Here is a 57,671-nt window from a genome sequence, read left to right as displayed (position 1 = left end):
ATAACCAACAAGTTTTCCTTCGGTATTTTAAGTTCCTGCAACCAGTAGGCTATTGCCTTGCCGCTCAGGTTCATGTAGGTGGTTGGTTTGATCAAGTGAATTTGTCTTCCTTTGAACTTAAGTTCTGCTTTTTCCGCATGACGGGATAGTTCAAAGGTGATTCCTTTCACGTCAGCCAGACGGTCGAGTACCAGGAAGCCAATATTGTGTCGCGTGAGTTCATACTCGGCACCAATATTTCCCAAGCCAGCTATTAAATACTTCATCAAAAGGAAATTTCAGTGTTCAAGATAATGGGTAAAGCATAAAAAAACCTTCCTGCGTGACAGGAAGGTTTTTTACAGGATAACTTAAAGTATTATTTCTTTCCTTCTTCCTTCTTAGGAGCTTCAGCCTTTTTGGCATCAGCAGCCGGAGCGGCACCAGCAGCCGGAGCAGCAGCACCTTCAGCGGGCGTTGCAGCAGCTTCAGCAGCAAGCTTGGCAGCGCGCGGAACTTCCACTGCGGCAATCGCAGCAGCTTTAGGATCCAGGAATGTTAAGCCTTCCATTTTCATATCGGCCACTTTAATGGCATGGTGGAAGTCAAGCTCAGTAACGTCCACATCAATGTGGTCAGGCATGTCTTTGGGAAAACCCTCAACCTTCAGGGCTGCACGCTTGCGCACCAAGGTACCACCTTTATCAACACCTTTGGCTTTACCAACCAATCGGATAGGAATGCTCATTCTGATTTTTCTTCCCTCTTCAACTTTCAGGAAATCGGCATGGAGGATAACCTCGCTCACCGGATGGAACTGAACTTCCTGAAGAATCGCTTCAGACTCTTGTCCTTCGATGTTCAGGTGTACAAAGTGGGCTTCGTTGGTGTACACCAATTCGCGGAATAGAATCATGGGCGCATAGAAATGCACTTGCTCATTTCCGCCATACACAACACAGGGAACAAATCCTTCATTTCTCAATCGCTGAGAATCAGACTTGCCGAGATTCGCTCTTTTATACCCTACAATCTCAACAGTTTTCATGGTTTTAAAATTTATGGTTTAATTAATAATTACAATTTAATGAACAACGAACTAATCGATTCATGATCATGGATTTTCCGAATGGCTTTCGCGAATAATTCGGATACCGTGAGCACTTTAATTTTTGCTATCTCTTTCTTCAGGGGAATCGTATCGGCAACAACCAATTCTTCCAATACTGAATTTTCAATGTTTTCGTAAGCCTTACCAGACAGCACAGGGTGCGTACAAGCTGCACGTACGGTGCGGGCTCCTTTTTCTTTCAAGAGGGCAGCAGCCTTACAAATGGTTCCAGCAGTGTCCACCAGGTCATCAATCAGTACTACATCCTTGCCTTCCACTTCACCAATCAGGCGCATGGATTCAACTTTGTTGGCTTCTTTTCTGTATTTATCACAAACGGCAAGCTCGGCATCAAAAAACTTGGCAAAGCTTCTGGCACGTTTTATACCGCCCACATCCGGTGAGGCAAACATGATGTTCTCTAACTGAAGTGATTTCAGGTATGGAACAAATATATACGCTCCATCCAGGTGATCTACCGGGATATCAAAAAAGCCTTGAATCTGGTCGGCATGTAAATCACAAGCCATAATCCGGTCGGCTCCGGCCGCTGAAATCAGGTTGGCGATTAGTTTGGCAGCAATGGAAACACGCGGGCGATCTTTACGATCCTGACGCGCATAGCCAAAATAGGGGATAACCACGTTAACGCTGGAAGCACTGGCACGCTTGGCTGCATCTACCATCAATAAAAGCTCCATCAGGTTATCAGAAGGAGGGATGGTTGATTGGATGATGAAGACCTCATGGCCGCGCACAGATTCGGCAATAAAGGGCGACATTTCGCCATCGCTGAATTGCTGGTAGTTTACAACCCCCAGGTTTTCACCGTAAGCATCGGCAATCTTTTCGGCCAGATATGTGGTAGCCCTTCCGCTGAAAATTTTTACAGCCATCGTTTTGCGTTAAACTAAAAACCCTCCCGAAACGGTTGGGAGGGCTTTTGTTGTCCGACAAGGATTCGAACCCTGACTAAAAGAACCAAAATCTTCTGTGCTACCGTTACACCATCGGACAATTTCCTTGTTTTAAGCAAGAAAACCCTGTTTTTTGGGATTGCAAAGGTAGAATTAATTTTCAGAAAACTAATCCCTCGGACGGAAATTTCTGGCTAAAAAGTAGCCTATAAATCGGTTTCAGTACTGGCAGTTCCTTCCATAAAACCTTCGGCCCAAAACCGGTATTTATCCAGGATGGAGATAACTGCATTGCGCAGGTGGCGCTGGTTGGAATAGTCTATTTTACCATAGAGTGTAGTGGCATAGCCTTGCCAAACGGAACGGTTCTGACGTCTGTCAAAAAATTGAATCAGAAGCGTGCCCGTTTGCAAATCAAATTTTTTGCGATCGTAATTGAGGTTCTCATCTTGCGTTTTAATCCATTCTTCAATTTCGGGTTGTGCATACCCGGTAAAACCAAGACTGTCTTCAAAGAGCTTAAAATTGACTAAAAGGTGTGGCTTATTTGATGTCTGCCTGTACCCTAAGAATTTCATTCGGGAAACAATGGCCGATTCAATTTGCTCATTGATCATGGTTTCGTCATTCAAACCAACCGGCTTCATTATTTCGAAACTGCGGTATTTTTTGAATTGACCCTTATAGCTGTAATCGTACTCAACCGGAAGTTCTTTGTAGCCCAAGCAACCTGTTAGCAACCCCGCCAGAAGCAGGAGAATACACTGCCCTTTTTTCATACCCGTTTAGATTTAGTGAAATGAAGGTAACACACTAATCCTGTAAGAACAACGGGAAGCCTGTTCTGTTTTTATTAATTTTTAGAAATCCAGTTTTTAGCGTTTATGAAGGCTTCTATCCATGGTCCGATTTCATCTGTCTGACGATCTTGCGGGTAATATGGCCAGTTCCACGGGAATAGCGATCGTTCAATGTGCGGCATGATGGCCAGGTGCCGGCTATCCTCGGAACATAAGGCGGCTATGGCATTTTCTGAATCGTTGGGATTGCCGGGGTAAGCCTCATAACTGTAGATAGCCGCCACTTTACCAAACTTCGCTGCTGCGCCTAAACTGAATTGACCCTCACCATGCGCTACCCATGCGCCCAAGCGGGCACCTGATAACGACTTAAACATGATCGAATTATTCTCAGGGATGGTCAGGTTGATAAATGCCGATTCAAATTTACCCGAACCGTTATGATGCATGCGCGGATGTTGTTCACCCAATGCTGGATAAAGCAAACCAAGCTCCATCATTAATTGGCAACCGTTGCATACACCAAGACTTAGGGTATCGTTGCGTTTATAAAAATTGTCCAATGCCTTTTTTGCGCGCTCGTTGTACAGGAAAGCACCCGCCCAACCTTTGGCTGAACCAAGCACATCGGAATTGGAAAATCCACCAACGAAGACAATCATGTTTACATCGGTGAGATCTTCCCGGCCAGTAACCAAATCAGTCATGTGTACATCTTTCACATCAAAACCTGCGAGGTAAAGTGAGTAGGCCATTTCGCGATCGCCATTTACACCTTTTTCGCGAATGATGGCGGCCTTGATGCCGGTTGGTTTTCTGCGCTTTGGATCAATGCCGTAGTTTGAAAATGTTCCGGTAAATGCGGATTGAAACGTGTATGAAAGTGGTTGCTGTTTGTAGTTGTGGTAACGTAAGGTTGCGTGTTCTGCTTTACGTTGTTTTTTATCCAACAGGTACGAAGTTTTGAACCACGTATCCCGTAAGGCAGCAACATCAAATGTATGGTCTTGATGCTTATAACGGATGTTAAGCGTTGATGATTTTACAACCGAACCGAGTTTTGAAAAGGTGATGTTGTTTTTTGCCAGGATGCTCGTTACCTGATCATCATTAACCTGAAGTACTATTCCCGGATTTTCAGCAAAGAGAACTTTAATCAAATCATCACCATGATCGGTAAGATTCAGTTGCAAGCCTGTTGATGCATTCGGAAAACACATTTCCAGCAGGGTGGTGATCAATCCGCCAGAAGAAATATCGTGGCCGGATAATACCTGATTATTTTTTATCAGTTGTTGAACAACTTCAAATACTTTGCTGAAATAAGCTGCATCTGAAATTGTCGGAGCATCTGTGCCCAATACGTTAGTCACTTGCGCAAAGCTGCTTCCACCAAGTTTCCATTCATCTTTTGAAAGGTCTACGTAAATCAGTTGCGAATCCCAAACCGGTTGCAATGCCGGACTTATGGTTTTACGAATGTCCTCCACTTCGCCAACAGCAGATATGATTACGGTGCCCGGTGAAAGCACAACCTCTCCATTCGGATATTTTTGCGCCATGGAGAGCGAATCTTTTCCCGTAGGAATATTAATGCCTAACTGAATGGCAAATTCACTTACCGCTTCAACAGCCTGGTAAAGCTTGGCATTTTCACCGGTTTGTTTGGCCGGCCACATCCAGTTTGCACTAAGCGAAACACCCTTCAATCCATGCGTAAGCGGAGCAAATAGAATATTAGTCAATGCTTCTGCAATAGCCATCCGACTGCCTGCTGCAGGGTTAACCAATGCCGCACCCGGTGCATGACCAATGGCCGTGGCGATGCCCTTGTTGCTTAGGAAATCAAGCGCCATTACACCGACATTGTTCAACGGCAACTGCAATTCTCCACAGGTTTGCTGGGTGGCTACTTTGCCGGTAACGGAACGATCGACCTTGTTGGTAAGCCAATCCTTACACGCTACGGCCTCCAGTTGTAAAACTGCTTCTAGGTAAGTCGGTAGTTTTTTTTCATCATACTGAACTTCTTGAAAAACTGACTTTGAAGTAGTGTCGGTAAGAATGGTTTTAGGAGATGACCCTAACAGATGCCTTACTTCAAAATTGACAGGCTTCTTATCCTGATTAGCTTTTTCAAAAACCAATCGGTTATCACCAGTGGCTTCACCGATAACATACATCGGTGATCGTTCCCTATCCGCAATGCGTTTTAGTAAATCAATATCTTTTTCATGCAGCGCAAGTCCCATACGTTCCTGCGACTCGTTGCTCAGGATTTCTTTATCGGAAAGTGTTGGATCGCCCACCGGAATTTTATCGATGTGAATAACACCACCGGTTTCTTCCAGCAGTTCGGATAAGCAATTGAAATGTCCTCCAGCACCATGATCGTGAATGGAAACAATCGGGTTATGATCCAACTCGGCCAATGCGCGAATGGCATTCATGGCCCGCTTCTGCATTTCAGGGTTTGAACGTTGAATGGCGTTGAGTTCAATGGCATTTCCGTACTCACCAGTAGCCACAGATGAAACCGCACCGCCACCCATACCGATGCGATAGTTATCACCGCCTAACAACACAATCTTGTCACCGGGTTTCAGGTGTTCTTTCTGGCTGTCTTTCTCTTTACCGAAACCAATTCCTCCGGCCAGCATGATCACTTTATCGAAACCAAATTTTTTATCTCCTTCAAAATGTTCGAAGGTGAGCAAGCTTCCGCTGATTAACGGTTGGCCAAACTTGTTTCCAAAGTCAGAAGCGCCATCAGAAGCTTTGATTAGAATTTCTTCCGGTGATTGATACAACCACTTACGCGCTGGAAATTTTTTCTCCCACGATCTTCCACCTTCCAGTCGTGGATAGGAGGTAATGTAAACTGCTGTTCCGGCAAGAGGAAGCGATCCTTTTCCGCCAGCCAGTCGGTCTCGTATTTCACCACCCGAACCTGTGGCCGCTCCATTGAAAGGTTCAACCGTGGTAGGGAAGTTATGGGTTTCAGCTTTTAATGAAATAACCGAATCAATATCCTTCACTTCAAAGTAATCGGGTTGATCTTGTCGTGCGGGTGCAAACTGTTCAATGCGCGGCCCTTTGATGAACGCCACATTATCTTTGTATGCCGATACGATGTAGTTCGGATTTTCTTTTGATGTTTTTTTGATCAGTTGAAACAGGGTGCTTGTCTTCTCTTCGCCATCAATAATAAAAGTGCCGTTAAAAATTTTATGGCGACAGTGTTCAGAGTTAACCTGTGAGAATCCAAATACTTCGCTATCGGTAAGTTTACGGCCGAGTTCCCGGCTTACCTGTTCAAGGTATTGAATCTCTTCAGCACTTAAGGCCAACCCTTCCTTTTCGTTATAGGCAGCTATATCATCGACTTCAACAATTGCCTCTGGTTGATGATGAATTGTAAATAAATCCTGGTTTAGCACCGTGTACAAAACCTGAAGCATCTTATCGTAAGCCGCATCTTTTCCGGTAACGGTAAAGAACTCCTCAATTCGGGTGATGCCTGAAATGCCCATGGTTTGGGTGATCTCCACGGCATTGGTACTCCACGGGGTTACCATCTCTTTTCGCGGGCCAATAAAAAAGCCTGATATGGATTTTTCGGGCAGCGGTTTCGCACCTCCAAAAAGCCATTCAAGTTTTTGAATATCAGTGCTTTGTAAAGGCTGTGCCGCTCCAACAGCAAATACGATGTTGGTGGATGAACGGAAGAATAAAATCATTTAAGTTGAGGCTGAAACAAGGACATGCAAAAATAGCAGGAAGCGGGGTTCTTCCTGAAATTTTTTACCCTTTTATTAAGCTATAAAATTAGGTTTACTAAAAACCTGAATTAAATCGTTGTGTCCGCATTTCAGCACAATGAGGTTGAGGTGGGGCACACGATTAATAAATTGATTTAAGTTTTTTTGGCTTATAACCTTGTCGAACTCGCCTAATACCAGCGTTACGTGTAATTGGTTCTGGTTGAGCAAGCCAATAATTCTAGTCAGGTTAAATGATAAATGCCTGAACACAACCCATGAGTAATAAACCCGGTTACGTTTTTCTTCAGTATTCATCTGGCTTTCAGCAAAGCGGATAAGCCCCTTGTCCATTACGCTTAATCGGGTAAGCATGTTGGCTATGTTGAAAAATCGGTTTGGATGGTCAATCATGCTCTTGAACAGTTTCCGAAACAGCAGGGGATACGTGGCCAGGCTATACCAAAAACTTGTTTTAATGCCATCGGGTGCAAGCAGGTAGAGATGATCGATTTGTTTTGGAAGTCCTTCCACCAGCGATAAGGCAAACCGACCACCCAGGCTGAAACCTACCACCGAGAATTTTTCGATCTGGTTTTCGGTAAGAAAGGCCTTGATACAACTTATCCAAAAATCCTTTTCAAGCGGATTCTCACCATAGCCCCACGTACTCTTACCATGAAAGAACAGGTCAAATGCATAAAGTGTATAGGATTTAAAATGCGTAGTGGCCAGTCGATCGAAAATATTTTTGTCTTGCCCGAAACCATGAAAAAGCAACACAACCGGCTGACCATCACCGATTTTGGTATAATGAAGGTGAGCCTGTTGGTACTGAAAGAAATGGTCTGATGACTCCATGTTTCCGAAAAACTATTGAACCTTTACAATAAAAGAAAACCACGCCCGACTATCCTCGTGTATAGTATGATGCGATGGACCTGGCCATGCAAATAAAAGAAGAAACATTTCTGCGGGAAAGAGGGCGCCTGTTGGGGTTCATTCGCAACCGCGTGGCTACCCTCGAAGAGGCCGAGGATATTCTGCAGGATGTATTCTACCAGTTTATTGCCGGATACGAGACCATCCAATCAGTGGATCGCGTAACCTCCTGGTTGTTTTCGGTTGCAAGAAATAAAATTATCGATCGCTACCGAAAGGAATCTACCCGACCCAAGCAAGCAGATTTTGCTACACGATTGGATGGAGATGAAGATGTTCCGCTTACGTTGCAGGAGATTCTTCCTGATCTGGGCAATTCGCCTGAGGATTTGTTGCTGCGTGATGCCTTGTGGGATGCCATCATGGAAGCGCTGGAAGAACTTCCGGCCGAACAGCGGGAGATATTTATCCAGAACGAAATTGAAGAGCGTGGCTTTCGGGAGATTGCCGAAGAAACAGGTGTATCAATCAATACGTTGCTTTCGCGAAAGCGCTACGCCATACTGGCATTACGAAAACGGCTTCAATCGCTGTACGATGATTTGATTAACAACTGATATTGAAAATATTAACAACATGAATAAAGGAGTTTGGATCGGGAAAATCATAATAATGGCCATTGTAGTGGTTGCTATTGTGTTTGGTGTTGTGATGGGCACCATGTATTTGTGGAACATGCTGATACCGGAGTTATTTAACGGGCCTGTACTTAACTTCTGGCAAACCCTGGGCTTATTAGCCTTGTCGAAAATTTTCTTATGGACATTTGGGTGCAGGCACCGGTCGCATCACCATAAAGGCATGCAGTGGAAGCAGCACTGGAAAGAGCGCTGGGCAAACATGGATGAGGCTGAACGCGAACGATTTAAACAGAAGATGAAAGATAAGTGGTGCAGGCCAGTTGTACCCGGGCCATCGGAATCAAAATGACCATTTCAATCGGTTGCGCTGACTGACGCGAAAAAAATCCAAAAAATTAATTGAAAAAGCCCAACCTGAACGGGATTAGGGCGTTTAAGGAAACGAAGGAAACTTTTGTAATGTAAAAAGTTTCCATAGTTTTGCGGCCCTATGGAAGAACAGGACATTAAAGACAAGATTTTAAAAGGCGCGGAGGAGCTGTTCATGCGTTATGGCATCCGCAGCATTTCAATGGATGATATTGCCCGGCACCTGTCAGTTTCGAAGAAGACCTTATACCAGCACTTTGCCGATAAGGATGAGTTGGTGATGATGGTGTCGCGAAATCACCTGGATCGTAACCGGGTGGAATTTGAAAACATTAAAGCCAGTTCGAAAAATCTGATCGAGGAGTTGGTGCGGCTTTCGGCTTGTATTAAAGTGAACATGGAGACAATCAATCCCTCCTTGTTGTTTGATTTACAAAAATTTCATCCGAAAGCATGGACTGAGTGGATCGATTTTAAGAACAAGCACTTGCACGATTCCGTTGTGCGCATCATTACCCAAGGTGTTGCGGATGGATATGTACGCGAAGGCCTGGATCCGGAAATTCTGGCCGTGATGCGAATTGAATGCGTGCAAATGGGTTTTAACCCGGAAATTTTTTCACCGGCCAACTTCAAGTTTCAACGCGTGCAGGAGCAATTGTTTGAACACTTCGTTCACGGCATTGTAACAGAAAAAGGAAGAAAACTATACCTGAAATACAAAGAACTAAACAAACAACCATCCACTATACTATGAAGCGATTTAGTTTAATAATATCCGCACTAATGGGGTCGGTTATGGGGGCCGTTGCACAAACGCAACCAGCACCCAAAACTTTTACCCTACAAGCATGTATTGAGTATGCATTAGAGAATTCCATAGCATTGAACAATGCAAAACTTGATGAGCAAATAGCACAGGCAAAGGTTAACGAAACAATAGGAGTTGGGCTACCGCAGGTTTCTGGAACGGGCACATTAATGCATAACGAAAAACTGCCACGTTTCTTCAACCGCTATTCAGGGCCGGGGGGATTTATTGATTTTGGTTCGATTCCCGGCATAGAAGTAGGTGATGTGGTGGCAGCGGAAAATTTCTTTCAATTAAAAAGCAGTGCAGATGTGGGGCTTACTGTCAACCAATTGATCTTTAACGGTTCGTACCTGGTGGGCTTACAGGCATCAAAAACGTATAAGGAATTATCCTACAAAGCCACAGCACAATCAAAAGAACAAATTATTCAACAGGTAACGAAAGCCTATTATACTGTTTTGATTAATAAAGAGCGTGCCGATCTGTTTGCGAGCAATATTGCCCGTGTTGATTCCTTGCTTAAAAATACCACAGCTCTATATGAAAACGGTTTTGCGGAAAGTATTGATGCAGATCGGATTCAGGTAACGTTGAACAACCTGATTGTTGAACGCGATAAATTCTTAAATATGAACGAGCTGGGTGTGGCTTTATTGAAATTTCAGATGAGCTACCCGATGAATGAGCCAATAGATATTGTGGGAAATATTCAAGATGTGCAGGTGGATGTGGATTTAGACAGTTATCAGCAAGACTGGAACTACAAAGAACGCCCCGACTACCAGGTGATGGAAGTAAATAAAAGACTTCAAGAATTAAACATTAAAAATAAATTTGCAGCGTCTTTACCAACACTTTCCGGATTTTTTAACTATGGGTACTCAACACAATCGCCAAATATTGGCGGGTTGTTTAAAACAAACTCTGGTTTTTCTGAAGTGCCGGGCGCAGGACCTGATAAGTGGTACGATTATTCTAACTATGGACTGAGTTTGAATATCCCGATTTTCACAGGGTTGCAGAATCGGTATAAGGTTCAGCAAGAAAAGATTGTCATGCAAAAAATTAATAATGGTTTTCGTAATCTTAAGTCAAGCATTGATCTTGAGATTCAACAAGCAACGTTGAATTATGATAATGCCATTAAATCATTGAACGCGCAGCAGCGCAATATTGCATTAGCTGAAAAAGTTGCTCGTGTTACAAAAATAAAATACGAACAAGGCGTTGGCTCTAACCTGGAGGTGATTGATGCCGAAGATGCATTGCGCCAGGCACAAACCAACTATTACAGTGCTATGTATGATGCTATGGTGGCGAAGATTGACCTTGATAAGGCATACGGAAAACTTGTGGCATCACCTGAAACCAATTAATCAATCAAACCGAATTATATACCCATGAAACGAACAAAATATACACAATACGCATTAGTTTTTGCTTTGGCAGTCATGCTGGTTGCATGTGGCGAAGAGGCTAAGGAAGTAAAACTTGACAGATTAAAGGCGAAGCAAAGCAAATTGGCAAAGCAGATCGCAGATATGGAAAAGCAAATAAATTCGACCGGTGTTGACAGCCTGGCCGTACGCACCAAAGAAGTGGCTGTGATAGAGTTGCAGCCCCGTGCATTCGATCACTATGTGCAAACACAAGGTTTGGTCGAATCGGAAGACAATATTCTGGTAAGTGCCAAAGGTATGGGCGTTATCACCCAGGTATTCGTAAAAGAGGGTCAATCGGTAACCAAAGGCCAGACGTTGGCGCAAATCGATAACTCGGTGCTGGTGCGCAACATCGAAGCGATGAAGTCGCAGCTTGAACTTGCTACTTCGGTTTATGAACGTCAGAAAAACCTGTGGGATCAGAAAATTGGTACTGAAGTACAATTCTTACAGGCTAAAACTTCGAAAGAGGGTTTAGAGAAGCAACTAGCCGCATTGCAGGAACAGAACGAGCAAACACGGATTAAAAGTCCTATTAACGGCATAGTTGATCGCGTAAATGTAAAGGTAGGCGAGAACATAGCCCCCGGTATGCCTGCAGCGTTGGTAACGAATAATAGCAACTTAAAAATCACAGCAAGTATATCGGAAGCTTACGTGGCCGATGTAAAAAAAGGAAATAGGGTAACCGTGGTGTTTCCTGACATCAAGAAGGAAATGAAAGCAACTGTAACTTTCGTAGGCCGTAACATCGACCGGCTGTCGCGTACGTTTCAAATTGAAGCCGAGTTGCCCTCTACTCCGGATTTGCGTCCAAACATGACAGCCCTGATTAAAGTGGTGTACGAGTCGCATCCGGCTGTGCTTGTTGTTCCGGTAAATACTGTACAACATATAAAAGATGAGAAAGTAGTTTTTACAATAGAAACTAATGGTAATCAAACTGTGGTGAAGAAGAATGTGGTAGCAGTAGCTGGTGTGTTTGACGGATTAGCGCAGGTAGAAGGCCTAAATGCTGGCGACAAAGTTGTCTCAGCGGGTTTTCAGGGATTGAACGAAGGCCAGTTTGTGACGGTACAGTAGACACTCCGGTTTTTAATTCATTAATACGTATTCTATGCAAGACTTAAATAAAGAATTTAAACCCACCAGTTGGGCGATTGATAACAAGGTGAGCATTTATGTGGCTACCGTTATCGTTTCGCTGGCGGGTATTATGAGCTACCTGGCAATGCCCAAAGAGCAGTTTCCGGAAGTGGTGTTCCCTCAAATATTTGTGGCAACATTTTATCCGGGCCCACCCGAAGATATCGAGAACCTGATCACCAAGGAGATTGAAAAGGAAATCAAAGGTGTATCGGGTATTAAAAAACTGAAAAGCAGTTCGGTACAGGATTTCTCGACCATTATCGTTGAGTTTCAAACCGATGTAGAGATTGATAAGGCGAAACAGGATATTAAAGATGCGGTTGACCGTGCCAAGCAGGAGTTGCCAACCGATCTGGAAAACGATCCGCAGGTGATTGACATTGACATTTCTGAGATGCCGATCATGAACATCAACATTGCCGGTGATTTTAATCTTGAAACACTCAAACAGTATGGCGAAGACATGCAGGATCGCATTGAATCGCTATTAGAAATCAGACGGGTAGATATTGTGGGGGCGCTTGATCGTGAGATTCAAATCAATGTGGATATGTATAAGCTGGCGATGGCCGGTGTAAGCCTCGATGACATTCAAAGCGCGGTGGGATATGAGAACGTGATCATCCCCAGTGGGCAAATTTCGGTTGATGGTATGAAACGCTCATTAGGCGTAAATGGTGAATTTGCCTCAGCCGAGCAGTTGGGTGATCTGGTTATCACATCTGTAAAAGGCGGCAAAATTCGGTTGCGCGATGTAGCTGAAGTAATCGATAGCCACAAAGAACAGGAAAGCTTCGCGCGTTTGGACGGCAAAAACGTAATTACCCTCAACGTGGTGAAGCGCAGCGGTCGTAACCTGATTGATGCAGCCGATAAGATTAACGAAATCGTAGCCGATTTTGAAGCGAATATTTTACCGGAAGGCGTGGATATTACCATTACGGCAGATCAGTCGGAAAACACACGAATGACACTGCACGATCTGATCAACACCATCATTATCGGCTTTGTACTGGTAACCATTATTCTCATGTTCTTCATGGGCGCAACCAATGCAATCTTTGTGGGGCTTTCTGTACCGATCTCCAGCTTTATAGCCTTCATTGTCATCGATCAGTTTTTCGGCTACACACTAAACATGATGACGTTATTCTCGTTTTTGCTGGCGTTAGGTATTGTGGTTGACGATGCCATTGTGGTAATCGAAAACACACACCGCATTTACAATAACGGTAAAGTGCCGATTAAACGTGCAGCCAAGATAGCCGCTGGTGAAGTTTTCCTCCCGGTATTATCGGGTACTTTGGTTGTACTGGCACCCTTTACACCGCTGCTTTTCTGGCCAGGCATTATGGGCAGCTTTATGATCTACCTTCCAGTTACGCTGATTGTTGCGTTAGTGGCTTCACTGATTGTAGCCTATATTATGAACCCTGTGTTTGCAGTTGATTTTATGAGCAAACACGAACACGATCACTCCGGAAGCAAGTTTACAAGAGGCTTTAAGATTACCGCGGTAGTTATGGGCTCTATTGCTCTAGTATCGTATATCACCGGGCAGTTTGGGCTTGGCAACTTTGCCGTGTTCTTATTCTTGGTATATGCGCTGTACCACTTTGTGCTGTCACGGGTAATCAGTCATTTTCAAACAGATTTTTGGCCAAAGGTACAAGATTGGTATAGCAAGCGTATTGCCTGGTTGCTGGAAGGTAAACGACCCATCGGGGTATTGGTCTCCATGTTCTTTTTGTTTATTCTTTCGGTATGGTTTTTTTCGGTGCGTAACCCGCCTGTGGGTTTCTTCCCGCAAAGCGATCCAAACTTCATCTTCGCTTATGTGCGAATGCCGATAGGCACCGATCAACGTGTAACCGACTCGGTAACACACATTGTTGAGAACCGCATTACCAACGTGATGGGCGAAAAGAACCCGTTAGTGAAATCCATTATTAGCAACGTAGCCATTGGTGCCAGCGAAGATCCGTTTGAGGGCGGAGGCACACAATCATTCCCACACCTGGGTAAGGTAAGTGTGGCCTTTGTGGAATTCGCAAAACGTAATGGCCAGAGCACAGCCGTGTATATGGACAGTATTCGCTCGGTTGTGAAAGGTATTATTGGTGCAGAAATTACGGTAGCGCAGGAACAAAACGGCCCGCCAACCGGTAAGCCCATTAACATCGAATTGTCGTCCGATAACTTTAGCAGCTTAGTGGCGACTTCTGAAAATGTGAAGCGTTACCTCGATTCGTTACAGATTGGTGGAGTAGAAGAGTTGAAGTCAGATTTCCAAAGCGATAAGCCCGAGATTGTCATCAACATCGATCGTGAAAAAGCTAACCGCGAAGGCATATCTACCGGACAGATCGGTGCGGCACTGCGTACTGCCATCTATGGTGTAGAAATATCGAAATTCCGAGACGATAATGATGATTATCCCATACAATTGCGGGTGACCGAACATCAGCGCAACGATATTAATGCCTTATTGAATTTGCCGATCACTTACCGCGATATGAGTGCAGGCGGCATTGTACGCCAGGTTCCGCTTTCTGCTGTGGCAACAGTTGATTATACGAACAGCTATGCAGGTATCCGAAGAATTGACCAGAAACGTGTGATTACGCTTTCATCGAACGTACTAAACAATTACAACGCCAACGAAGTGGTACAGGAAATTGTAGAATACCTGAGGGATTATCCGTTTACCGATGACGTTACTTATAAAATGACGGGCGAGCAGGAAGAAATGGGCGAAACCATGGCCTTTATGGGTAAAGCATTTGCGATTGCCGCCATGTTGATGTTTATGATTCTGGTACTGCAGTTTAACTCCACCAGCAAACCGTTTATAGTGTTGACCGAAATTCTGTTTAGCGTAATTGGTATTCTTATCGGCTTTTCATTGTTTAAGATGGAGATTTCTGTGGTAATGTCAGGTGTGGGTATGTTGGCGCTCTCGGGTATCATTGTTCGAAACGGTATCCTGTTGGTAGAATTTACCGACCTGTTGATTGAACAAGGTGTTGAATTGAAAGCCGCCATTGTGGAAGCAGCCCGTACACGTATGACACCTGTATTGTTAACGGCTATGGCGGCAACGGCCGGTCTTATTCCATTAGCCGTTGGGTTCAATATTGATTTTGTAAAGCTGTTTACCGAACTAAACCCACACATTTTCTTCGGTGGCGATAACGTAGCATTCTGGGGACCGTTATCCTGGACGATGATCTTCGGGTTGATTTTTGGAACCATTCTTACTTTAGTGCTTGTTCCGGTATTATACCTGCTTGTAAACAGGTTAAAGTCGTGGATTTCGAGCTTTCGCTCCAAACCCATAACTACCGATGAGGAGGCAATAGAGTTACATTAAGATGCACTAGACTTTCAGAAAAGTCGTCTTTACTGTAAGACGACTTTTTTTCTATGATGTATAAGCTTATGACGTTGTTTATTTTATTGGGAGTACTGGCCTTGGTAGACTTCTATGTCTACCAGGCAGTTCTTACCGTTAGCAAAGACTGGACTTCCGGTTGGAAAGCATTCGCACGGTATGGGTTTTGGGTTTTCACAGCAATCACGTTCATAGCTATTTTGTGGTATGCCTATGGCGATCCTTACAAGTATGGTTCGCAACTTCGGAACATGGTGCTTACCGGAATTTTTATGGTGTACTTCTCCAAGTTATTTGGAGTATTGTTTTTGCTGATGGATGATATACAACGCGGTATCCGTTGGGCAACGGCTTTCTTTCAGCGAGGTGCCGAAACAAATTCAACAGGCGAAACCATTCCCCGATCAGAATTTCTGGCAAAAGCTGCAGTTATTACAGCCACCATACCGTTTGCCGCCATGACGTATGGCATTATTTCCGGTGCGCACGATTACCGCATCCGCAGAAGAACCATATACCTGCCCAATCTCCCAAAATCGTTTGACGGCATTCGTATCGGTCAGCTTTCGGATATTCATTCGGGAAGTTTCTTCAGCAAAACAGCCGTGCAGGGTGGGGTGGAAATGTTCTTGAAGGAAAAACCAGATTTAATTTTCTTTACTGGTGATCTGGTGAACAATCAAACCAGTGAGGTAAAGGATTATGTTCCAGTGTTTAGCAAACTCAAGGCACCGCTGGGCATCTATTCTGTTACCGGGAATCATGATTATGGCGATTACGTGTCGTGGTCATCGCCTGGAGCCAAGCAGAAAAACTTCCGCGATTTGATGGATGCCCATAAGGAAATGGGATTTGATTTGCTGATGAACGAGAATCGTTTGCTTGAACAAAATGGTGACAAGCTTGCCATTCTGGGCATTGAAAACTGGGGCGCTGGCAGGTTTGCAAAATACGGAAAATTAGATCAGGCTCATGCAAAAACTGATGAGGCCGCAGTGAAACTTCTGCTGTCACATGATCCTAGCCACTGGGATGCGCAGGTCCGTTCAAATTACGATGACATTGATGTGATGTTTGCTGGTCATACTCACGGTTTTCAATTTGGTGTGGAGATCGGTGGTTTTAAATGGAGCCCTTCGCAGTATGTATACAAGCAATGGGCAGGTCTCTACCAGGAAGATAATCAATACCTCTATGTAAACCGTGGCTTTGGTTACATCGGTTATCCGGGCAGGGTGGGCATTCCACCAGAGCTGACCATTATTGAATTGAAGCGAGCGTAAATAATTCCTTGTACAGATCTAACTGCTACTCATAGCCGCTTCGGCCTCTCTTCTTCTTTTTGCATCAATGGAGTACTTACCTGCGCCAAAGATGATGAAGACAATTAATCCTGCCAATACAATCAGCGACATTTCCAATTCCATGTGATTACCTACACTCAGGAATCCCTTCGGGTAATTCACAAAAATCACTGCGCCAATCAGTACGGGTAAATTAATCACGCAAACAATACGGGTAAACAACCCAAAGGCAAGCAACGGTCCGCCTAAAATGTGCGCAAACACGACATAGTGTGCCAGTGTTGCACCTGCAAACCATACATTAAAACTAGCAGCTGTGGTTTCCAGTTCATCCATGCTGGTAATGAATTGCAAACCTTTGTAGGTAATGAAGAGGCCAAGGATAATCCGGAAGATGTCCAGAAATCCCGGTCGATGCGCATTACCCCATTTTTCGACATCGGTAACGACACTCATACGACTTTGTGTTGGTGAATACAAAGTTTACAAAATTTTTGGGAGAAGGTCAATCCGCTTTTCATTTATTAAATACTCAACGATAATGTTTATTAACTTGTGCAAACGAAATTAAACCCTAACAGCATGTTCAAAGACGCTTCTGTGGATGAAATTGATACCGCATTACGCGAATCGCATTTCGCATTTCAATCCTATAGAAATCTCTCTGCAACAAAACGTGCAACTTTTCTTAGTGCTATAGCAAAGGAAATTGAAAGCCTCGGGCAAGAACTGGTAAAAACCGCAATGGAAGAAACGGCTTTGCCCGAGGCGCGCATCGTGGCAGAACGAGGACGCACCACCGGCCATCTGAACATGTTTGCGGATTACATTGAAGAAGGTTCATGGGTGGAAGCCCGTATTGATACGGCTAAACCTGATCGTGCACCGGTGCCTAAGCCTGATCTGCGCAAGATGCTTGTGCCGCTTGGTCCGGTTGTAGTTTTTGGGGCGGCCAATTTTCCATTGGCGTATTCTACAGCAGGAGGGGATACCGCATCCGCATTGGCTGCCGGTTGTACCGTAATTGTAAAAGCACATCCGGCTCATGCAAAAACTTCGCAACTGGTTGCTGATGCAATAGAAAGGGCGGCAAAAGCAAATGGGATCCCCAAAGGTGTATTTCAACATGTACATGGCGCAAGCTTTGAAGTTGGGCAGACATTGGTAAAACATCCCTTAACCAAGGCAGTAGGGTTTACTGGTTCGTATGCAGGAGGTAAGGCATTATTTGATTTAGCCAACCAACGTCAGGAACCTATACCTGTTTTTGCCGAGATGAGTAGCATTAACCCGGTAATTCTCTTGCCGGAAAGTTTAAGGAGAAATTACGCGGATGCTGCTGCAAAGCTGGCAACATCTATGACTACGGGTGTTGGTCAGTTTTGTACCAACCCCGGATTGGTTATTGCGATTGAGCATGAAGGATTAACTGATTTTGTGAAAGCGTTGGCCGTGAAAATTACTGAGCAACAACCTGAAACGATGCTACATGAAGGTATTGCTGAAAATTATTCACAAAAACTAAAGCAGGCGCTTACACAAAAGGGCGTTACAGTGGAAGCAGAGGCACAAGGCAATGCAGGTAAGCGCCAGGGCAAAGCGATTGTTGCATCAGCAACAGGATCAACATTTATGAATAATCCACTTTTGGCTGAAGAAGTATTCGGTCCGTTTTCGTTGTTGATCCGTTGTGCCGATCGACATGAACTTCACGCAGTAATTTCCAAACTTCATGGACAATTAACGGCTAGCTTGATTGGTGAGGAGTCAGAATTGAAGGAATACCAAAATTGCTTTCGCACATTGGTTGAAAAAGCTGGGCGGGTAATTATAAATGGTGTGCCAACAGGCGTTGAGGTTTGCCCGGCCATGCAACATGGCGGTCCTTTTCCGGCAACAACGGATTCGCGGTTTACTGCGGTGGGAACAGATGCGATTAAACGCTTCGCACGACCGGTGGCTTTTCAAAATTGCCCGGAAGTTTTATTGCCTGAGGAGTTAAAAGAAAATAATCCGCTAAACATCTGGCGCTTGTATAATGGCGCCTGGAAAAAGTAGGGTAATAAAAAAGCCCCAACTTTCATCAGGGCTTGGTACTTGTGTATCTGAAAATATTAGTAATCGTTGCGATTAAAATTTTTTCTGAAACCACCACCGCCACCACCGCGGTTGCCACGGGGTGCGTCTGTACGCGGACGAGCTTCATTAACCACCAGGTTTTTGCCCATGAAGTCGGCACCGTTAAGTGACGAGATGGCTTGCTGACCGGCTGAGTCATCGCTCATTTCAACGAAACCGAATCCACGGCTACGTTGTGTAAACTTGTCGAGGATGATTTTAGCGGAGCTAACTTCACCATACTCTTCGAATAACCCCTTCAATTCTGCTTCCGTTGCTTTAAAAGGGATGTTGGCAACATAAATGTTCATTTGTTTTACTGATAAAGTGAATAATTAAAATTGTAACTGATGATTCCGCCTGAAACTCAAATGCGGTTAAACATGGAGGGCTTCAAAGAAAGAGTGATCAATTAACCTTGTAAAGGTAGAAAAATAGTTCAAAGTTCCATGTGGGGGCTAAAAACTTAACTGGTGTGGTCGGCTATAATCACCCATTTTCCATTGATTTTATGCCAAAGCAGGGTGAAATGTCCGCCCGGCTCATCGTTGGTGCGCTTAAGGTGCCAACGCCCGATCATAAAGGCAGAAGTTTCAGAAAGGATATCTAGCGTAAGAATGGAAAAGGTAAGTTTACCCATGGCTTCGGGCGTGGGGTAACTTTTTTTGTAATTATCCAACGTGGTTTGCCATCCATATGTAATGCCATTTCGTCCGATGAATTTCAGGCTGTCGGATTTCCAGTAGCCTTCCATAAACGCTTCAATATCTGCACGGTTCCAGGCTTCTTGCTGGTTGTGCATTACCTGACGAATGGCACTTTCTTCTGCACGGTTACGCTGCGCAAGGAGCGTAACCGGCAAAAGAAACAAGATGATTATTTTGATCATGGCACGACTTAATATGCACGGTCAACAGACCCGGAGCCGTAAATCTTTTTGGTGGCGTTTTTGGTATTGCCTTTGTGCTTTACTGCACCGCTGCCCACAACCGTAGCGACAATCGTATCGGTTACATTAAGTTCGGCAAGGCCTGTACCGCTAACTTTAATGGTGGCTTTATCGATCGGGCAATTAAATGCGTTGATGGCGCCACTGCCACTTACTACGCCTTCCAGGTTGGAGGCATATCCTTTAATGCCCATTTTGCCTGAACCGCTCACTTCAGCTTTTACCTGATCTCCTTTAATATCCAAATCCATGCTGCCTGATCCGCCAATCGACAGGTTAAGCGTTGGCGCTGCCAATGAATTTTCAGAAATGATTTTTCCGGCACCATTTACTTGCAGCTCATTCACATTTCTTACGCTCACATAAAGTTTCATAGTGGGGTTCACCTTAATGTCATCAATCTTTGCCCAAATGCTTTTATTCGGACTTTCCGGTTTGCGATCAATGTTGATCATGAGTATCCCATCTTCAACATAGATGTTGGTGAGTTCATAAATTTCAGTAAGGGCTTCAACGCTTACTTCCTGTTTGTTGGTCTGCTTTAAGTAAACCGTGTAGTTTGAATTGTTATAAATGGCTTTGAATTCGGGTAACTCCAATGGTTTTTTGGTTACCTGGGCTACAGCCGTAAGGCTTACGCATGCAATAAGAAATGTGGCAATAAATTGTTTCATGTTTACGGGTTGATTTTTCTTGATTTCCATGTGTTGAAATTAACCGTTTATTTGGTTTTGCCGAAGTTGTTCAGCGATCTATTCGTAAGGATATCAGCGTTTTTTGCGGAAAATCGCCTTAAAAACGAGGATAAAAATTATACCCCCGATGCACATCATCAGCAGCACTTCCGGGGTTATTTGTTTTACGGCATGCATGGGTTGCGGTTAAAAGCGGTAACGTACCTGCAATTTAATATCATTTCGCGTATTTGAATCAAGGGTATCCACGCCACTGCCAATTTCTTCCCGATCGGTATAACGCAGGTAGGTATAGCGAATCCAGCAAGTAAGTTTTTTACTTAGATCGTACTGAACGAGCACGTAATTCCGGATGCCTGTTCCCGATAGGGCCGGCATGGAAAACGCCAGCCATACATCTCCCTCAAAAACGTATTGCCGGTTATCGAAATTATCAGTGTCGAACAACGCATAACGACCTGTAAGCGAAAGTTTTCCGAAATTCAGGTTTACATCCTGAAACAATACCATTCCTCGAGTAAACTCATTGTTGATGGAATACGTGCTGAATTGTGCCCGGGTTTTCAAACGCAACATTTGGTTGGCGGTGTAATCGCAGGCAATCCAATAGTTTCTTTTTATTCCATTTTCTGATAGATATAGGTTGGATTCATTACCTGAAATATTTCTGGATTTTGATTCTTCTCTTGCCTGAACGAAAAGCAGGATGTTTCGCGATGGCTGATAGTTGAATCGCAACAGAAACTCATGTCCTTCTGCCGGTCGGTAGTTCCGATATTGTAACCAAGGGAATCGAAAGAAATCCATGTAGCCCATTAAACTGTATTTTCTGTTCCACCGATATCGCCAGCCCCAATACATGCCGCGTTCATTTCGCGGAACAGTACTTTCGGCAAATGCATTGGAATACAAACTTTGAAAGTTTCGTTGGTAGTTTCGGTAATGAAACGCTACATCCAGTTGCGGGGTAAGACTCCCCAACAATCCACTGGTGACGCCAAGCCCCCCATGAATCGTTTTAGCGGCTTCCGCAAAGAATGTAAAGTTGTATCGGGAGTAATTGATATACGCACCCGCGTTATTCAGCTTGTCTCCGGAAAACGTAAACTGGTTGTAAGGTTGAGGGGATCGATTAACGGGTACATCGTAGGCAAGCCGGTGGTAGATAAGCCCAACATCCACAAAATTCTTTTTGTAGTTGATCACTACGCCCTGCTGACTTTCACCAAGTGATTTTCTGCGACTGAGTTCGGAAGTATTTCTGTGAAACCCGGTGGTTTGAAAAGCTGAAACAAATGACAAATCAGTTGAGTCTGTAGCCAAGGAGGCATCGCGGTATGTACGGGAATAAAATCCTGAGAGGTTAACATGGGGTATGATTTGGTAGGTCAATGCTGCACCGCGTAAGTAACCAATTTCATTTACAGAAGTGTATGGAGTAAAACCAAGGTTGCTTCTTCGAATGGTAGTAATGGTTTCGGCACCTTTTCCAAATCCAAAGTTACCGCCCAATATCAGGCCTTGTCCAAATTGGGCCTGGTAATCACCCAGTATCAGGTTTTTAATTTTTCCTTTGTTCAGTACCTGGGCGTGTATGGAAGTGAAATCAGCGCCATAGTATTTCTTTGATGGATTCCATTGAAGTGTTTCACCGGCATCTTTTTCGGCTGTAAATCCAAAGCTGTAATCGTCCGGTCGGCTTGATCGAAATCGCATGTACAATTTGTGTTCATCGCCATTAAATTTTTGCTCTGGAGAAACCTCATCGGTAAATCCGCGTTTTGTTTCGAGTGTATGCTCATACCGGAGCAGCAGGTAATGGCTACCATCTTCTATTACTCTTCGGAAAATTGAACTGCTTAATCTTTGGGAGAGGTCATCAACGGTAAAGAAATGAACAATCCGGTTTATGGTTTGCAGATCAAAGCCCGGTACAGCCTGCAGTTCATATACGGAAAGCAAGTTGCCATTTTCAGTTCGGTAGCGTATTAAGCTTTGAACTTGTTCTTCAGTAAGTAGATTTAAAAAACGAAGTTCTTCGGCCGTTGCTTTGTTGAGATTCAATGGATTCGCCAGCAACAAGGCAAGATTCTCGTACAAGTCTTCATAGTTCAGATCCAGATCCTGAAAGGCAAATAATTCATCGGCTAATCGTTCCAGGTCGATTTCCTTACGTGGATATTCCTGCGCATGTGCAGTTGTAAGCAAAATCATTACAATCGATATGAAGACACACTGCTTCATCGATTAAAGAAATAGTTTACTGACGTTTGGTGACTGAGGTTGAGCTGAACCGTATGTTGAATGGCATAGTCGATGGCCAGCCGTGTAGTTTTAAACCCTAGTCCGAAGAAGGCGGTATTTGGTTCGAGGTTAAAACCGGTACGTGCACAGAATTTTTTGTGGAATGAATATTCAATGCCGGTTTTCCAATTGGCATTTGCTTCCAGGTCTTTTTCAAGTTCAGTGGCTATGATTACTTTGCTTGTAGGCTTGAAGCAAATTCCGGCAGTGAGTATGGTTGGAATACGATCACCATCTTCTGAAATTTTTGGTTGGTTTATGTTTGTGATGTAGGCACCAACCGATAGCTGTTCCGTCAATTCAGCAATGCCACCAAATCCAACACTAAACACACCCCTTCGTCCGAATCCTTCGGCAGCGTATTGAATGTAATTGATTCTAATACCCAAAGCCGCCAGTCCAAACTGGTTGCTGAACCCCGCAGTAAGCAGACTCTCATTGTATACATCATCGCCAAACCGAAATACACCGCCACTGATAACGCCAACTTTTGTAGGCCATGCCAATCCTGCGGCCGCACGATTCCCTCCCGGCAAGGCAGGTCTCAGATCATACGCAAAAATGGCTGAAGGTTCTTCAAGTTTTGCAATGCCCGCCATGTTGTTGAAAATCCCCCACGAATCAAATAGCGCAGCCGAAGCGTAACCCATGCCGTTTGCACGCGCACCCATTAAGGTAGACACACTTTGTGCACCTGCATGGATAGCAAATAGAATCAATAATGCCAGTAAAACATGCTTCATGTTGGGGACAGTTGCTTGTCAGCGGCACGACTTTGTGATAATTTAGCACATGCCCGAAAATATGACAAATCTTACTGCTGGTGGCTTGATTATTTTTCTGCTTTTAACATCCGGTGCTTTCGGACAACCCGTTCAGGATCAATACCCTTCCGGGCAAATTCGGTCTGCAGGGTTGATGCAGGATGGCCGCAAAGCTGGTAAATGGCTGTATTATTATCCTACAGGAGAACTCAATGTAATTGAGCATTTTGAAAATGGAAAATTGCAAGGCGAAGTGGTATATCATTACCGGAACGGGCAGGTGGAGGGAAGGGAAGTATGGAAAGACGGTATATTAAACGACTCCGCTTTTTACTTTCATGAAAATGGTAAGCGCTATCGGTACGGAGTTTATAAACAGGGCATGTATGATGGCTTGTGGAAATACTTTTACGATAATGGAAATCCAGACAGGGAGTTAACTTATAAAAGTGGTATGCCTAATGGCGCTGTAATGCAATACAATCGGGAAGGCGTATTGATTCAGCAAGGGTTTTACCTGGACGGTAAAGAACACGGTGAATGGAAATTTTTTGATGATCAGGGTAGATTAACCTTTTCCGGATGGTATGAACACGGTGAGCGGGTAGGGGAGTGGTTTCAGTATGATAAGAAGGGGAACAAAAGAAAGTGGAAGTACTAATGGATAGGCCCGGTGTAAGGAAATTTTTTTTGAAACCCCGGACTGTTTGGGTTTGTTAGTGCACGCGAATTTTTTACATAATAAAATCTACCATTTTTTTTACGCGTAATTAGCAAAGTGGTTAATCCTTCCTGGTTTTCTGTATGGTCAAATTCAAGCAGGGTAAGTGAGCTTAATACAAGTGAAGTTAATTCTTTTGGAAAGACTTCTACTCTTGTAGTAGAATGATCGTTTCGGCTAATGATGTTGATGTATATATCTTCAGGTTTTTTGGTAAGTGTTTTGGTGCCTTTGTTAAGTGATTTTGAAAAGCCAGTAAGGTTCCTGGTATATAGCATCTTTTTTAGCAAAAGTGATTCTGGATCAAGGTAACAATTAAAGAAGTCTTGGTTATGGGGATAGTGTTCGGGGAAGAGTAGTGTAAATTCTTGAATAAGAGAGTCCCGCAGGTATTGAAGATTTAATGAATGAAGTTGGTATAGTGCATTAAGAATTAAGCCATTTGTGAGGTAAAAAATAATTGAATCTATTTTGGTATCTAATTCAAACAATGTAATGTGTTTTCTTTTTAGTAGCGTGTCGATGTATTCATCTCCGTTAAGTTCAGCTACTCTCACGTGGGCTAACGCTTCATTTTCGAGTACATTGAATGCAAACCAATTTTGAGCTATGGTATCTGACAGTAATACATCACCTTGTAAATTCGAAACCACTATTACGTACGAATGTTTAGTAATATCTTCTTTTTGAAATTCGCCACAACGATTGAGTCCAGTATTAATTGACCAACTTATGATGATGTTTCCTGGAACTACTTCTTGGTTGAAGTCAAATTTGTACTTTTTGCAGGGATATCCATCTGCTTCCACGTAAGGAGTAACTAATAGACCTATTAGGAGTATAAAGAGATTATATTTCTTTGAGACCATGTCAAGAATTCATTGAATATAGGAGGAACATATTAAAACTCCTTCTTGATGTGAAAGAAAAATCCTGCGCGACCTTCGCTGTTTAAGGTATATTCAAAGCGCAACACCACATCGTACGAACTGACAATGTCAATACCCATACCGGTACCAGCCATTAACGTGTTGGATAGCCGGGTGTTCAGCTCATTTTCATTATAGAAGGGATAGTTTTTTACATATCCGAAATCGGCATAGGTTTTTAAGTAAATGGAAAGTGGTACGTATTTGAACTGTTTAAACCGTGAGCCTTCCATGCTGTAAATGCGATGAAATATGCGTTTCTTCAGAGTGGTCTTATTCAGAAAGAACAAAGGCCCCTCCACCACATTCACTTCATAACCGCGAACAAACAAGCGATTATAACCAAGTACCCCAAAATTATGATACGGAATGTTATTCTTGTTGCTCCAGTATCCAAACGTAAGGTTGGATAGAAAGTAATTTTTTTTCAGATCCATGTAGCGGGCATAGCTCACCCAGGTATCCAGTTTCTCCAGATCTTCACTTATAGCGAAGCCTACTTTTTGCAGGTGAAAAACAAAATGATACCCGCGCAATGGATAAGCGATCACATCGCGGTGATCGGAAATAAATTCGTAGCTGAGTATATCAAATTTTTGAAGCTGCCGTTCTGTACCTAAATAATGCGGGTTGATCGCATACAGGGAGTCAGAAATACTTGTTCTTCGGAAGGCATAACCTAGCCGGTGGTGATTGTAAAAGGAATTCCGATACGTATAGGTAAGTTCCATTCCCCGCATATTGCGCAACACCCGATCGGTTTCCAGAAATGTTAGCTTATGATCGTCTGTGCGATAGGCCACGTTCTTGGCATCAATAAAATCGGTTTTGAAAATGAGTCCTTGCTTTTGGCGTTTGTCCAGGTAGGGGATGCGATACATCAGTTCAAACCTTCGTACATAACCGAATTGTGCAGTAAGCACGAGTGTTTCATTTCGTCCGCGTACATTGTATTGAAAAAGTTTTAATCCATAATTAACGCGTTTAAAATCGTGGTTGTAGTTCTCCCACCATTCGTTGAAGTTTCGGTCGGCCAGTTCAAAAATCGGCACCGGAAAGGTATACCAACGTTCATTCACCTCCACTAACAAGTCGGCCTTTCCGGGTTGAAGTTCGAGGGGCCGTATTTCAACGGCATTGAACAGGTGCAGGTTAAAAAGTTTATTCTGATCCTTCTCTAAAACTTTGGGTAGTTCCAGGTTAAAAATGCTGTCCCCTGGTTTAAGCGAAAGTTCACGCAAGATGATGCTCTCGCGTGTCAACTTATTTCCTAAGACAAAAATCCGGTTGATTTCTACATAATAGCCAACACTATCAGTATAGGTTTCAGTTTTTGAGCGATTCTTTTTTCTGACAGAATCGGGTGCATGAAGGGCAAGATCAGGATTTTCTTTTCCTGAAACTGGCAGCAGAAGGAGTATTCCTCCCAACATAACCAGCGCCCTGATGTTTTGATATATGCACCGGATCAAAAAGGTTATTCGTTTACTTCCTGCTTGCTTTTCCTGAACGATAAAATCAACACCACGATACCAACTAGCACTAACGGAATACTGTACAATTGACCATAATTAATTCCGTATTTATCAATAAAGTCAAGTTCACTGCTTACCTGCACTTCTTTCAAGTATTCGTAAGCAAAGCGCAAGGACCACAGTACAATCATGAAGATGCCAAAAATCCGGCCTGCAGGCAGCTTTGCTTTGTCGCGGTACCAGAGCCAAAATAAAAACGCAAACAAGATCACGCATGAAATAGATTCATACAATTGCGCGGGATGGCGTGGTATAGCATGCGTATTTACAACTGCTGCGTATTGGCCATTATCTTCTTTGCCCAGTTTGAAGTTTAGTGTTTCGTCAACGTACAGATGTTCGCGTACATAACTGGAGTATACCAACCGGTCATACAGCTTGTTGTTCATGAAGGCAGCCGCTCGCAACGAATCTTCACTCGCCTTGAACTCGATGAGTAATTTTATGGGTGGGTAGCCTTCTTGATTCAGATTACCTGAACCGCTTGAGAAATGTACTTCTTCTATGCCCGGATCACTTTTTAATACTTCTGATACATTGCGGGCAAACACCACACCGCTGTTTGATTCGGTTGGCTTGCCAATGATTTCGGAATTGAAAAAATTACCCAAGCGGATTAGGGCACCAGTCAGGGCAACCAAAATCACAATACGATCAAGAATCTGTAGGTATGACTGACCCGGTCTTTTCTTGCGGGCATATAACCACAAGGCAAACAAAATACCGAACGCAGCACCGTGACTGGCCAAGCCGCCTTCCCATATTTTAAGAATATCAATCGGGTTTGAGAGGTAGCGCTCAGGCTCATAAAACAAAACGTGACCTAAACGTGCACCAATAATGGTGGCAATAACCATGTAAATGGTTAGTGTATCTACGTCCTTTTCGGGTTTGCCCTCTTGTTTAAAGATATAGTATAATATCTGCTGGCTTAACAAGAAGCCCAAGGCAAACAATAGTCCATACCAACGAAGGGTTACCGGCCCAATGGAAAAGATGTCGGGGCTTGTGTTCCAGATTATATAACTCAGTAAACTCATGGTCGCAAATATATACGGATTATGGATTAATTGAAGATTGTAAAATAGGGATTAGTGAGCTTCTAATAAAGCAAGTTCTTCGGTAAATCCCGATGATAATATAGGAAATCTGCACCACGATCGTGGGTCAACATTGAAATCATCCAGATGGAAAGATGGTGCCAGTCGTTCACGTTTCCATTGATTGGCGGCCCACATGCGGAAGAATTTCCTGATATGGTTTTTCAGGGCGGTTTTGTCAGCAAAATCTGACTTTAAAATCTCAAATACTTCAAGTGGTGATTTTCTTTTCAATATAGCTTGTCGCTCAATGGCCATCAGCACACCATATGGCATCAGGTCGTCTTCATCGGTTTGATTTTTTTCGGACGGACGAAGTTCAGCTGTGGGTTGTAAGTTATTCACATGCTTCAATCCAGTATACCCCAACTCTTGTTCAGCCCATTTCAGCCATGCCAAAATGGTAGGCTTGCCAATGCCGGCAATAGGCGCCAGACTGCCACTGGTATCGCCATCCATGGTGGCGTAACCCACATCGCCTTCACTTCGGTTTGAGGTGGTCAGCAGGATGCTTTGCCGGATGTTGGCTAACATCCAGATGATGGGAGACCGGGCACGTGCCTGTATGTTTTGCAAGGCAATATCATCCTGATCCCATGTTAATGTTCGGCCTAAACTTTTTTCAATTTTTTTGGTGTATGTATCCACTTCATCTTGAATACTCCAATGGTAAAATGTTGCGCCTAATGATGTGGCCAATGATTGGGCGGCCTCAAGTGTTTTTTTAGATGAATTTTTGGAGCCTTGATATGCACAGACCAACAATTGCTTTACCGCATCTTGTTGATTTTTAACAGCTGTTAAACCAATGCTGTTGCAAAACACATCCCAGCCCAATGTGTCGCTTGCACGTTTTACCATTTCGGCCACCAATACGGCACACATGGAAGAATCAGCACCACCGCTAAGGGAGAGCGCAAAGCCTTTGGCCTTGCTTTTTCGAAGGTAGTCGTACAAGGCCAAGGTGGCAGCTTTGGTTAATTCTTCATTCCGGTCTTTTGAATCAGCCAAAAGTTTTTGTTCACTTTTCTGAGGATGCTCAAAATCAATTTCGCAGGTTAATACATTAAACCGCTTAAATGACAAGCGGTTGTTTTGTGCGATTAATTCGCCCTTTTGTGCAAAAAGAATATCTCCGTCATAGATCATACGGCCTGCTTCATTGCCCAACAGGTTGCAGAAAATGTAAACACAGTTAAATAGTCTTGATCCATCAAGCGCCACTTCTGATTCGCGGTTGCTGCTCTTGCCCATAGCAAAATGGCTGGCACTAGGATTGAGGATTAGATCAACGCCACGTTTTTGAAAATTATAGCCGGGCCTTTTTTCTTTACTCCATCCATCTTCACAAATTTCAATTCCAAAGCGAATGCCGTTCGATTCATATATGAGATCACCAGCCTGGAAGGTTACTCCCTGGCGGGTTAACGTGATCACTTTTCCGGCCTGCCACGGAGTAAACCACCTTGGCTCATAGTGAACACCATCATTGGGCAAATTTTGTTTCAAGGTAATTCCAAGAATCTCCTTGTTATGAACAACGCATGAACCGTTGTATGTGCGCCCGTCAATGCGAAGGGGTAACCCGATGTTGACCGTGATATCGGCACAATGCTCTTTCAGTTTCAGTAATTGCTCAAAGGCGCTTTCACTGAGCCAGTCGCTGAGAAATACATCTTCGCATCCATAGCCGGTAGTGCATAGCTCGGGCAGACAAAGTATGCGGGCACCTTCTTGCTTAGCGTGATGAATGGCCTCAATAATATTTTCTGTATTTCCTTTCCAATCGAAAGGAGTCTGGTTTAAGGTTGCGCCTGCCAGTTTTAATCGTTTCACGATAATGCCTCCAGTATTTTTAATTGTTCGCAGGTTTTATAAGCCGCATCTTGCTCTGCTTTTTTCTTGCTATTGCCAAAGCCAGTTCCCGCTACAGTATTGTCAATGATTACCTGAGCGGTAAACTCCTTGTGTATTCTGCCTTTTTTAATGTCAACAATTTCAAAGCGCACCTCCTTGTTTTCGCGCTGGCACCATTCAATCACTTTGCTTTTAAAGTTGGTTTGTGTACTGACCAGTTCATCCAAATCATAATTGGGTACGATGAGTTTGTTGATAACAAAACGTTTGGTGCGAAGATATCCTTTGTCGAGGTAGATTGCGCCCACAATGGCTTCCAGGGTATTTCCAAGAATTACTTGTTGTAATTGCTGATTTTTTTGGTCGTATTGAACGATGTTGCCAATTCCGATTTTGCGAGCCAACAGGTTCAACGACTCACGATTTACAATTCGTGAACGCATTTCTGTCAGAAAGCCTTCTGTTTTATAAGGGAATTTCTTGAATAAAAAATCAGCGACTGCGGCACCGAGAATGGCATCACCCAAATACTCCAGACGTTCGTTGTTTTCCTTAAACCCATTGCCGTTCTCTTTTACAATTGAACTATGGCGCGTGGCCAGCCGATACAGTTCCAGATTAACCGGAGTGAAGCCCGCTATGTTATGAATAGCTGTGATCAGCTGTTTGTCGGATGAGGATTTTTTACCGGTGATTTTAAGAATTCGCCACACGTGATCAGGCACAAATATTTAATCCCCTAAGGTAAGCAAAGGGATTTAATTGACCGATAAACATGGGGATCAGGCTTTGCGGAAAATGATGGAGGCATTATGGCCACCAAAGCCAAACGTGTTACTTAAGGCAACTTTTACATCGCGTTTTTGCGCTTTGTTAAGCGTCAGGTTCAAACGCGAATCCAACTGGTCGTCAGGCGTGGAATTATTGATGGTAGGCGGAACAACACCTTCGTTAATGGCCATCAAACAAGCCAGCGCTTCAATGGCACCGGCTGCACCGAGTAAATGCCCGGTCATGGATTTGGTTGAGCTGATGTTCATCTTAAACACATGGTCGCCAAATACCTGGGTAATGGCCTTGATCTCACCAATATCGCCAAGAGGCGTTGAGGTTCCATGTGTATTGATGTAATCCACTTCTTGCGGTTTGATGCCTGCATCTTCCAATGCATTTTCCATCACTTTGGTAATGCCTGCGCCTTCCGGGTGTGGGGCAGTAATGTGGTATGCATCGGCCGACATGCCTCCGCCAATCACTTCGGCATAAATTTTTGCACCGCGTTTTTTGGCGTGCTCGTACTCTTCAAGAACCAATGCACCGGCACCTTCTCCCAATACAAAACCATCGCGCTCCTTGTCGTAAGGGCGAGATGCTGTTTCAGGCGAATCATTGCGCTCGGATAATGCCTTCATGGCGTTAAATCCACCAACACCGGCTTCGCAAACTGCAGCTTCTGAACCACCGGAAACAATCACATCCGCCTTACCTAAACGAATGTAGGTAAAGGCATCGTAAATGGCGTTGGTGGAAGATGCACAAGCCGAAACGGTTACAAAGTTTGGCCCGCGAAAGCCATACTTGATGGAGATGTGACCTGCACTCAGGTCGGGAATCATTTTTGGAATAAAGAACGGGTTGAAGCGAGGTGTGCCATCGCCTTTGGCGAATGACTTCACTTCTTCCTGAAAGGTAAGTAACCCTCCGATGCCTGATCCCCAGATTACACCAATGCGATGCGGATCCAGTTCTGACAGCGGAAGGTTTGAGTCTTTGATGGCCTCATCGGCAACCACCATTGCGTATTGCGCGAAGGGGTCCATCTTGCGGGCCTCCTTGCGATCCATAAAATTACCGATGTCGAAGTTTTTTACTTCGCAGGCAAATTTGGTTTTAAAAAGAGTAGCATCGAAACGGGTTATAGGGGCAGCACCACTGGTACCGGCTTTCAGTCCTTCCCAGTATTCCCTAAGGGTGTTCCCGATAGGGGTAAGTGCACCAAGTCCGGTGACAACTACTCGCTTTAAAGTCATACGTAAAAAATGTGCGTGAGGTAAAAGGTCGTCTTACTTCTTAACGTTCTGTTCCAGGTAAGAGATCGCCTGGCCAACGGTAGAAATGTTTTCGGCCTGATCGTCAGGAATAGAAATGTTGAATTCCTTTTCGAACTCCATAATCAGTTCAACAGTATCAAGGGAGTCAGCGCCAAGGTCGTTGGTAAAGCTTGCTTCAGGAGTAACTTCAGATTCTTCAACACCGAGTTTGTCGATGATAATCTGTTTTACTTTTTGTGCGATTTCAGACATGTTTTTAAGGTTTTAAGATTTAAAAATCCCTGCAAAGAAAGATATTTACTGCAATATTGTCAAACTTTTTTAATCCGGGCCGATATGCCCAAAACCCGCTGAAATTGCACCGGAAATGAAGAAAACCAAGCTGGTTATTGAGTATGATTTCGACTTCGAACTGGCCGGCATTATCTCGGCTTTGAAAGGTTATAAACTGGCCTGGGAGATTAATCAGAAACTGGGTGTAAAGCTTGTGCGGCAGCCCGATCTGGCGGTTGGATTCAAAAATCAGGAGGAACGATATTTTTCTTTTTATGCATATGAAACGCGTCTCAATCGATTGAAACTGTTTAAAAACAAACCTATCGATTACGAGACCGGAAAGTATTTTCTGGTGCCTGAATTTCCTCGTTTTGATTTTATACTTTTGACAGCATCAGAAGATGTTAATTTTACTTCTATGGTTCTGCAAGCGATAAAAGAAATTCCTTCCATTGAACTGGTAGCTCCCATAGCGGCTGATTCGTTAAAGTCGAGAAGTAACTTTGTTTTTTAACACCCGTACCCACAACCTTTTTAGAATTTCGTAAACATGGAAATGATATCGTACAATAAAACCAAAATTGTTGCCACTGTAGGTCCTGCCTCCAACTCACGCGAGATGCTTCGCGCGCTCATCAAAGAGGGCGTTGATGTGTTTCGTTTGAATTTCTCACATGGTTCTCATGAGGATCACCAAAAAGTGATCAATACCGTTCGTGAGTTGAATGAAGAACTTGGCTCAACGGTTGCGTTGCTTTTGGATTTGCAAGGCCCTAAAATTCGCGTGCAGGAAGTTGAGGCGGATGTAGTGTTGGAGCGAGGTCAGGAGTTTATCATTACCACGAGGCAGTTGAAAGGGAACCGTGAAATTGCCAGTACATCGTACCAGCAACTACCTAAAGATGTGAAGAAGGGTGATGTGATACTGGTGGATGACGGTAAGATTGAATTGAAAGTGAAGGAAGTTCGTGATATTGATGTGGTAACCGAAGTTGTATACGGTGGCCCGTTGAAATCACGCAAGGGAATAAACATGCCCTTTACCAAAGTATCGGCACCATCACTTACGGAAAAAGATTTAAAAGATCTTGAATTCGGGATTAAGAACAACCTGGACTGGATTGCACTTTCGTTTGTGCGTAAGGCGCAGGATATAAAAATTTTGAGAAGCATTCTGGAAGAGCATCAGTCGCTTTCGCGCATTGTGGCCAAGATTGAAAAGCCCGAAGCGCTGAGCAACATTGATGAGATTATTGCGGCTACCGATGCCGTGATGGTAGCGCGTGGCGATTTAGGTGTGGAGATCTGGTTGGAAGAAGTGCCGATGGTTCAAAAAATGCTGGTAGAGAAATGCAATGCCGCGGCCAAGCCGGTAATTGTAGCCACGCAGATGATGGAGAGCATGATTGAAAATCCGCGTCCTACACGTGCAGAGACAAATGACGTTGCCAATGCCGTAATGGACGGGGCTGATGCCGTGATGCTCTCTGCGGAAACAGCAGCAGGTAAATACCCCATTGAAGTGGTGCGCAGTATGGTGCGTACAATTGCATCGGTGGAGAAAAATGAAAAGTTGTATTACCGTTTCCGGGAAGTAGACCCAAAATCTCCGGTATACATCAACGACAGCCTCGTGTTGGCTGCCTGTAAGTTGGCAAAGGATGTTGGCGCAAAAGCCATTGTGGGTATGACAGCTTCGGGTTACACAGCATTTAAATCATCTTCATACCGACCGAATACCAATATTTTTGTTTTTACCAGTAACAAGTACCTGATCAATACCATCAACCTGGTGTGGGGTGCCCGGGGTTATCACTACAACAAGGTAAATTCAACAGATGAGACTATTGCTGATGTAGAATCCATCCTGAAAAAAGAAGGGCATGTACAAAGCGGTGACATTTTCATCACGATGGCCAGTATGCCCATTCAGGAACGTCAGCGTACCAATACCCTGAAGATTAATATCGTAAAATAGGTTACTGTTATTTGGTGTAATTTACACTGAGTACGGGTACCGGACTGTGATAGGTTACACTTTCGGCAATGCCCAACGTATAAGTGGGTAGTCCCTTACGTGTTCGCGTAACAATGCCGGCAATTCCTTGCTTTTCATCCGCAAGGAAATGTGCAATACCACGATGTACATCGTAGTCGCAATGAATGGCCTGTGTAAATTTTAACTTGTTATTTTTCTTTTCAAACCACTTGAATCTTTCCTGGATATAGTGTGTGTCTTTGAAATTAATGGGGGTATTTACATAGAGTAGTTGAACCTGAGCTTTTACCGTTTGAGCAAATTCCATGATTCCTGCGGCAGCTTTTTCACAACCATCTTCAAAGTTTGATGCAAAAGTTAATCGTTTCAGATTTTTAAGCGTGTGATTTTTCTGTACCGACAGCACCGGGCAATCGGCACCTCGCAAAACTTTCTGCGCGTTGGAACCAACAAACGGATGATTCTTTTCGGCTGTGCCATGTGAACCCATAATGATCAAGTCAGCTTTCCACTTTTTAGCTGTAGTGATTATCACCTGAAAGGGAGTGCCGATTTCCAATTGTGTGGTGATGGTTATTTTCTCGTATTGTTCCTGATCTTTCTTGAGGTGTTGCCTGGCCTTGTTTACAACATTCTTTAATTCTGGATAGTTGATAAAATTTTCAGGTAGTTTCTCCAATCCATTTGTTGTATAAATTACATGAAGCAATAAAATTTCAGCCTTTAGTTCAGCGGCCAATTCGGAACCAACCTTTAATGCATTTTTTGCACAGGCAGAAAAGTCGGTTGGAATGAGTATGCGTTTCATAACAATTTTGGTTTTCTGAGCGTCCTAAGATTATACGTTCAAGTACCTGTTTTTACTGCTAAATTTTTATGATACTGGTCAGCACACTACCTGATAATCATCACATGGCCAGCTTGACTAACCCATGTATATTTGAGAAATCGTACCCATGGAAAGTAAGCCACAATGAATCAGTTTTTTCACCAATCCATAAACGAGCTTTTTGATACGTTCTCAACTTCATTTGATGGCCTGAGTTCATCAGAAGCAAACAGTCGGCTAAAACGCTATGGATTGAATGTATTACCTCATGGTAAGCAGGTTACTTTTCTAAAGGTGGTGCTGCATCAATTTACAAGTCCGCTGATTTATGTACTCATTGCAGCCGGTGCTGTATCAGTATTAATTGGTGAGCATGAAGATGCAGGGTTCATTTTTCTGATCATCATGATCAATGCCATACTGGGGACTTATCAAGAGTGGAAAGCAGAAACCAATGCTGCCGCATTGCAACAACTTGTGAAAACAAAGGCCAAAGTATTGCGCGATGGCAATTCGATTTTATTGGATGCGGAACAGCTGGTACCGGGAGATGTTGTCCTAATGGAATCGGGTATGCGGGTGCCTGCTGATTTGCGATTAATCTCCTCCAACAACTTACGAACCGAAGAGGCCATACTCACCGGTGAATCATTGCCGATTGAAAAGAATCCGCAGGTAGTGGGAAGCGGTGAGCTTGCATTGGGTGATCAGGTAAATATGCTTTTTGCTGGTACTACGGTGATGAGTGGCCGGGGCCGTGGGCTGGTGGTGGCAACCGGTTTACAAACGGAGATTGGAAAAATCGCAAAAACAGTAAGCGAAACCCGACAAGAGGAAACGCCACTGATGAGGCGAATGAGCCGGTTTGCCAAACGGGTAAGCTTGATTGTATTGGTGGCTTGTATCCTGATTTTTCTGATCGGATTCTATCAGGGAATACCTTTGATAGATATTTTCTTTGTTGCTGTTGCGGTTGCTGTTTCGGCCATACCGGAAGGGCTGCCAATTGCCATGACCGTTGCGCTTTCAATCGGAACAAGTAGGATGGCAAAGCGTAATGTCATTATAAGAAAACTTTCTGCTGTTGAAGGATTGGGAAGTTGTAATTATATCGGCACGGATAAAACCGGAACCTTAACGGTTGATCAACAAACCGTGAAGAAAATTTTACTTGCCAATGGCGCCCAAGTTGATGTGAGTGGGGCAGGATATAATGGAGATGGAGTATTATCTGGTGATTTGATTCATGAAGGTGATACGGCACAAATGCTAGACGACCTTGTTGAAGCGGGCGTGTTGTGTAACGAGGCTGAGTTGATTAAGCATGGATCGGGTTGGGAGCATCAGGGGGATGCCATTGATGTGGCTTTTTTGGCATTGGGGATTAAACGCGGCTATAAATTGGAGAATGTCCGCAACGCAGTGCATGTTGTCAGGGAAATTCCATTTGAATCAGATCGTAAATATGCGGCAACTATTTACAATAAGGCAGGTAAAACGTTTGCTGCAATAAAGGGTGCAGTCGAAGCACTTGTGCCACTGTGCGTTGGTAACCATCACGAGATACTTTTTCAACAAACCAATCAACTGGCCGCACAGGGTTTTCGGGTATTGGCAGTAGCGTCAGGGGAGGTTGAAGCTTCTTTAGCGCTTAAGAATTTAAACTTACTGGGATTGGTAGCCCTAATTGATCCACTTAAACCGGAAGCAAAGGGCGCAGTTGAGTTCTGTCACCAGGCGGGTATACAGGTGAGCATGATTACAGGAGATCATCCGGCTACAGCATTGTTTATTGCCAATGAATTAGGAATAGCTGCATCAAAGGATGATGTAATCACGGGCGATCAATTGGGCTTGAGTAAAGGAAAGGATGACACTGCGTTTCATCAGCGGCTCTCGGGAAAAAGTGTTTTTGCGCGGGTGAGTCCCTTGCAAAAGCAACAAATTATAGAAGCGGTTCGGGTGCAGGGAAATTTTGCTGCCGTAACCGGAGACGGTGTGAATGATGCGCCTGCTTTGAAAACGGCCAACATTGGTGTGGCCATGGGCTATGGAAGTGATGTGGCCAAAGAATCAGCCAGCATTATCATTACCGATAATAACTTTTCATCATTGGCGGCCGGCATTGAAGAAGGTCGGTACACATACGGCAATCTTCGCAAAATTATTTACATGTTAATTTCTACCGGGGCAGCCGAAATCATAATGGTGTTTATGGCTTTGCTTACCGGTTTGCCGCTTCCTTTTTTGCCCGTTCAGTTGCTTTGGTTAAACCTGGTAACCAATGGCGCGCAGGATGTTGCCCTTGCATTTGAGAAAGGCGAAAGACATGTATTGAATGAACCGCCCCGTAAACCTGCCCAAGGAATTTTCGACAGACTCATGATCACACAAACCCTAATTTCTGGTTCGGTGATGATGTTGCTCACGTTCGGACTTTGGTTCCATCTGTTGAATAATCTTAATTATGCAGAAGCAGAGGCGCGCAATATCATTTTGTTGTTGATGGTTTTATTGCAGAATTTTCATGTATTGAATTGTCGTTCGGAGCGTACCTCTGTGTTTTCCATCCCATTCTCCAATAATTATTTTGTTTGGATAGCCATTATTGTTGCGCAAGGCATTCACATTCTTTCCATGCATATTCCGTTTATGCAAAGCTTATTGAACATTGAACCGGTAAGCTTATCGGAATGGCTTAAGTTGTTGGCGACTGCTTCAATCATCTTGGTAGTGATGGAATTGTATAAAAAAATTTCTGATAGTCCGTAATCATACCACTAAACTAAGCTAAAGACAAGATTATCAAACAGATTGAGTGAATACCTTCTGTTGAGTTTAAAACAGAACTCATCCAGGTAATGCTGAAGGTATTTTTCTTTGATGACATGATAAATACCCAGTAAGGTTCTCTTGGCATTAGCGATAGCAATGTGAACCCATTTCAGTTCATTAACACCCTCGTAATCGGATTTAAAACTCACATGCACATCCACCAGGCTTTTCAGGTCCACATAGCCGGTGGCTTGATCGGTGAACAACACGCTATCGGGATCAATATTCTGGCTTACTACCCGGTTGGCCGAATGGCGATCCTCAGAAGGGTTGACTTTCATTTTGAATTGGCCACAATAACGTTCTTTACGCCCATGAACCTCCAAGGGAAAGGATTCTGCCATGACCGTAACTTTGGATTTCTTCTGGCTGCCTTTGCCCCGCTTAAGCTTTCTTCTTGCTCGTTTGGATGTACTGGTACTGAAGTAGGCATCGTCCAATTCCACCATACCCTTAAGTGTTTTTGCTTCCTCTGCCTTGCCCATGAAAGTCCGTATTTTCTTCATCATCAGCCATATAGGCTCATATCGTTTATGCCCTAACTGACGCCTGATTTCATGCGCTGAAAATCCTTTCTTGGTTGAACTCATTAGGTGCATAGTCAGGTACCAATACCAGAATGGCAACTTACCGCTCTCCAGCACTGTGCCGCTCCGTAAGGTGGTTCTGAACCGGCACTGTTTACATTGAAACTGCTCTTTTCCGGCAAGCCAATAATGCTCCTTATGGCCACACTTTTTACACACAACCCCTTTACTCATTCGATAATCCCGAAAGTGTGCCCGACAGGACTGCTCGTTGGGGAACCGTTTGATAAACTCGATCAAATTCATAACCCTTACCTTTTGAAAACAAGGTCGAAAATGACTTGGACAGCTTGTGTCTCATTTGGGTATCTTTACGGACTATCAGTAAAAAATTTATACCAATCGCTTAAAACAACATCCGGTTACAGTTTAGGCTGCACCAGGATGATTTCTTCTTTTTCAACCACCACAGTTCCGGGTGGATCACCTTTGCGTTTACGGACAAACTTTTTTGGGGTGTAAACCACCGGGCAAAGGGTTTCTGTTTTTCGTTTTGAATGATACGCGGCTAATTCAGCGGCTCTTTCAATTACAGGTTTGGGGAAATTTTTTCCAGCCTGGTATTTTACAATAACATGCGAACCGCTGACATCTTTGGCATGAAGCCACAAGTCTTCTTTGTAGGAAAACCGTTGTGTGAGTTCGTCATTGTGTTTGGCACTTTTTCCAACCCAAATTTTATAGCCCTGCATTTCAAATTCATGGTAGGGCAAGGGAGCTTCTTTTTTTGAGGCCTCCGTTACTAAACCTGAAGAACGAAGAAAGGTTTTTAAATCACCTACTTGTTCAATTTGCTCAACATCGTTTATCCAGTTACTGAGTTTGCTGATTTCCTGCTCCTTACGTTCCAGTGCTTCTTTTAGTTTGCTGACTTCGATGTGGTGGTTTTTAGATTTTCGATAGTAAAGGGCAGCGTTTTTTTGAGCGTTCAGGTCGTCTTTGAGTTTTATTTCTATGGGTTTACTTGTGTTGAAATCTTCCAATACTACTTTTTTCATACCTGGTTCAATCCGGTGAAGATTGGCCATGATTAAATCGGCCCAAAGTTTATAATGGTCATCCGCTTCAATCTCTGCTAACTTTGCGTTAGTTTTTTTTAAGTAAGCCTCTCCGTTTTTTAGTTGTGTGCGAAGTTTCGAAAGCACAGTATCTTTTTCATTTTGAAAGCCTGAACGCCTGGCATGCAGGTTGTAAAATTCATGCAAGGCTTCTTTTGCTGACGTAAAAGATTGTAGTGGCTCACCGATCTCAACCAAACTCAGAATTACCTGTTTATTGAGTTCGGTGATATAAAATGTAGGGTATTCAAGTTTTCGAATAATGCCTTGAATCATTTCCCATTTTTCGTCAGGTGATTTAGGTTCAAATTCCTGAAGCTTGACATAATTCCAGATCACATTGCCAAACGTGAAGTAATGTTTACTAAGTTGATGGATGTTTTGTTCGAAGGCCTCCCTGCTCCAATCGATTACTTTATCCAGCAATGCAAGATTGATATCTGCATCCGCCATCAGATGATTACGGAATAAACTGATGGGCCTTGCTTGCGAAAATAAAACCAGATTTGCCCGGTTGCCATGCATTTTAAACAGAAGCGCTACATCATCAGCAAACTGAACGGAGAAAGAGCGCTCGTTGGTGAATTGTCGTACCCCTGTAACTTTTAGCCCGATCAACTCCTGAAAAAGATCTACGCTGTTTCTTCTTGCCCTGTTAAACTCTTCCGGAAAAGATAAGCACGAAAAGGCAGATTGCAGACTGGCTTTAATATAGAATGGTTTGGTTTGGGTTTCAAACCTTATGATGAGTTCATCTTTTGACTGACTAAAACATTCAGACACAACGGCCCTAGCTAAACTTTTCTCAAGCTCAGCGGATAGCTTTCGCAATAGGTAATAATTGTTGTGCATGCTACGTGTGTAAACCGATTACCGGTTACAAACTTAAGCGCAATCCATCGTAAGCCAAATGGATGTGGGAGGGAAGTTCTTTTTGTACTTCGGCATGCGAACCAAGTTTGTGGCTGATGTGGGTGAAGTAGGCTTGTTTCGGTTTGATTACATCAACCATTCGAATGGCTTCTTCCAGGTTAAAATGTGAAATGTGCTGTTCACGCTGCAGTGCATTCAGTACGAGCGTTTCGGTGCCCTGTAATTTTTCAAATGTTTCTTCCGGTATGTGATTGCAGTCGGTGATGTAGCTGAAGTTATGAATCCGAAAACCCAATACCGGCATTTTAAAATGGTAAACGAGTAGGGGAGTTATGGTTATGGATTGAAAATTAAAAGATTCTGTACCGATTTCATGCAAATCGACTTGCGGTAAACCGGGATAATCTTTCGGTCCGAAGATGTAAGCAAAATCGTTCTTTAATTGCTGTAATGTTGTGGCGGTTCCGTACACCGGCATGCTCATGTGTTGCATGAAGTTGAATGCCCGTACATCATCCAGACCGGCCGTATGGTCGCGATGGGCATGCGTAAACAAAATGCCATCCAATTTAGTGATATGCTCACGCAACATTTGCTGCCGAAAGTCAGGTCCGGTATCAATTAAAAGACTCAGGTTATCAACAGCCAGGTGAACCGAAGTGCGTAAGCGTTTATCCCGAAAATCCAACGAACTGCATACCGCACAGCCACAGCCGATAACAGGAACGCCCTGCGAAGTGCCGGTTCCCAGAAAGGTGATTTTCAAGCCTTAACTTCAGTTTGAGTAATTTCCTCGTACAGCTTCTGACTTTTTTCTGTGAAGCGGGTGGTCTCCAGTTCAACCGTTTTCAGAATGTCAAGCAAGGCGTTGATTTTGCCTTCCGTTGTATAGAACTTGTTTACGATAATGATTTTTTGATCGCGCAGCAGGCAGTATCCTGATTTGAAATTTCCCTTCTCATAGCGAAGCGTGTAATCCGACTCCGCAATCATATCTTCCAGCTTGGTTAAAAACGGAACAGTGTACTTAATCATAGTGGTTGTTTCAATGGGGCGAAGATAATTTATAATTGTGAATGTGGTACCCCTAACGAAGAATAATGGATGTCTGTATTAATTTTACCAGGTGAATCTGGAGAATAAACGGCTGATTGTGATTGTGGGGCCCACGGCTGTAGGCAAAACTGCTTTAGCCATTGAGTTGGCACAGGCGTTGGGTACCGAAATCATTTCGGCTGATTCGCGCCAGTTTTATAGCGAAATGACCATCGGCACGGCCAAACCCACGGGTGATGAGTTGGCAGTGGTCAGGCATCACTTTATTGATTCGCACTCCATCCTCCAGAAATATGATGCAGCCCAATTTGGGGAAGATGCCTTAATGAAGGTATATGAATTATTTGAGAAGCATGATTCTGTTATAGTATGTGGAGGCTCAGGCCTTTACGTTAAGGCATTGCTAGAGGGTTTTGATGATATACCGGAAGTTCCTGAAGAAATCAGGGAAATGGTTACTGAAAAATACAAAGCCGGTGGATTGCCCTGGTTGCAACAACAGGTACAAAAACATGATCCGGAATATTACAATGTAGCTGATCAGCAAAACCCAGCCCGTTTGAGTCGTGCGCTGGAAGTGGTATTGGCAACCGGTAGTTCCATCACCTCCTTTCAAAAGAGGCAAAAGCGGGTTCTTCCGTTTAAGGTTATAAAAATCGGATTGGAATTGGAGCGTGAAGAACTGTACAGACGTATCGATGAGCGCATGGATGCAATGATTGAAGCAGGCTTGTTTGAAGAAGCTGAAAAATTATACCCTTACCGGGAACACAATGCATTGCAAACAGTTGGATATCGGGAAATATTTGATTTCATGGAGGGGAAGTACGACAGGGAAGAAGCCATCCGGCTATTGAAACGCAACTCGCGCAGGTACGCCAAACGGCAACTGACTTGGTTTAAACGGGAGGGAGAGATAAGGTGGTTCTCAAGGACTACAGTTGAAGATATTTTTGCCTATTTGCGAGTACTTGGCAATGCTATCTAATTGTATTTTGAATAATTAGTTGATGAGTAAAGCTATCTAATGAATAATAGTAATAGATCCTCTGTATTCCTTGTAACAATGATCTCGTAATGTGTAATAATAGATACCAGAAGCAACTTCTTCAGCTTGCCAGTCTCCCAAATAATTCGCAGACTCAAAAACGAGCTTTCCCCATCTGTTAAATACTTTGAGAGAAGACCCCATTAGTACAGCATCTATCTCAAATGATTCGTTCTTGTAATCTCCATTTGGAGTAAATACATTTGGAATAAAGGGTATACCTCCTATAGAAAATTTAATATTTACTGTGTCTTGGGCGCTTCCACAATCGTTGAAGATTTCAATGGAATAAGTTCCCGTTTGATTTATGGTTACGGTTGGCTCGATAGCCCCCGTACTCCATAAATAGTTTGTATTATTATAAAATGGTGCAACGAGAATAAGTTCTTCTGTATCACACACTATTCTATCCTTACCCAGATCAACAATGGGGGGAGGGCAGGTTAATAACTTCCCAATTCCTCTGATTAATTTCCCATTATATTGGGTAAAGGTATGTGTCGTTCCTACAAGGTGCAGGGTTCCTGTGCTCAAATTAAATCTTCGAAGATTTCTTCCTTCTGTGAAGTAAATATTTTGACTTGTTACCGTAAAATCTTCTATGGCAATGTATGTACTTTGGTAAATGATCTGTGGAAATGATACTACACCTAGGTTGGCAAAGTCAAGCCTATAGAAGTAAAGAAAATTTGCACCAGGCGGGGCTCCATCGAAGAAATACATTACATCACCCTCAAAGGCCATAACATCAATGTCGGGGAGTGGCAAATTGGTTGAAATGGTTGTTATCAGACTGCAAACTCCGGTATCTGGATCAATTTCAACGATTGACTCAGTGTAGAAATCGTTTTGTAGTACACCACCATTTAAACTGGCGCCTGCGTATAATTTTTTTCGAACAGGATTATAAGCCAGGGCATCACAAAGTGGAACTGGATTACCGTTATACATTAGTGTTCCAATAATTTGATAATCTCCTTCTTTAGTAATGCTAACCAGCTTAGGCGCTTCATTCGGACTCATTATTGTATAGTAAAGGTCCTTTTCATAATGGTAAGTGAGATTGACATGGTCGGCTAAAGAAATATTATCAATTGTTGCTTGTGCCTGCAATGCCCCGGTAAGACTATCAATTAATACAAGCTTATTGTCTATAAGACCGATAAGTTGGAAATTCTGAGCTTTTAAAGCTGTAAGTGTAAAAATGCACACAGTGAAGCAAACTAGAATTGTTCGCAAGGAGAACTTCATTCGATTACATAATTCTTAGACCTGTGTAAATATATTATTTAAGCTTACCTTTTGCAACGGCTGCTCTTTGTACGGTACTTTATCACAAATACTTTTTTGGTGAGGTTTGCAAAGGTCTGTACAATTGAGTTGATTTATTTCTTCGAATACAAAGTGTCATACTTTTATTTACAGTAGTCCCTTTTCAAAAGCTTTTTTAATTAACTCCATGCCATTTGATGCGTTTAGCTTTTGCATCATGTTTTTACGATGCGTTTTGACGGTCAGTCCTGAAATTTGAAGTTGAGAGGCAATATCCTCACTTGTGCTGCCATTTGCCAATAATTTTAGAATTTGAATTTCACGCTCTGACAGGAGTAAATCGCGCGTTGGACTTTTTTTGGTGCTGGTCGGGAATATATTATCACCACTACATATATGGGTAAGGGATTCGATCAGAAGATCATGGTCAACATTTTTGACAAAATAACCATTCGCCCCAAGTGTTCTGGCTTCTTGTGAAAATACATGTTCCTGATGCATACTTAAGATAACGATTTTGACTTCCTTGTCTATTGATCGGATGCGGGGTATCAAGTCCAGCCCGCTGATTGATCCAAACTCGATATCAATAATGATCAACTGTGGTTGAAGCATTGAGATTTCACCAAGCAGGGCGTATGGATCGGTGAACTTTTTTAGTATAACGAATTGCTTTGTATCCGATAATAACCGCTCAAGTCCATCGGTAAAAAGTTGATGATCATCAGCAAGTATTGTTTTGATCATAATTCGTTTTTAGGAAATTCAAACACATACGAGACGCCAAACGCAGTGGACTCAAAGTTGCTGGTTCCGCCAATGGCGCCAACACGTGAGATGATATTGGATAGCCCAAGTCCATTTTTTGCCTTTTCCGGATCAAATCCTCCACCATCGTCTTCATATAAAATATTGACCGTTTGCTCGAATGAATTTATTGTAACCTTAATATTTTTTGCTTTTGTGTGTTTTAGTGTATTACTGCTTAGTTCTTGCAAAATACGGAAGATTGAAATACTCAACTCATTCGCCTGAATATCTGCTCCATAAGTGGAGAAGTCGACCCTGATGCCTGATGTTTGCGTGATCTTATCAAAATGATTACTAAGCGCGGTAAATAGCCCATACCGTTCTATTTCAGGCGGTGTAAGTGAATAAGCCATTGACCTTACTTCATCTATTGTGTGTTGCAGGTGTGCATCAATTTTCTTCAGGTCATCAGGCTGGGTTCTGTTATTCAATATGTTGACAACATTAAGTTTTATGGCAGTGAGTTGCGTGCCAATGCTATCGTGCAATTCTTTGGCCAGTCGTTTACGTTCTTTTTCTGAAATGACGACTTCAGCGTGAACTAATTCTGTTTGTTGTTTATTGATCATTTGGAGTAGTTCATTTTGCTTTTTTTGCAAGCTCAGTCTTCGTTTGAAAAATAAAATTACTATTATGAAAATGATGCCCACCTCTAGTACAATCGAGTACCACCTTAACCACCAGGGTGATTCGACATAAAACTTGACTACCGGATTGATTGTATTCCAAACTACATTGTCATCGGTAAATTGAATCTCGATTTCATATGCTCCAGGAGCCAATGAGTTAAACTGAAGTGCTTTGTTCTTTGAGGGCACCCAAGGATCGTTTCGATTTAACCGATAACGTAAATTAATATCCTTATTGCGAAAAGAAAGAAAACCCAGCGTAAGATTAATTTTAGTCTGATTGTGCGGAAGAGTAATTTTGTTGATGGAGCTAATCAGGCTATCATTAATTTCAAGGGACTTGATGTAAGGGATTGGGGTGTTTCCTTTTAGGTATAACTGATTCTTTGGAATTATGGAGTATCCATTCTCTGAAAATGCCCAGACGGATTCACTCGTTACAATTATGTTTCGAATGATGTCTCCTATAAGCCCGGTGTTTTTATTCCATTGTGAAAACTTGGGTTTTGCATTGATAAGCGATGTTTTAGTCATCATAACAGCACCTTTTTCAGTGCCTAGCCAAAGAACCGAGTCGGCAAGAGTAAGTTCGTATATGTTGTTTGCAATAAATTGGTTTTCAGCATTGTAATTTGCAATTGGTCTATTTTGCTTGTTAATAAGGATTAGCCCATTTCCGATTGTTGCAAGAACACCAATGGAATCGTTAATCCATGCGATAGAGGAGATTTTTAAATTATTAAACTCCGGAAGCGTTTCCCTCAAATCAAATGATTTGTCTTTGATTTCTAATCCGGTTCGGCCCGCTAAATAGAATATTGTGTCGTGTAACGCCATAGCCCGATACACGTAGGGCAATGTATCCGTGTAAACCAGATCACCTTGCCAATTAAACTTCTTGAGTGAGCCAGCGCCAAGTGTCCACACTCCATCTGTGTCAATTGAGAAACTGGAAGCTTGCGCCTTATGCTGGCGTATTTGTTTGAAATTTTTATCGAACAGGGTTATCCACGAAGCGGCATACACCCATTGCGTTTGATGGGGATCAATTAAAGTGTTATGAACCGGAGAGTTAAATTTTTTGCTATGCAGGAGCTTATTTTTTTGCCCATCATAAATAAACAGATCTCCCTGTTGTGTGCTAATGACTACCGTGTCCTTACGATTATAAACAGAAGTGATTTTTGTATTGTCTGAAATTAGAAAATTGTTGATTTCAAGATTGGGATAGTAAAAAGCTCCCTTCTCCAATGTAGTTATCCAGAATCCATTATCTTGATCATGTAAAACGCTGGTTATAGAAAGTGCATCAAGTTCAGGCAACTGCAGAATATTATTGAACTGAGATGAGTTGAAGCGTTCAAACCCCAGGTTTAAATAACCTACCCATAATGTGTTGACATTATCTGTGCTTAAGCTAATAATAGGGGCCTTGCCCACGTGTACCAGGTTAACTGCATTGTTGTGGTACTCGAACAAGTGATTACGGATTGAAAAATAGATTCTGTCGCGCCATGTAATTAATCGCGATTCGCCATAATATTCCTTAAACGAATAATTTGCCTGGCTGAAAGTAGATTGAAATTTCTTGTTATCCAGATAAAAATCCATTTCATCTGAATTGAATTTATTTAATTTCCAAATTTGCTTTCCTTCTATTGAGTAATAGTAAAAACCAGCTCGGACAGGGATGGGCGTTGTAGATAGGGTTCCGGTGGAATCAATCGCGCCTCGCAGATGATTAACAATAAAATGAAGTTCCTTTTTGGAAGCTGAGTAATAAAAATTGATTAGTCTGTTTTGTATGTTTTCTGCGATTATGTCATTAAACGGGTATTGAATGATCTTATCATTATCAATGTAACTTAATCGGCCAGAATAGGTACGTAACCAAATTTTTCCAGCATCATCTTCCTGAAAGTTGAAAACTACCGGGTCACTAAGTCCATCACGTGAAGTAAATACCTGCATTTCAATTCCATCGTATTTCACTATTCCATTGTCCGTAGCGAACCAGATAAAGCCCTTATCGTCCTGAAAGGCTTCATATATTTCGTTACTCGGTAATCCGGTATCGGTAGTTAGTTGTATGAAGGTTTTGGATTGGCACCATAAGTTGCAGGTTGAGCTTAGTGAGATAAGTGCAAGAAAAGTCAAAAACTTAGCGTAACGCATGTCAATTATTTAGACCAACGAAAGTAATACATTCATTTAAAATTGCTTTTTGAGTGCTTGTAAGATTTTGATTGTCAACTGAGTGGGATAAACTCCTACTCCTTTTGGAGTATTTTTTTGAGCGTATCATTAAGGTTTTTATTGATTTTTCCAGAGAAGCATTACGGGGTAATTTTGTTACTTTAAATGCTGTCCCCCGAAAGATCGCCTCATGCCTGGAGAGATATGATCGTTGGCTTGCCTGATGGGCAGGCCATTTTTTTTGTCAAGTCGGTGAGTTTTTGATTCAACCATTTTGCGTAATGGGTTTGAATTTCAGTAAGCAGGCAACTTGTAAGTGTCGGTTAAACAATGATTCTAATCGATAGGTGTAATAAAAAACTATGTCTTCAAGCGTGTTTTGATAGCATTGAACACGCGTTCAGGTCCTTTCTTATCGATCAGACCCTCCATCTTTATTCTTTTTGTTAGCAATTCTTCCCGATTGAAATAGTAGTGATTTACTTTCTCTAAAATGAAATCCAGCGAATCATTTGAAAGAAGACTTGTATTCATGGTAACATCCAGGTCAATTAATTCTTTGGGCATAAGCTTAATGTGCTCTTCTTTTTCGAAAATATTAATAGAGGGAATCCCCGCAATTACAGATTCTATAGTGGTTAAACCGCCTGCCAGAATGGTAAGTACAGCATTACCCATGATGTCCCAAGTCGATTTACTGGCTTTAGCGAGAATGATTTCGTGTTGATAACTTTTTTTAATGGATTCAACAATTTCAGTATATGAATGCGCGTATCCTTCGCCTAATGCCACCCATAAAGTTAGACTTTGAGGAAAGGTGGATAGTTTTTTAATCACCTTTAAAGTTTTGTTTGGGGCATCTGTTCCGCCCATGGAGATGGCAACAGGCAGGTGTTTTTTCTTTAGATTTCTTTTGAAAGTGGACGTGGATATTTTTTGACTATACTGATTGACGATTGTATACTCCAATCCCCCATATATCTCCACTCCCTCAATCGGTGTAAAATATTTAGAACGTATAAAAAGCATATCAACTCCCTGCATGCGATCGAAAATCGGGGAAATAGAAACCAATAAGCAGCCGATTTCTTTGATTTCTTTAAAGATCGATTTCGTTAAAAACAGTAGATCAAAAACAATCACATCAGGTTTAAATGCATGTACTTTTTTAGCCAGTGACTCTTCATGATAGAGAATGCTTGTGATTTCAGCATGATCGTGAAAAATGGTCTCCAAACCTTTTTCAACCATAGCGAAAACTTTTACTTCACTCTTTTTCCTGGCATAATTTACAAAGCTGCGTGCCCGGAAGAGATGCCCCAAGCCGGTCTTTGACGATCCGCTGCAAATAACCGCTACTTTCATGCTAAAGATTAACGACCTGCAAGGTGAATGGCTGGTACTGTTTAATGCTTTCTTTTAACTCTTTCCCAACGATGAGATCAAAATCTTCTGAATTGAGCGGTCCTTCGGGGCGTACAATCAGTATGTCGGAAGCGGTAAGAATATGTCCTTTTTTCAAATCCTTACTTGCGTATAGCGATCGTCTTGCCCTTTTCTTTACGTATGCTTCGTCACTTTTGATTTTGACCGGGGTGTATGTCATTGCCTGCTCAGCATCACGAATATCGTTTACGTAGGCTTTAAACGTTTCAGGATCAGCCGCGTAGGCATGGTCAAAACCTTCCAGGGATGGATCTAGTGTAAAATGTTTCTCTATATACGATACCCCCATGGAAACAGCCATGCAAGCTGCAATACTGGATTGCGTATGATCGGAAAGTCCGACTTCACAATGGAAGGCTGTTCTTAACGTTTCAATGAACGTTAAATTCATGTCTTTCAATGCTGCCGGATAAGCAGATACACAATGTAAAAGAATGAATTTTTTAACGTTGAGATTCTCTAAGGTAGAAACGGTCTTTTCAATTTGCGCAAGGGTTGACATGCCTGTTGAGATAATTAGTGGAATGTCTTTGCTTGCTGCATAGCGAATCAGTTGCAGGTTGTTGAGGTCGGTCGAAGCAATTTTAATGTAAGGTGGACTTAGTTTAGCCAATAGATCTGTGCTGCGTTCACAGAATACCGAAGCACTGAATTTGATGCCCAATTCGTTTGAAAGATTACTTAGCCCAGAATAATCCTCATCTGCAAGCATAAATGCTTTTCGCATCGCCACTACTTTCTCAATATCGTAATGTCCATAATTGTACTTACCAGGTAAATACAGGTTTTCCGGGTATATAATTTGAAATTTCACTGAGTCTGCCCCAGCATTTTTTGCTACCCGTACTAAGGTTTTGGCGGTATCAACATTTCCGTTATGATTGGTGCCCGCCTCGGCTATGATGTGTACCTTGTTATTCATGAATGTGTACCTTCCAATACTTTGTTTGCAAAAAGTTTAAGGTTGGAACTCATGGTGTCTCTTAATTTAGCCCAGGTTGTGTCTTTCAACTCGGCTTTCAGGTCATCTAATTTTCCTAACGAATTGATTCTGTTTTCAACTTCAAGTAACACATCATCGGTTATCAGGTTGATATTCCACTTATCGAGGCCTACAGTTTCCATCATACTTATGGCTCTTTGGTCATAGCTGATTTTGATGCAAGGGATTCCATAGCTTAATGCAGGAAGGAAGGAGTGGAGCCTGTAGGTAATGTTGAGCCGTGTGTTTTTTAGATAACTTAAATATGTATAGACATCACTTGTAAACAAGAATTCAACATCTTTGAATGAGTCTGCAAAAGGAATATCACGGTGATCATGACATAGAATTTTTATGTGATTGTACCCCTTCCTTTTCAACAATGCAATAATCCCCTCAATCTGGCCTTTCATTTCATATTGCTGTGAAACGGGTATGCTCATTAACGTTGGTGTTCGGATGGATATCAATGCATCTGTTTGATCTTGCTTAGAGATAGGTACCAGGTGTTGCGGTGTTTCATTGAGAAATAGTGTAGGACATCCACCAAGCAAATTTGAACATCCTAAAGAGGAGATGTAGTTTGTGGTAGCAATATCTCTGGAGAGGGAAAAGTCCGCACGTTCGTTTAATAGTCTCAATTTGTCATCGGGAATGACGTCCGTGCGGTCAACAAGTTGTAAATTCTTATTGTATATTTTTCCTCGTGATAAGCTGAATAACATGAGAGGGACACTCAGGGCTTTCAGTGCTACTGGGTTTATTTCTAATTCATTATTTTCATACAAATTCCCACCACCAATTATCAAACCATGACCAAACTGATTGACTTCATAGACAGTTTGTGAGCTTAAACCTGCCTTCTTTTGACTTTCATATTTGCTGGTGGCCGGTAAGTCGATGATATTCAGGTGTTGTTGGAATGCTTCCCTGATGAAATGTACCAATGCTAAATGGATAACATCGTTTCCAATGTTAAAACCTTTCGGACGAATGCAGTATAAATTAATCATTAAGTATTCTAATTATAGTTTTTAAATCAGGTGAAGAAGTTATTTCCGGGTTAGTTAGTATTTTTTCAATCAAGGGCAGATCTTCTTTCGTGTCAACAACCAACCGGACATCGCCTTTTGTTGATATGTTGGATGTAATGTTTTTGAATCTGAATTGATTTGAATGTGTATAAAAATATGACGTAATGTGTTCATGTTGGTCGGGTGTATCCAGCCTCTGATAATAGGCGCTAAAAGTAGTTGCTCGAAAGACTTCAACTGAAATCCCGTACGGGAAAGTCCTTGGGCACAAATTTGTTACAAAATCCAAGTCGCTCATTTCCAATTGCCCAAAAGCACTTTCAATCAATGAGGTTTGAGGAAAGGGGCTGTCTCCGTTAATTCGCGCAAATGTATCAATTTTATAGAATTCGATGCAATCAACTACACGTTTGTACACATCGTCTAAATCACCACGGAAACACCTGATTCCCATGTTTTCAGCCAGTTGTTGTAGTGGGTCATCGGTTGGATGGGTTGATGTGGCAAGAATTGGTTCAAAGCCTTTGGATTTTTTTAGGAAAAAGAGGCACCATTCCAGCAGCGCCTTTCCATGGATCGGGTATAAGGCTTTTCCTGGGAAGCGTGAAGAACTATACCTTGCCAAAACAATGGCACATCGTCTGCTGCCACTCATAAATGAGATGTTTTATTATTTCCGCCCGAAAAGGTCAGACCAAATGGTTCCAGACTTAATCTTTTCGGGCAGGTTGTTTCTCTGATAGAAAGCGTCAAGATACGGGTAGTATTCCTTTTTTAATTCTTTAATTCCGCTAAGGGTCCATTTTTCAAAAATCCAGATCGTCTTTTTGAACTTTGGTAATTTGCTGAACACCGTGCGCTTGTAGAATGGCCGGCCGAGAATCACCAATACATACATAATCAGATATCTCAAATTGAGTTTATATTTTCGTTCAGATGGTTTTGTTAAGTTTTGAATCGTTTTTTCTAAATAATATCCAGTACGTATATGATTCATTCCATCGTCAAAGCCAATGGTGTTTTTAATAATACGTTTTCTTTCATCAAGTATAGTGCGAGTCAGAGCCTTAACTTGGCCGGTTTGGTAATATTCATCAATAATGGATTGCGTTTCTTCGTATGATTGGGTGATGATGGAACCTTTGTATAGTTCATCGCGGAAGAAGTCTTGATGGGGGTGAAGTAATATCGTAGGCGACTCCTTGATCAACCAGGATTCAAGTGCGGTGGTAGTATCAAATCCCATCCAGATATCGCAAACGTTCAACAGGTCATCAATGTCATCATATATCAGATACAGTACATTAGGGTACGCTTTTAGATTCTCCATCTCGTTGATGGTTTTTCCTAAGTCAGAGGGGATGGATTCTGTTGGATGCTTTTTTAAAATAAATAGCGTATCAGGGTTGTTTTCGATTAGTTTTTTTAACGTTTCCTCAACCTTATACATAAACTGCTTCATCCATTCGATTCGGTTCGGATCGTTTGGCCTAACATATTTATGATCGGTAATCGTTTTTGGATTGAATAATTTTCCAAATGACCAGCCCGCATATCCTATTATTTTAGAATATTGTGTTCGATTGCGCTGTTGAAGAAAATCTTTTTTCTCTTGAAATTTATAAATTCGGAACCGATCAAAGCCAACTCCACCAGTAAGAACGATGTTGTCTTTGTATTGTGGAAATCGCTCCAGAATATGGTTGTAGGTTCGTTGCGACCAGTAGCAAACATATTCGTGATACAGTTTATGATCTGTATTGTTTCCGAAAAAGTTATAAGTTCCATTTGTCCAAAAATTCCCTTCTGAGACCAACGCAAACACTTTAATGTTCTGCTCGTATGCGTATCGTGAGATCCAAAAGTAGTACTTGGACCCAATGGCATTGGGCAATAGAATCAAATCGGGTTTTTTTCTGTAGATCGCTTGGATGTCCCACTTTTGATGAAACGCGATTTCGCAATTCAGAAACCGCTCCGCATAATAAACCATTGGGATGAGTATTTCTGCGTCCCTTCCTTTATCACTTTCTAAAAATGCTATTACCTTAACTTTTGACATTTGAACGCGTGGATATGTTGTCCAATAATTTGGCTATTGATTTTGTTTGGTTGACCACATTGAATTGTTGGATAGCTTCAATGTCGGTGCTGCTTTTTAGTCCTTGTAAATACCTATCGTAATTTACTTTTATGTAGTCTTTAATTCCGGTTTCATCTTCATATTCAAACGTTTCCCCTGCACCTGTAAGTGAAAGAATTGAGGCCACATCGCTGGTTTGTGGGCCAATGCATAAAATAGGAACCTGTGTTCGTAAATACTCAAATAATTTTCCGGGTATTCTGCCATTGATATTTTCAGATTTATTGAGGGGTAGAAGTAATAAACCTGCCGATGCCAGTATGGACAATATTTCATTTCTTGGTTTTGTTCCTTCTAACTGGGCCAGATGGGCTATGTTATTTTGCAGAATACTCTTTTGTATGGAGTGGTCCACCATTCCGAAGAATCGAATATGTAATTTCTTTTCGAAATCCGGAAGTTCATGGCATAGTTCCTTTATCGCTATGAAAAAGTTTTCTGCATGTCTGTCTTCACCCAAAATGCCGGCATGAACTATCTGAAACTTATCTTCTCTATGAATGCTTAGATTTTTGAAATCGTCCTCATCATAGCCCCAGTAAACCACGTCCACATCTTTTGCTCCAATTTTCTCCAGATCTCTTTTCCATGTAGGGCTTACAATAGTAATCTTGTTGGCAGTTTTAAAAACTTCTTGTTCCATTCGCTTGTGGATACGGTCTGCCCGCTTTCCTATTGGAAAGAGAGAATAATAATCTACTTGTGTCCATGGGTCTTGAAAATCCGCCAGCCAGGGAATCGAAAACTGTTGTGCCAGTCGACATGCAATTACAGAATTTGTATGCGGTGGGCCATTCGATAGAATGGCGTCAATATGATTTTCTTTCAGGTACTGACTAAGAAATCTTACGGATGGCTTAATCCAAAGCGCCCTGGCGTCCGGGATAAAAAAGTTAGCCCGGACCCATATGGCCAATTTTTCAATCACACCTCTGTTTTCTCCTTTTGTAACCAATGGATTGCTGATGGGCTCATCCTTTTTTTTTCCAGTAAATTTTTTGAACAGGGAGAAGGGTTCAGAAATTGGGTGCTTCAGTATTTCAATTCCTTCCGGAATGTCCTTGTCATTGGAGTGGTCGATATATGGGTACTGCGGATTGGAAGCGGTGTAGATAATTGGCTCCCATCCGAATTGCTGCAGGTACTTGGCGAATTTCAGGCATCGCAACACACCAATCCCTCCACTCGGTGGCCAGTAATAGGTAATGATTAGTACACGCTTCATCCTTTAATTACCTTTCGGAATGTATTCCACATTGCTGTTGCAATAACAACTAACATAAGAATATTCGCGACAAGCATGAATTTATTTCCTATGGAGTATGATTTAGGTTGAAATCTGAATTCAATGGCATGGCTTCCGGCAGGAATTTTTATTGCTCTAAGAACGTAATTTACACGATCAATTGAAGTTTCCTGGCCGTCAATAAAAGCTTTCCACCCTTCCGGATAATAAATCTCTGAAAACACCGCATACCCATCGGTTGCCGTGGTTGCCTCGTACACCAGTTTGTTAGGAGCATATTCTGTAAGCCTGATTGATGCACTGGAATCGTATGTAAATTCTGGCTTGCTGAATTTTGATACATCAATCACAGCTTGTGTTTTGGTGTTGATGGAGTCGAGTAATTGAATTTCTTCATCGGGGTTATTGGCTACAAGTACCTCCTGCACAAACCACGCATTGCCATTATGGTGCGGATTGCGGATGACCGCATCAGCGGTTTGTCCGGCCAGCAGGTATCGGGTGTTCAGCATGTTCAGCACGTTGGCATTGCTGGCCGTGATGTTGCCGGCCTGCATGATGTCGTTCATTTCATGCTGAAGGTGGTGTGTAATCAAATCCTGGTACCTGCGCATTTTGGCACCGTGATAGCCACCAATGGAGTGGTGAAAGGCAGACGTTCGTGCCTCATTAAATGGATTTTGAAAATTGAGTACACGGAATGGAGTGCTCTTATCTTGTTTGATTACCTGGTCGGCAGGTGTTTCCGTGAAGAAGTTATTCCTGCGTTTCTTAATGTAGTTTTCTTCCTGCACATAGCGATAATCAACGCCCATAATATCGATGACCATTAACAGGATGAGTAATCCGGAAAATACAACTGTACCGATTGACTTACGCAAATAGAAAAAGACTACTGCTCCGGCAGCTACAACAAAGAAAATGGTTCTGAATGCATCTTTGCGAATGATTGATTTGCGCGATGAATCCACCGCATTCTTTACCCACTGCGGAACATCGCCTAGGTCGAGTGCCGGTATGTAAGCGATAATGGCGATTAGCAAAGCGAGCCCTCCGGTTACGCCCAGTGCAATAAATAAATTCTTCTGACTTTTCTTATCCCATTTTTCTTGCAACAATTTTTCAAGACCCAGGCAGCCCAACAACGGCATGGCCATCAGCGCAATCACTACGGCCATGGAAACTGCTCTAAATTTGTTATACATCGGTAGGTAATCGAACAGGAAATAATTCACCGAGGGAAAATGCTTTCCCCATGAGAGTACGATCGATAAAACAGTTGCTGCAATGAGCCATGTAGTGTTTCGCTTATCGGCATACAGAATGCCCAACACAAAAAAGAATACCACCAACGCGCCTGCGTAAACAGGTCCGCTCGTAAAAGGCTGCGGGCCCCAGTATCCAAGGAGTCCGCGGGTGTATTGCGCAATCTGGGCTTCGGGTACATTGTTTTGTCGAAGGGCAATTTCCAGGTCACTGTTTTGGCCTGTGTAATTTCCGGAAGCGCCTCCGTAAAAATTTGGAACGAGAAAGGTAAAACTTTCTGCTACCCCGCTGCTCCACTCAAAGGCATAGTCACGATCAAGGCCACCGGTGCTTTGTGTGTTGCTGGTTAATTCTGACTTTCCACGAATGGAATATTTGCCATACTCGTAAGTCGACCACAATTTACCCAGGTTGGCGCCAATAGCCAGCACAACTGCACCGACAAGTAAAGTGGATGAAATAAAAAAAGATTTTATTTCCTTTTCCCGAACGGCAAAAATTAATTGAACAATGCCATAAATCACGAGCATTAGTCCGAGGTAATAGGTGATTTGTATGTGGTTACTGTTTATTTCAAGTGCCAGTGCCAATGCCGTAACGGCAAATCCCCATAGCAATCTTTTTGTATAGGCAAGATGGACACCCGCCAATACCAACGGGGCGTAGGCGATGGCACGCATCTTCCAAAGGTGCCCCGCTTCGATACTTACAATAAAGTATGTACTAAAGGCGTAGGCTATGGCCCCTGCAATGGCAATGGATGGCCGAATACCAAACACGATCAATAAAATGTAAAAGCAAACCAGCGACAGGAATGTTTCTTTTGCTGAGTTGGGAAATCCTAATGAAATGACTTTTTCGATTATGGTCAGCGGTTCTGATCCCGACCAGCGTAGGCTAATCAGGTATGCCGGCATGCCACTGAACATGCTGTTTGTCCAAAGACCTTCTTCACCTGTTTTTTCACGAAAGGCCGCCAACTCCGAACCGGAGGCAATGCCTTGGTTCACATCATTTTGGTTCAGGATTTTTCCCTCAAAGAAAATGGGGGAGTAGAAAATCACCGTAAGCAAAATAAATATCAGGGTAGCGAGCAGGTGAGGTAAAGCTTTTTGCTTGACAGTAGCGAAGTTCATGAGCTGGTAATTATTGAAGAGCAAAAGTAAAAAAAAGGCCTTTTATCGCTTAATAACGCCAACCTTTATTAAGGCTTGTTGAACGATGGAATTGATCTCGTCAGAGCTTCGGGTGAGCAGAATCAGTGAAGAAAACACCAGGGTAATGAGTGTTGAGCGATAGATCAGGTCAACTATGGGATGCTCCAATATGGGCAGGTAGTAGGCCAACGCTGTGGACAGCCCTGCGATCAGAAGCACTACGATCGTTTTTTGGGTAAATGGCTGTTGCTTAAACTTTGCGTAGATGTATGTGTATTTGATGATGTTGAAGATCAAAATGGAAATACAGGAACCGTATGCTGCGCCATCTATGCCGTAAACGGGTATCAAAAAATAGTTGAACGCAATGATCAAGGGAGCAAGGAATATAAGCGCCAGACTATTTACCCAATAATAGTTCGACATGGCCAGAATTTCTGAATTGGGTCCGAATGTCATATCGATTAGTTTGGCCAGTCCGATAATCACCACCACATTAAACCCGATGCGATAAGCATCGCCATTTGGCATTAGCGCATAAATGTTATGAAGGTTGGCCCACAACCCGATGAGTAGCAGGGCGCCAATAATAAGCTGGTTAATGGATGTCTTTCTGTAAAGTTCTTCCACTTCTGTTAAATCATTTTTTTCGAACGCTCGCGCAAACAAGGTGCTGTTTATTTGGGCGATGGCTCTTCGGGGTACTTCAATGGCTGCGGCCATGTAAAAGGCCGTGGTGTAAACTGCATTTGCTTTAAAGTCGATGAGTGCGCTTACCATTAAACTGTCCAGCCGCCCAATCATCATAAACACACTGGAGCTCACTAAGCTTACGATGCTGAAGAATGCAAACTCTCTGAGGGTCGGTTTTGGAATTCGCATAATTGCAAATGAAAATCGGAACAAGCCGATTCGTGCGAGGTAAACAAGAATGATAATGAGGCTAAGCAAGTAAATGAGCACAGAGGCAATCAGCAGTTGAGGAAAGGAAATTACGTTGATGAAGTAAAGTGTAACCACTACACCCTGTAAAAAACGAATACCTATTTCATTAACCAGTCGCGGAAACGCAAGCTTGAGTTGGGTTCTGGCAAAAGACTCCATTAGGGTAGACACGGCAACCACAAATGTTAACCATAAAGCCAGGTGGATGTACTGCGAAAGCAATTCGGCATTCTCACCAAAAAAACCTAAGAAGTATTCTTCAAATAAAAAGTAAACAAGCAGAAAGATGAGGTAACTGCCGGTAGTAATTAAGAGCACCAGGTTGATGAATCCTTGACTCTCAGTATGTTCTTTAACAAATCGTGGATAGAACCGGATAATAGAGGTGGCAAGGCCCG

Annotated in this window: 48 protein-coding genes and 1 tRNA gene (2 of these 49 only partly in view); 13 read left to right on the top strand and 36 right to left on the bottom strand. The window is 42.7% G+C overall.

Annotation, left to right across the window (positions count from 1 at the left end; translation table 11 throughout):
• The 7 genes from pth to QY309_11280 form a co-directional block, all read right to left on the bottom strand.
• A protein-coding gene (gene pth / locus QY309_11310; protein ID WKZ58455.1) for an aminoacyl-tRNA hydrolase crosses the window boundary here: on the bottom strand, positions 1–266 show its 5' end (the start). 295 nt of this gene lie to the left of the window's left edge; the window shows 266 of its 561 coding nt (coding positions 1–266); its start codon is at positions 264–266; its stop codon lies off the left edge, out of view.
• 92 nt (positions 267–358) lie between these two features.
• Positions 359–1,027: a 50S ribosomal protein L25/general stress protein Ctc gene (locus QY309_11305; protein ID WKZ58454.1), complete on the bottom strand. Its 669-nt coding sequence runs from the start codon at positions 1,025–1,027 to the stop codon at positions 359–361.
• A gap of 29 nt (positions 1,028–1,056) precedes the next feature.
• Positions 1,057–1,986 (bottom strand): ribose-phosphate pyrophosphokinase, encoded by a 930-nt coding sequence (locus QY309_11300; GenBank protein WKZ58453.1) that lies wholly within the window; start codon positions 1,984–1,986, stop codon positions 1,057–1,059.
• 50 nt (positions 1,987–2,036) lie between these two features.
• Positions 2,037–2,107 (bottom strand) — tRNA-Gln (locus tag QY309_11295).
• A 106-nt stretch (positions 2,108–2,213) separates the two neighbouring features.
• A complete protein-coding gene (locus tag QY309_11290) occupies positions 2,214–2,786 on the bottom strand; it encodes a DUF4136 domain-containing protein (protein WKZ58452.1) in 573 nt (190 codons plus the stop codon).
• Between the two features lie 74 nt (positions 2,787–2,860).
• Positions 2,861–6,547, bottom strand: coding sequence for a phosphoribosylformylglycinamidine synthase (gene purL / locus QY309_11285; GenBank protein ID WKZ58451.1), 3,687 nt, complete (start codon positions 6,545–6,547; stop codon positions 2,861–2,863).
• Between the two features lie 75 nt (positions 6,548–6,622).
• Positions 6,623–7,429, bottom strand: coding sequence for an alpha/beta hydrolase (locus tag QY309_11280; GenBank protein WKZ58450.1), 807 nt, complete (start codon positions 7,427–7,429; stop codon positions 6,623–6,625).
• Positions 7,430–7,503: 74 nt separating this feature from the next.
• Here QY309_11280 and QY309_11275 point away from each other — a divergent pair, with 74 nt between their 5' ends.
• The 7 genes from QY309_11275 (at position 7,504) to QY309_11245 (ending at position 16,542) form a co-directional block, all read left to right on the top strand.
• Positions 7,504–8,067, top strand: coding sequence for an RNA polymerase sigma factor (locus QY309_11275; GenBank protein WKZ58449.1), 564 nt, complete (start codon positions 7,504–7,506; stop codon positions 8,065–8,067).
• 19 nt (positions 8,068–8,086) lie between these two features.
• Complete coding sequence (locus QY309_11270; protein ID WKZ58448.1) at positions 8,087–8,440, top strand: hypothetical protein; 354 nt, start codon at positions 8,087–8,089, stop codon at positions 8,438–8,440.
• A 141-nt stretch (positions 8,441–8,581) separates the two neighbouring features.
• Positions 8,582–9,217 (top strand): TetR/AcrR family transcriptional regulator, encoded by a 636-nt coding sequence (locus tag QY309_11265; GenBank protein WKZ58447.1) that lies wholly within the window; start codon positions 8,582–8,584, stop codon positions 9,215–9,217.
• The gene (locus tag QY309_11260) at positions 9,214–10,650 is read left to right on the top strand and encodes a TolC family protein (protein WKZ58446.1); all 1,437 of its coding nucleotides are present in this window, start codon (positions 9,214–9,216) and stop codon (positions 10,648–10,650) included. The genes QY309_11265 and QY309_11260 overlap by 4 nt, the downstream gene beginning before the upstream one ends.
• 24 nt (positions 10,651–10,674) lie before the next feature.
• Positions 10,675–11,799: an efflux RND transporter periplasmic adaptor subunit gene (locus QY309_11255; protein ID WKZ58445.1), complete on the top strand. Its 1,125-nt coding sequence runs from the start codon at positions 10,675–10,677 to the stop codon at positions 11,797–11,799.
• A 34-nt stretch (positions 11,800–11,833) separates the two neighbouring features.
• Positions 11,834–15,238 carry an efflux RND transporter permease subunit gene (locus QY309_11250; GenBank protein WKZ58444.1) on the top strand — a complete coding sequence of 1,135 codons (3,405 nt, stop codon included), beginning with the start codon at positions 11,834–11,836 and terminating at the stop codon, positions 15,236–15,238.
• 56 nt (positions 15,239–15,294) lie between these two features.
• Positions 15,295–16,542, top strand: a complete 1,248-nt coding sequence (locus QY309_11245; protein WKZ61699.1) for a metallophosphoesterase — start codon at positions 15,295–15,297, stop codon at positions 16,540–16,542.
• Between the two features lie 18 nt (positions 16,543–16,560).
• Here QY309_11245 and QY309_11240 read toward each other — a convergent pair whose 3' ends face one another.
• Positions 16,561–17,019: a DoxX family protein gene (locus QY309_11240; GenBank protein ID WKZ58443.1), complete on the bottom strand. Its 459-nt coding sequence runs from the start codon at positions 17,017–17,019 to the stop codon at positions 16,561–16,563.
• A 126-nt stretch (positions 17,020–17,145) separates the two neighbouring features.
• Between QY309_11240 and QY309_11235 the strand changes: the two genes are divergently transcribed.
• Positions 17,146–18,621 carry an aldehyde dehydrogenase (NADP(+)) gene (locus QY309_11235; GenBank protein ID WKZ58442.1) on the top strand — a complete coding sequence of 492 codons (1,476 nt, stop codon included), beginning with the start codon at positions 17,146–17,148 and terminating at the stop codon, positions 18,619–18,621.
• A gap of 56 nt (positions 18,622–18,677) precedes the next feature.
• Here QY309_11235 and QY309_11230 read toward each other — a convergent pair whose 3' ends face one another.
• The 5 genes from QY309_11230 to QY309_11210 form a co-directional block, all read right to left on the bottom strand.
• The gene (locus QY309_11230; GenBank protein WKZ58441.1) at positions 18,678–18,992 is read right to left on the bottom strand and encodes an RNA-binding protein; all 315 of its coding nucleotides are present in this window, start codon (positions 18,990–18,992) and stop codon (positions 18,678–18,680) included.
• 155 nt (positions 18,993–19,147) lie between these two features.
• Positions 19,148–19,570 carry a nuclear transport factor 2 family protein gene (locus QY309_11225; GenBank protein ID WKZ58440.1) on the bottom strand — a complete coding sequence of 141 codons (423 nt, stop codon included), beginning with the start codon at positions 19,568–19,570 and terminating at the stop codon, positions 19,148–19,150.
• An 8-nt stretch (positions 19,571–19,578) separates the two neighbouring features.
• Positions 19,579–20,334 (bottom strand): head GIN domain-containing protein, encoded by a 756-nt coding sequence (locus QY309_11220; protein ID WKZ58439.1) that lies wholly within the window; start codon positions 20,332–20,334, stop codon positions 19,579–19,581.
• 177 nt (positions 20,335–20,511) lie between these two features.
• A complete protein-coding gene (locus QY309_11215; protein WKZ58438.1) occupies positions 20,512–22,569 on the bottom strand; it encodes a helix-hairpin-helix domain-containing protein in 2,058 nt (685 codons plus the stop codon).
• On the bottom strand, positions 22,566–23,372 hold the full coding sequence (locus QY309_11210) for a hypothetical protein (GenBank protein ID WKZ58437.1): 807 nt from the start codon (positions 23,370–23,372) through the stop codon (positions 22,566–22,568). The genes QY309_11215 and QY309_11210 overlap by 4 nt, the downstream gene beginning before the upstream one ends.
• Before the next feature lie 61 nt (positions 23,373–23,433).
• On the opposite strand from QY309_11210, the gene QY309_11205 reads away from it, so the two are divergent.
• On the top strand, positions 23,434–24,054 hold the full coding sequence (locus tag QY309_11205) for a toxin-antitoxin system YwqK family antitoxin (protein WKZ58436.1): 621 nt from the start codon (positions 23,434–23,436) through the stop codon (positions 24,052–24,054).
• On the opposite strand, the gene QY309_11200 is transcribed toward QY309_11205, so the two are convergent.
• From QY309_11200 to QY309_11170, 7 genes are all read right to left on the bottom strand, one after another.
• Positions 24,051–24,923: a hypothetical protein gene (locus QY309_11200; protein ID WKZ58435.1), complete on the bottom strand. Its 873-nt coding sequence runs from the start codon at positions 24,921–24,923 to the stop codon at positions 24,051–24,053. The two genes, QY309_11205 and QY309_11200, sit on opposite strands and share 4 nt — an antisense overlap.
• 92 nt (positions 24,924–25,015) lie before the next feature.
• Positions 25,016–26,515, bottom strand: coding sequence for a POTRA domain-containing protein (locus QY309_11195; GenBank protein WKZ58434.1), 1,500 nt, complete (start codon positions 26,513–26,515; stop codon positions 25,016–25,018).
• A 5-nt stretch (positions 26,516–26,520) separates the two neighbouring features.
• Complete coding sequence (lgt, locus tag QY309_11190; GenBank protein ID WKZ58433.1) at positions 26,521–27,618, bottom strand: prolipoprotein diacylglyceryl transferase; 1,098 nt, start codon at positions 27,616–27,618, stop codon at positions 26,521–26,523.
• A gap of 51 nt (positions 27,619–27,669) precedes the next feature.
• Positions 27,670–29,514 (bottom strand): NAD(+) synthase, encoded by a 1,845-nt coding sequence (gene nadE, locus QY309_11185; protein ID WKZ58432.1) that lies wholly within the window; start codon positions 29,512–29,514, stop codon positions 27,670–27,672.
• Positions 29,511–30,248 (bottom strand): ribonuclease III, encoded by a 738-nt coding sequence (rnc, locus tag QY309_11180; GenBank protein ID WKZ58431.1) that lies wholly within the window; start codon positions 30,246–30,248, stop codon positions 29,511–29,513. The genes nadE and rnc overlap by 4 nt, the downstream gene beginning before the upstream one ends.
• A 69-nt stretch (positions 30,249–30,317) precedes the next feature.
• Positions 30,318–31,565, bottom strand: coding sequence for a beta-ketoacyl-ACP synthase II (fabF, locus tag QY309_11175; protein WKZ58430.1), 1,248 nt, complete (start codon positions 31,563–31,565; stop codon positions 30,318–30,320).
• 33 nt (positions 31,566–31,598) lie between these two features.
• Positions 31,599–31,838: an acyl carrier protein gene (locus tag QY309_11170; protein WKZ58429.1), complete on the bottom strand. Its 240-nt coding sequence runs from the start codon at positions 31,836–31,838 to the stop codon at positions 31,599–31,601.
• Between the two features lie 115 nt (positions 31,839–31,953).
• On the opposite strand from QY309_11170, the gene QY309_11165 reads away from it, so the two are divergent.
• On the top strand, positions 31,954–32,376 hold the full coding sequence (locus tag QY309_11165) for an IPExxxVDY family protein (GenBank protein ID WKZ58428.1): 423 nt from the start codon (positions 31,954–31,956) through the stop codon (positions 32,374–32,376).
• Positions 32,377–32,412: 36 nt separating this feature from the next.
• The gene (pyk, locus tag QY309_11160) at positions 32,413–33,840 is read left to right on the top strand and encodes a pyruvate kinase (GenBank protein WKZ58427.1); all 1,428 of its coding nucleotides are present in this window, start codon (positions 32,413–32,415) and stop codon (positions 33,838–33,840) included.
• Between the two features lie 7 nt (positions 33,841–33,847).
• On the opposite strand, the gene QY309_11155 is transcribed toward pyk, so the two are convergent.
• Positions 33,848–34,669 carry a universal stress protein gene (locus tag QY309_11155; GenBank protein ID WKZ58426.1) on the bottom strand — a complete coding sequence of 274 codons (822 nt, stop codon included), beginning with the start codon at positions 34,667–34,669 and terminating at the stop codon, positions 33,848–33,850.
• Between the two features lie 165 nt (positions 34,670–34,834).
• Between QY309_11155 and QY309_11150 the strand changes: the two genes are divergently transcribed.
• Positions 34,835–37,462 (top strand): HAD-IC family P-type ATPase, encoded by a 2,628-nt coding sequence (locus tag QY309_11150; GenBank protein WKZ58425.1) that lies wholly within the window; start codon positions 34,835–34,837, stop codon positions 37,460–37,462.
• A gap of 8 nt (positions 37,463–37,470) precedes the next feature.
• Here QY309_11150 and QY309_11145 read toward each other — a convergent pair whose 3' ends face one another.
• The 4 genes from QY309_11145 to QY309_11130 form a co-directional block, all read right to left on the bottom strand.
• The gene (locus QY309_11145) at positions 37,471–38,358 is read right to left on the bottom strand and encodes an IS1595 family transposase (protein ID WKZ58424.1); all 888 of its coding nucleotides are present in this window, start codon (positions 38,356–38,358) and stop codon (positions 37,471–37,473) included.
• A 116-nt stretch (positions 38,359–38,474) separates the two neighbouring features.
• Positions 38,475–39,953 (bottom strand): NFACT RNA binding domain-containing protein, encoded by a 1,479-nt coding sequence (locus tag QY309_11140; GenBank protein ID WKZ58423.1) that lies wholly within the window; start codon positions 39,951–39,953, stop codon positions 38,475–38,477.
• A gap of 94 nt (positions 39,954–40,047) precedes the next feature.
• Positions 40,048–40,809 carry an MBL fold metallo-hydrolase gene (locus QY309_11135; GenBank protein ID WKZ58422.1) on the bottom strand — a complete coding sequence of 254 codons (762 nt, stop codon included), beginning with the start codon at positions 40,807–40,809 and terminating at the stop codon, positions 40,048–40,050.
• Positions 40,806–41,078, bottom strand: coding sequence for a hypothetical protein (locus QY309_11130; protein WKZ58421.1), 273 nt, complete (start codon positions 41,076–41,078; stop codon positions 40,806–40,808). Before QY309_11130 ends, QY309_11135 begins: the two co-directional genes overlap by 4 nt.
• A gap of 91 nt (positions 41,079–41,169) precedes the next feature.
• Between QY309_11130 and miaA the strand changes: the two genes are divergently transcribed.
• Positions 41,170–42,087, top strand: coding sequence for a tRNA (adenosine(37)-N6)-dimethylallyltransferase MiaA (miaA, locus tag QY309_11125; GenBank protein ID WKZ58420.1), 918 nt, complete (start codon positions 41,170–41,172; stop codon positions 42,085–42,087).
• A gap of 36 nt (positions 42,088–42,123) precedes the next feature.
• Here the strand turns inward: miaA and QY309_11120 are convergent, their stop codons facing one another.
• The 11 genes from QY309_11120 to QY309_11070 form a co-directional block, all read right to left on the bottom strand.
• A complete protein-coding gene (locus QY309_11120) occupies positions 42,124–43,359 on the bottom strand; it encodes a gliding motility-associated C-terminal domain-containing protein (protein WKZ58419.1) in 1,236 nt (411 codons plus the stop codon).
• 207 nt (positions 43,360–43,566) lie between these two features.
• Entirely contained in the window at positions 43,567–44,166 is a 600-nt protein-coding gene (locus tag QY309_11115) for a response regulator transcription factor (GenBank protein WKZ58418.1), read from the bottom strand.
• Complete coding sequence (locus QY309_11110) at positions 44,163–47,033, bottom strand: two-component regulator propeller domain-containing protein (protein WKZ58417.1); 2,871 nt, start codon at positions 47,031–47,033, stop codon at positions 44,163–44,165. The genes QY309_11115 and QY309_11110 overlap by 4 nt, the downstream gene beginning before the upstream one ends.
• Positions 47,034–47,414: 381 nt before the next feature.
• Complete coding sequence (locus QY309_11105) at positions 47,415–48,419, bottom strand: hypothetical protein (GenBank protein WKZ58416.1); 1,005 nt, start codon at positions 48,417–48,419, stop codon at positions 47,415–47,417.
• Position 48,420: 1 nt separating this feature from the next.
• Positions 48,421–49,422 (bottom strand): N-acetylneuraminate synthase family protein, encoded by a 1,002-nt coding sequence (locus QY309_11100; GenBank protein ID WKZ58415.1) that lies wholly within the window; start codon positions 49,420–49,422, stop codon positions 48,421–48,423.
• Complete coding sequence (locus QY309_11095; protein WKZ58414.1) at positions 49,419–50,495, bottom strand: polysaccharide pyruvyl transferase family protein; 1,077 nt, start codon at positions 50,493–50,495, stop codon at positions 49,419–49,421. The genes QY309_11100 and QY309_11095 overlap by 4 nt, the downstream gene beginning before the upstream one ends.
• Positions 50,488–51,171, bottom strand: a complete 684-nt coding sequence (locus QY309_11090; protein ID WKZ58413.1) for a hypothetical protein — start codon at positions 51,169–51,171, stop codon at positions 50,488–50,490. The genes QY309_11095 and QY309_11090 overlap by 8 nt, the downstream gene beginning before the upstream one ends.
• A gap of 15 nt (positions 51,172–51,186) precedes the next feature.
• Positions 51,187–52,578 carry a hypothetical protein gene (locus QY309_11085; protein ID WKZ58412.1) on the bottom strand — a complete coding sequence of 464 codons (1,392 nt, stop codon included), beginning with the start codon at positions 52,576–52,578 and terminating at the stop codon, positions 51,187–51,189.
• The gene (locus QY309_11080) at positions 52,565–53,884 is read right to left on the bottom strand and encodes a glycosyltransferase (protein WKZ58411.1); all 1,320 of its coding nucleotides are present in this window, start codon (positions 53,882–53,884) and stop codon (positions 52,565–52,567) included. The genes QY309_11085 and QY309_11080 overlap by 14 nt, the downstream gene beginning before the upstream one ends.
• Positions 53,881–56,307, bottom strand: a complete 2,427-nt coding sequence (locus QY309_11075; GenBank protein WKZ58410.1) for a YfhO family protein — start codon at positions 56,305–56,307, stop codon at positions 53,881–53,883. The genes QY309_11080 and QY309_11075 overlap by 4 nt, the downstream gene beginning before the upstream one ends.
• Positions 56,308–56,349: 42 nt before the next feature.
• Positions 56,350–57,671 carry the 3' portion of an oligosaccharide flippase family protein gene (locus QY309_11070; GenBank protein WKZ58409.1) on the bottom strand. 172 nt of this gene lie beyond the right edge of the window, so the window shows 1,322 of its 1,494 coding nt (coding positions 173–1,494); its start codon lies off the right edge, out of view; its stop codon occupies positions 56,350–56,352.

It is taken from the genome of Cyclobacteriaceae bacterium, from assembly GCA_030584025.1.
Taxonomy (GTDB): domain Bacteria; phylum Bacteroidota; class Bacteroidia; order Cytophagales; family Cyclobacteriaceae; genus UBA2336.
The sequence above is the reverse complement of the archived record's forward strand: the minus strand, read 5'-3'. Positions and strand labels throughout refer to the sequence as shown.

Excerpts from the sequence above, each read along its gene's own strand:
- QY309_11290 (WKZ58452.1), bottom strand. The coding sequence starts at position 2,786 with ATGAAAAAAGGGCAGTGTATTCTCCTGCTTCTGGCGGGGTTGCTAACA.
- QY309_11170 (WKZ58429.1), bottom strand. The coding sequence starts at position 31,838 with ATGTCTGAAATCGCACAAAAAGTAAAACAGATTATCATCGACAAACTC.
- QY309_11110 (WKZ58417.1), bottom strand. The coding sequence starts at position 47,033 with ATGCGTTACGCTAAGTTTTTGACTTTTCTTGCACTTATCTCACTAAGC.
- QY309_11085 (WKZ58412.1), bottom strand. The coding sequence starts at position 52,578 with ATGTCAAAAGTTAAGGTAATAGCATTTTTAGAAAGTGATAAAGGAAGG.
- QY309_11230 (WKZ58441.1), bottom strand. The coding sequence starts at position 18,992 with ATGAACATTTATGTTGCCAACATCCCTTTTAAAGCAACGGAAGCAGAA.
- fabF (WKZ58430.1), bottom strand. The coding sequence starts at position 31,565 with ATGACTTTAAAGCGAGTAGTTGTCACCGGACTTGGTGCACTTACCCCT.
- QY309_11250 (WKZ58444.1), top strand. The coding sequence starts at position 11,834 with ATGCAAGACTTAAATAAAGAATTTAAACCCACCAGTTGGGCGATTGAT.
- QY309_11105 (WKZ58416.1), bottom strand. The coding sequence starts at position 48,419 with ATGAAAGTAGCGGTTATTTGCAGCGGATCGTCAAAGACCGGCTTGGGG.
- QY309_11235 (WKZ58442.1), top strand. The coding sequence starts at position 17,146 with ATGTTCAAAGACGCTTCTGTGGATGAAATTGATACCGCATTACGCGAA.
- QY309_11115 (WKZ58418.1), bottom strand. The coding sequence starts at position 44,166 with ATGATCAAAACAATACTTGCTGATGATCATCAACTTTTTACCGATGGA.
- QY309_11260 (WKZ58446.1), top strand. The coding sequence starts at position 9,214 with ATGAAGCGATTTAGTTTAATAATATCCGCACTAATGGGGTCGGTTATG.
- QY309_11280 (WKZ58450.1), bottom strand. The coding sequence starts at position 7,429 with ATGGAGTCATCAGACCATTTCTTTCAGTACCAACAGGCTCACCTTCAT.
- QY309_11270 (WKZ58448.1), top strand. The coding sequence starts at position 8,087 with ATGAATAAAGGAGTTTGGATCGGGAAAATCATAATAATGGCCATTGTA.
- QY309_11145 (WKZ58424.1), bottom strand. The coding sequence starts at position 38,358 with ATGAATTTGATCGAGTTTATCAAACGGTTCCCCAACGAGCAGTCCTGT.
- QY309_11165 (WKZ58428.1), top strand. The coding sequence starts at position 31,954 with ATGAAGAAAACCAAGCTGGTTATTGAGTATGATTTCGACTTCGAACTG.
- QY309_11155 (WKZ58426.1), bottom strand. The coding sequence starts at position 34,669 with ATGAAACGCATACTCATTCCAACCGACTTTTCTGCCTGTGCAAAAAAT.
- QY309_11265 (WKZ58447.1), top strand. The coding sequence starts at position 8,582 with ATGGAAGAACAGGACATTAAAGACAAGATTTTAAAAGGCGCGGAGGAG.
- QY309_11225 (WKZ58440.1), bottom strand. The coding sequence starts at position 19,570 with ATGATCAAAATAATCATCTTGTTTCTTTTGCCGGTTACGCTCCTTGCG.
- QY309_11075 (WKZ58410.1), bottom strand. The coding sequence starts at position 56,307 with ATGAACTTCGCTACTGTCAAGCAAAAAGCTTTACCTCACCTGCTCGCT.
- QY309_11210 (WKZ58437.1), bottom strand. The coding sequence starts at position 23,372 with ATGAAGCATGTTTTACTGGCATTATTGATTCTATTTGCTATCCATGCA.
- QY309_11220 (WKZ58439.1), bottom strand. The coding sequence starts at position 20,334 with ATGGAAATCAAGAAAAATCAACCCGTAAACATGAAACAATTTATTGCC.
- QY309_11130 (WKZ58421.1), bottom strand. The coding sequence starts at position 41,078 with ATGATTAAGTACACTGTTCCGTTTTTAACCAAGCTGGAAGATATGATT.
- QY309_11080 (WKZ58411.1), bottom strand. The coding sequence starts at position 53,884 with ATGAAGCGTGTACTAATCATTACCTATTACTGGCCACCGAGTGGAGGG.
- purL (WKZ58451.1), bottom strand. The coding sequence starts at position 6,547 with ATGATTTTATTCTTCCGTTCATCCACCAACATCGTATTTGCTGTTGGA.
- pyk (WKZ58427.1), top strand. The coding sequence starts at position 32,413 with ATGGAAATGATATCGTACAATAAAACCAAAATTGTTGCCACTGTAGGT.
- QY309_11215 (WKZ58438.1), bottom strand. The coding sequence starts at position 22,569 with ATGAAGCAGTGTGTCTTCATATCGATTGTAATGATTTTGCTTACAACT.
- lgt (WKZ58433.1), bottom strand. The coding sequence starts at position 27,618 with ATGAGTTTACTGAGTTATATAATCTGGAACACAAGCCCCGACATCTTT.
- QY309_11300 (WKZ58453.1), bottom strand. The coding sequence starts at position 1,986 with ATGGCTGTAAAAATTTTCAGCGGAAGGGCTACCACATATCTGGCCGAA.
- QY309_11150 (WKZ58425.1), top strand. The coding sequence starts at position 34,835 with ATGAATCAGTTTTTTCACCAATCCATAAACGAGCTTTTTGATACGTTC.
- QY309_11090 (WKZ58413.1), bottom strand. The coding sequence starts at position 51,171 with ATGAGTGGCAGCAGACGATGTGCCATTGTTTTGGCAAGGTATAGTTCT.
- QY309_11205 (WKZ58436.1), top strand. The coding sequence starts at position 23,434 with ATGACAAATCTTACTGCTGGTGGCTTGATTATTTTTCTGCTTTTAACA.
- QY309_11255 (WKZ58445.1), top strand. The coding sequence starts at position 10,675 with ATGAAACGAACAAAATATACACAATACGCATTAGTTTTTGCTTTGGCA.
- QY309_11100 (WKZ58415.1), bottom strand. The coding sequence starts at position 49,422 with ATGAATAACAAGGTACACATCATAGCCGAGGCGGGCACCAATCATAAC.
- QY309_11245 (WKZ61699.1), top strand. The coding sequence starts at position 15,295 with ATGTATAAGCTTATGACGTTGTTTATTTTATTGGGAGTACTGGCCTTG.
- QY309_11275 (WKZ58449.1), top strand. The coding sequence starts at position 7,504 with ATGGACCTGGCCATGCAAATAAAAGAAGAAACATTTCTGCGGGAAAGA.
- QY309_11240 (WKZ58443.1), bottom strand. The coding sequence starts at position 17,019 with ATGAGTGTCGTTACCGATGTCGAAAAATGGGGTAATGCGCATCGACCG.
- QY309_11305 (WKZ58454.1), bottom strand. The coding sequence starts at position 1,027 with ATGAAAACTGTTGAGATTGTAGGGTATAAAAGAGCGAATCTCGGCAAG.
- QY309_11095 (WKZ58414.1), bottom strand. The coding sequence starts at position 50,495 with ATGATTAATTTATACTGCATTCGTCCGAAAGGTTTTAACATTGGAAAC.